This is a genomic window from Nodosilinea sp. E11 (assembly GCF_032813545.1).
Classification (GTDB): Bacteria; Cyanobacteriota; Cyanobacteriia; order Phormidesmidales; family Phormidesmidaceae; genus Nodosilinea.
The window spans coordinates 5,411,342-5,458,963 of record NZ_CP136520.1 but is presented as its reverse complement, the minus strand read 5'-3'; the positions used below and the strand labels follow the sequence as shown (position 1 = coordinate 5,458,963).

Here is a 47,622-nt window from a genome sequence, read left to right as displayed (position 1 = left end):
GATACGGCATCACTCCTATCATGATGAGCGACAAAATTCTTTAGGCCATCAATGACCAGAACCACGGCTGAGCCTAGCGATGTAATTGATCAAATGGTGGCGCTCCGGATTCAGTTAGCTCAACTCGAAACCCAAATTGAAGCTCTAAAACCAGCTTTCTTTGACGCCTGCGCGACTCAAGCAGCATCCCAACTCCAGCGCGAGTCAGCGGTCATCTTTCGTCGGCTCACGCCGGGCCAATGGAACTACCCGAGCGACATTACCGAACAGGAACAACGCTTGAAGCAGCTGAAGCAGCGGTTCCAACAAACCCACGAGCCAGTAGCTGGACGCGAAGTTAGCTGGTCAATTAAGTTGACACCTCAACCCTAGAGCGGGTACGTGGCAGTTCGCTAAAACCGCATCTGCGCGAACGGGAGTTGGCAATGAGCACACTGGCCGCTGACCCAATGGCTCGGCAGTGGAAACGCATGATGACAGCGGGGACATTGAGCTAATAGGGATGCCCTTCCAGGACGGCTGCGCCGCCGCTGATGGATTTCGCAATCGGGTTGGGCACTCAATTGCCAGGTGAGTCTGTGCCAGGGGGCTTCGGCGTAACAGTCAGGACACAACCGCGTGGGCCAATGCAATCGGGTGTCGGAGGGTGACCACATCCCATGGAGGCGGGCGATCGCAACACCGCTCATCTGGGAGAGCTGCTGAAGAGAACCGGGGGTCGGTCGCCGCTGGCGAGAGGGGCTTTCCCAATAGGAGACGACATAGGATCGCTGTCCCAGCATGGCCGATAACTGGGCACTACTGAGGCGATTGGCTCGACGAAATCGCCCCAAAAAGTGACCAAAGCTCTCGTCAGCATGAGGCTCGACCTGGAACAGCCAAGGGGTAACGGAGGCTGGTGCTGCTGCTGGTGCTGGTGAAGACGGGTCTCCGGCCATTACTTGATCGCCAGTGAACATTCTTTGACCACTTGTCGCAGTAAGGGCAACTCAATGCGTGGCTGACCGCGTTGCAAGGCCCGAATGGCGGCTTCACAGAGGATTTGATTCAGGACGCCAATATAGCCTCGGCTGGCCTGGAGCAGCAGGCTCTGGGCTTTCGGGTTGGCCAGGTTGGAGGGTTTGGGTAATTGCAGCACATGCTCTTCCCAGAGGGCGGTCATCTCCTGAAGTTCTTCACTGCTGAGTCGAGAAAAGCGATAGGCCGATAGAAATCGATAGAGGACTTGTTCATCACGTTGAATGACGGCGTTGAGCCGATCGGTGCCCACTAGCACGACGGCAATCTCTAAGAGGTCGGATATGTCTCTAATTTCAGACATCGCTTGAGCGGTTACCCGTTGGGCTTCGTCGAAGATGATCATCTCAACCTGGCAACTCCGGAGCACGTGGTAGACCCGCTCCCGGAGTTCAGGGATGCGCCCTCGCGTGGCTTGATACTGAAGGCTTTCTAGCAGGCCGACCAACAGGTTGCTCACGGAGAGGTTCTCACGACAGTGCCAGTACATCACTGGTATCAGGGGGGCTTCACCGGGTCGCTGGGTCACTTTGGATTTGAGGTGGTAGGTATCACAGCTCACGGTCTTGCCGGTACGCGATTCCCCGATGACTCGGCAGGATTGTCTGGCTAAGCGTTTACCGTCTAGCCAGGTATGAAATTCCAACATCTGGGGCAGTTCCAGGACGCGACGACGGCCCAGGTCTCGAATTCGCTCATTCACGTCGGCGATCGCAGGATTGGGGTCGGCAGCAGGGGAGGGAGACATGGGATAGGAGGCTCCGGAAGGGGGGGTTGATGTTGAGGGCGCTTAAAGGCCGTGCGATTGACGCAGTTGCTCGTAGTCGTAGACGCGTATGGCGGGTAGGGGCTTAGGGGCCGGGGACGATTCAGGCTCGCTTGCTTCGTCGGACGGTAGGTCTTCGTGGTTGGCGGGCAGCGGGGGCGCTGACAGCAGCTCGTCAATGAATTGCACGCGAGATTGAATCTCGCTGAGGATGGACTGATTGGTAATCTCGGTGCGAGCTTCGCGCAAACGACGACTGATGGCTTTGGCTTCGGCTAGCGAGAGGCGTTCTGTTTCGAGGTTTTGGGCGTGGGCACGGGCTAAAAAGACGTCGGTCGTACCCTGGGGTTGGTACACCAGGACGGTGGTGATGTCTCGGGGGTCATAGCGGAGGACGACGTCGGCTCCGGCATGGCCTGATAGGTATTCGCCGCGATAAATCAGGTTGGCAAAGCGCAGGTACCCGCCCTGGTAAATGCGGCGGCGCTGTTGGCGCATCAGCAGTAAGTCCAGTTCTCGTTCGTCTGGGGGTTTCCCTTGGGCCATCTGTCCGGCGCGCCACCGCTCTATCCGACTGTGTTGGCGATCGCGGGCGTCCGGTTGCTGGTTGTAGTTATCCACGATGTAGCGGATGAGCAGGCCCTCTAGTTGCTCTAGGCTCAGGCAGGCGTCTGCGTTGATCGACGCTAGATGGGGCTTGGCGTTGGCGGTGGTATAGCCCGGTAGGGTGGAGAAGAATTCACGGTTGAGGGTGCCGAAGGGCCGTTCGACGATGCCGCCTTCGGCGGGACGGCGACGCAGGCACAGCACGATGCCTAATCGGCTGGCGACTTGATCGATGTGGGCTGAGGTGAAGTCGGAACCGGCGTCGGTGTACAGGTACTTCGGGACGCCGTAGCTCTCCCACAGGGCTTCGGGTTCGTAGCCCCGTTGATACTGTTTCGGCAGGATCGCGTGGCGCAGGGCTAAGCCGGTGACGGCGGCACTGGGGGGTTCCAGGCCCAGGTGTATCCCCATGATGCATCGCGAGTAGGTGTCGATGACGGTGGTCAAGGTCGGTCGACCCAAAACGTCGCCTTGGCTATCGACGACCACAATATCGGCTGGTGTGTGGTCGCATTGCCATACCTGGTTGCTGTATTCAACGGCGATCTCAATCCCTGATTTTGCGGTCAGCGTCAGGGTATCTCCCTGCCAGCCGATGGAGCGTTGCTTCTGCTTTTGCTCGGCTTGCCTAATCTCACCCGACAGGATGCGGTATACCGTGCGACGGCTCGGATAATTGGGGCTACCGATGGCGGCGGCGTGGCTGGCGACTTGTTTGGCGATTTGGGCACGGCTCGTTTTACGGGTGCCTCGGTTCCCGTTGCGGTAGCGCTCAAGGATGAATTCCCGCCAGCTATCGTCCACTCTCACATTGCCTTCGTCGAAGCGTACTTGGCGCTTCAAGCCCTCAATGCCCCGTTCGCGATAGTGACGCACTAACCGCTTCAGATTGCGCACGCTCAAGCTCAGAGTGGCGGCTGCCGCAGCCTCCACCTCTCGGTACGTGGATTGACCGCGATAGCGTTCTAGGCCTTGAATGACCTCCAGGCGGCGGCGTTCGTCTAAGGACAGTGTCTCTAGGTGCGGCAATGTCACCGGTTCACTTTTTTCACCTTTCTCACGTGCCACGATATTTGTCATTCTCTGCACTTTTAATTCTGCTACTCTAAACCCTCTCAAAGCATTGCAGCACAACCGTTTTACCGTTCTTTACCAGCACCTTTTTTGTGCCACGATATTTGTCATCAAATTCGTGCCACAATATTTGTCATCAAATCCCCAAACCCTTATAGGACAAGCACTCCAGGCGCAATCGCAACCTCGAACAGCGGCCCCGATCACGGCGCTGAATCAGCCCCAAAATCGCTGGAAGCCCCAGCAGGCAACTGTTCTAGCCGCCATGACAATTATCGTGGCACAACGATGACAAATATCGTGGCACGCGACAAATTCCAAAAAACTCTAGACTGCACCCTCTATACCCCTATAAACCATTCTTATATCTTTATTTCTTATATTTCTGTACCTTTTGCCGTGATCCCCATTATGCGATCGCAACCCTCTTAAACCCCCAAAGTCCCTATGGATAAAGGCTTTTGGCCCTTTCAACCCCTGCGCCGATCCCCAGTGATCCCCGACTCCTATAAAATATTCCTATCCTTTATGCTATTTCTATACCTGTATTCAATATATAAAACCTCATATTCTATGGCGACATAAGGAATCTGTATCAATCAATTTCTACGAGATTCCAATGCTTTCAGCCCCTAAGACGTGCGATCGCACCCCTGCATCATCGCTTACAACTTCTAGACTGCAACGTAACTCGCTAAACTTTATCCTGACTACTATTCTGTATTTATTGCAGTCTTGTCGTCGTGTGTAGTCAGCCAAACAGGAGCAACACTCCATGACCATCGCCACCCCCAAACCCGAGATCAAACGGCACCTCGCCCTAGGGCTAGACCCCAGAGATGTGCAATACCTCAGCAGCCCCTCCAACCCCCTGCTGAAACCTTCCACGTGTATTCCCTGAACCGCCAGTCCCCAATGCAGAGAGGGCACCCACACACCATCCTTGAGCGCTGCGATCGCACGCCTCGACGCACCCTCTCCAGCGGCAGAACCCTACCTATGGCCCTGCACAGCGTTACGGGGGCCATTACTCAAGAGATTGGCGATCGCGCTGGCGTTGGTCTACTACACCGATGCTCTGGTTGTTCGTCGTCACAGTTGGCTGCCAGGTACGCTCAGTAGACCCTTTGGTAGCCAGTCTGGCATGAGGGATACGGCATCACTCCTATCATGATGAGCGACAAAATTCTTTAGGCCATCAATGACCAGAACCACGGCTGAGCCTAGCGATGTAATTGATCAAATGGTGGCGCTCCGGATTCAGTTAGCTCAACTCGAAACCCAAATTGAAGCTCTAATACCAAATCCGACTTGTATACCCCCGAAATAGTGTAGGGTTGAGGAATGCCTAGACCCCTCCATCTCGAACCTCATTTTTCAGCCGACGAGCTTAAAGCGCGTTATCGAGCTAGCGTTGACCCGGTCGAGTCTCGACGTTGGCATCTGCTGTGGCTGGTTCACACACAAACGACGCTGACTGATGCCGCTAAAGCTGTGGGCTTTCACTACGACTACGCCCGAGTTGTCGTGAAAGATTACAACCGTGATGGCGCTGATGGGCTGCGCAATCGCCGCAAAGACCAGCGACCGCAACAGTCACGGAGTCTGCTCAACCCCAAGCAGCTCGAAGCCTTGGAAGCTCGATTGCAATCGCCCCCGGACGATGACGGGGTCTGGAGTGGGCCCAAGGTGGCGCGCGTCATCGCTGAGGTCACTGGGGTAACGAAGGTCTGGCCCCAGCGAGGGTGGGACTATCTCAAGCGCTTGGAGCAATCGCTGCAAGTGCCTCGTCCTCGGCATCGCAAAGGTGATCCGGAAGCCCAAGAGGCGTTTAAAAAAACTCCCGGAGCGTAAGGCTGAACTAGAACAGCAATATCCTGACGCGCTGGTCGAAGCGTGGTCGTTTGATGAGCATCGCTTGGGATTGAAACCGATTATTCGCAAGGTGTGGGCCAAAGTCGGGCAATGACCGTTGGCCCTGGTTGACCCACGCTATGAGTGGACGTACCTCTACGGGTTTGTTCATCCCACGACCGGCGATACCGAGTGGCTGATTCTGCCTCGGGTGAATAGCGATTGGTTTAACCAAGCCCTAGCCACCTTTGCAGATCAAGTCGGGGCTGGCCCTCACAAGCGGATTTTGTTGGTCATCGATGGGGCCGGATGGCACACCTGCAAAGACCTGGTGATACCCGACGGCATCCATCTAGAGGTCTTGCCGCCTTACTCACCCGAGTTACAGCCGGCAGAACGGCTCTGGCGACTCGCCGATGAGCCCTTAGTCAATCGCTGCTTTGACGCCCTCAGTGATCTCGAAGATGTCCTTGAGGCCCGCTGCCGCACTCTGCTGTCGATGCAATCCGAGATTAAGGCCCTAACTAACTATCATTGGTGGCCCGCATGACAAGCCTAATCGTTTCGGGGGTATATGACTCGGATTTAGTATAAAACCGGCTTTCTTTGATGCCTGTGCGACTCAAGAGGCATCCCAATTCCAGCGGGAGTCAGCGGTCATCTTTCGTCGGCTCACTCCGGGCCAATGGAACTACCCGAGCGACATCACCGAACAGGAGCAACGCTTGAAGCAGCTGAAGCAGCAGTTCCAACAAACCCACGAACCGGTGGCTGGACGCGAAGTTAGCTGGTCAATTAAGTTGACACCTCAACCCTAGACCCGGTGAGTAGCCGCTCGCTAAAACCGCATCTGCGCGAACGGGAGTTGGCAATGAGCACACTGGCCACTCACCCAATGGCTCGGCAGTGGCAACGCATGATGACAGCGGGGGCATTGGGCTAATAGAGATGTCTCTCCAGGACGGCTGCGCCGCCGCTGATGGATTTCGCAATTGGGTTGGTCGTTTAGTTGCCAGGTCAGCCTGTGCCAAGGGGCTTCGGCGTAGCAGGCAGGACACAACCGTGTGGGCCAATGCAATCGGGTGTCGGAGGGTGACCACATCCCCTGGAGGCGGGCGATCGCAACACCACTCATCTGGGATAGCTGATGAAGAGAACCGGGGGTCGGTCGCCGCTGGCGAGATGGGCTTTCCCAATAGGAGACGACATAGGATCGCTGTCCCAGCATGGCCGATAACTGGAGTTTGGCGATTTGGGCACGGCTCGTTTTACGCATCCCTCGGTTCCCGTTGCGGTAGCTCTCAACGATAAGCTCACGCCAGGTGGCGTCCACTCGCAACGCGCCTTCGTCCCGGCGCGGTTGTCGTTTCAGCCCCTCGAGACCCTGCTCGCAATAATACTTTTGAAGTTGCAACACCTCAACCTGGCGTTCGCCATGATCCCCGACTCCTATAAAAGATTTCTATCTTTTTAACTGCTACTATATCTGTATTCCATATATACAATTTCGTATTCTGTGAGAATATAAGAAATCTTATCAATCACTTTTCAACACTTTCAGCCCGCAAGGAATGCGATCGCTCACCGTATTGCCTTTGCCTATATCGCTATGAATACATCTGCCTATGTCACTATCTCTTAACAGGGGACAACATAAAGTAGAACTTATAATCCGCCAAACCCTTACCCCACAGTCTTTGTAGACTCTAATGCAGCTTCCTAAACTTTATTCCCAATAGCTATTGCATTTTTATTGCAGCTTGACTGCTATATAGGAGTTAGGCCGCTGGTAGCCCCTACAAGCAATCGCTTTTGGAGAGGGCCTATCCCACTAGCAGTATCAATTCGGTCTATTTCCCTCGCTACACAAAAGCGATTAAATCCGCAATTCAGGCGGGGCGTGTTTTCCTCAATGGCAAAAACTCGTACTCTCGGTGGTGGACAAAGCGCGATCGCTATCCTCCTCCAAGTCGCGGGCGCACGGGCTTTCCTCGCCTGCCTCTATACCCTTCAAGCAGGCCAGGCCACTCGTCGCTACTACGAGGCCGAATGGGCTATTGAAACCAACACCCTAATCCAGCGCATCGACCACGCCTTAGCCACAGCCGATGGCCCCGAGGCCACCACTACCATTAAAACTACTTAACTTTATAGAAAGATGGCGACAACCTGTAGCAGGATATCAATTTATACATCGAAGTAACAGCCTCTATCCGTACTAAGGCTACGATTTTTGTAGTCTCTGATACGTTTGAGTGTAAACGTAGGCACTCTGTTATTTGGACTACGCTACAACGATGGTTGATCCATCAAGACGTTAAGGGGAAGAGAGGATGTCAAATATCGCGGGCGATTATGAAGCGGCTCGGTTAGCCGCGTTAGCTCGATATGATCTCTTGGATACGGCCCCAGAAGTTGCTTTTAATGATTTAGTTCAACTCGCCACCCAGATCAGCCAAACTCCAATCGCCCTGGTGAGCCTGATTGATGACCACCGCCAGTGGTTTAAGGCAAAAGTTGGACTAACCACAACAGAAACTCCCCGCGAGTGGGCCTTTTGCGCCCAGGCGATTTTACAGTTGCAGCCTCTCATCATCGAGAATGCTCTACTCGACGAGCGCTTCGCGCAGAATCCGCTAGTCATCGGGGAGCCCCACATTCGTTTCTATGCTGGCTTTCCTCTCATTACTGCCGATGGTTATCCGTTGGGGACGCTGTGCGTCATTGACCAGCAACCGCGCCAGCTGGACTCAGAGCAACTTGAAGCGTTGCGTATCCTGAGCCATCAGGTCGTGACACAACTGGAGCTAAGATACGGGCGCCGGGTGCTTAAGCAAACCCTAAAAGACCGCACAGATATTGAGTTTACGTTGGATCAGTCTTCCATTGTGGCGATCGCAGATGCCCAAGGGTTAATCACCTATGCCAATGATAAGTTCTGCGAAATCTCTCAATATTCAGCGGTAGAACTGATTGGCAACAAGCATCTTTTGCTGGAGGAAGACGAACATTCTCCGACCGATTTACAAACCATTTGGCAAACTCTTAATCGTGGGCAGGTATGGCGAGGAGAACTTCAAAAACGCGCTCGAGACGGTAGCTTGTATTGGGCTAATACTACTATCGTCCCCTTTCTTGGGGGGGATGACACGCCCTACCAGTACGTCGCCATTTGTCACGACATTACGGCTCAAAAGCAGTTGGAGACAAAACTGCGGCGACAATCCGCTCAGGAATGCCTGGTTCGGCAAATGGCTGAGCGCATTCATGTCCAAGGTTCGCTAGATCTGACCGCGATTTTGCAGACTACTGTCACTGAGGTGCGTCATCTATTAGACTCTGACCGAGTCCTGATATACCAACTGAACGCTGACCACAGCGGCTATGTTGTAGTGGAATCAGTCGATGCTCAGTGGCGCAAAATTACGGGCACCCGGATTTACGATGTCCATTTTGCCCGACAGTACTTACAGCTCTATGCCCAGGGGCGGGTGCAGGCAATCTCAGATATCGAGACAGCCGATTTGACCCCCTGCCATCGTGACTTGCTAGCCAGTTTTCAAGTGCGGGCCAATCTAGTCGTGCCCATTGTCGATGTAGTTAAGCTCTGGGGCTTGCTGGTGGTGCAACAATGTTCTGGCGCGCGGGTATGGCAAACCGATGAGATTGATGTGCTCAAGCAAATCACCACCCAAACGGCGATCGCGATTCATCAGTCAGAGTTGTATCAGCAGTCTCAAGCTGAACTGAAACAACGCCAACAGGCTGAGAATGTGTTGCGGCAGCAATTTGAGCGGGAGCGTTTAATTACAGCGGTAGCGCACCGCATTCGTGAGTCATTAGACCTCAATCAAATTTTGAGCACGACGGTGGCTGAGGTCAGGCAACTGTTGCAGGCTGATCGGGTACTGACCTATCGCGTCAATCCTGACGGTACCGGTTCAGTGACGAATGAAGCCGTTGCTCCGGGATGTTTTCCGTTAATGGATCAACCGTTACCAGAGGAGATTTTCCCGATTGACAGTCACCGCCTCTACCAACAGGGCCGGGTCCGCGCCATTGCTGATATTAGGCAAGACGATATCTCAGCCTGTTTGGCAGAAACCCTCCATCAACTTGGCGTCAAGTCCAAGCTAGTGGTCCCAATTCTCCACAATCAAGAGCTTTGGGGGCTGTTAATTGTTCACCAGTGCCATCGCTATCGTGAATGGCAAGCTTGGGAACTGGACTTTCTTAAAGAACTTTCGACCCATGCTGGCATTGCGATCGCTCAAGCAACCCTGTTAAAACAAGCGTCTCAGCAAGCCCAGGCGGAAGCCACCCTCAATCACCTCACCCGCATGTTGCATACTCCTGGAGATGCCATCCGAGTGATGCAGCAAGTCATTGATGCTACCGTTACTGCCTTCGATTGTATTGGTGGACAACTCTATATCTCCGCCGATACCGAAGAGCAGAGTGACCAGCTTTACCGTTCAGGCGTGCAACCAGCCTTAACCCTGGAGGGTGAAAGCTATCTTTGGCGTTGTTTGGCCCAGAGCGCGAATGGTGGAAAGCATCGGACAAAGCGTAGTGGAGAAGATCCAACTTACCATCTCTACACCCTGCAGGACTTCAAGCAAGATCCACACCTGCGGACGTTAGGAGCGGCTTTTGAAGCGGTCGCCATTTACTCTGTACTGATTGTGCCCCTGCAATATCAGCAACAAGCCATTGGGTGGTTCAGCCTGTTTCGTCGCGAATTGGGTGCGAGCCTGTTGGCGACCAATGGGTTTCCAAACCGCCAACAGACTACTGCTGATGCGCTGTTTGCCTCAGGTTGGAACGTAGAAGACATCAAACTGTCGCAAACCCTTGCCACCCATTTATACATCACCGTAATGCAACGGCGGATTGAGGCAACGATTCGCCATCAAGCTTGTCATGACCGGCTCACTGGATTACCTAACCGACTGCTGTTTGAAGAAAAACTGGTTAAGGCTTTAGAACAACTCAAACCCATCGATAACAGACTAGATAGTAGGATGCTAGCGGTCTGCTTTGTGGACCTCGACCATTTCAAGACAATTAACGACACGTTAGGCCATGCAGTTGGGGACCAGTTATTGCAGCAAGTGGCACAGCGAATTTCAGGCTGTTTAAAGAAGGGCGATATTGTGGCGCGTTGGGGTGGGGATGAATTTACCCTAATGCTTCAAAATATCCAGTCCACCAAAGATGTTACGAAAGTGGCTCAACGGGTTCTTCATAACCTGCGTGAGCCGTTTGTGTTCAACCACCAAGCTTTTAGGGTTACAACGAGCATTGGCATTGCTCTTGCCCCCAGCCATGGTCAAGATGCTGAGACCCTGCTGAAAAAAGCGGATGCAGCCATGTATGACGCCAAGCATCAGGGGCGCAATAACTACAAACTTCATTCCTCTGTCACGATAGGGAAGGCCCTGGACCAACTAATTTTGACCAATGATCTTCATAAGGCTGTGGAGCAAACTGAGTTTGTGCTGCACTATCAGCCCCAGTTGGACTTGCAAACAGGCCGGGTGATTGCGGCTGAAGCTTTAATTCGTTGGCAGCATCCTCACAAAGGGTTGCTGATGCCGGGAGAGTTTATACCAACAGCCGAAGTGACGGGGCAAATCAGCGCCATCGATGAGTGGGTAATTCGTACCGCCTGTGCTCAAATTCGCTCATGGCAAACCCTCGGCAACCCACTACTGCGTATTGCTGTTAATCTCTCTGCCCAAACGATTCAGCAAAAAAACTTGCCCAAAAAGATTGCTCAAATTTTGCTAGAACACCGGCTTGATCCCAGCCAGCTAGAGGTCGAAATTACCGAAAGAGTAGTGATGCAGGATATCCCTGCTGCGATCTCTACCTTGCAAGAACTAAAAGATATGGGGATCTACATCTCAATGGATGACTTCGGCACAGGGCACTCGTCCCTAGCTGCCTTAAAACAATTTCCGCTCCATTCCCTCAAAATTGCCCGCGAGTTTATTCAAGATCTGTGCTTTGAATCGAGGGAAATTGCTGTTGTGCAGGCGGTGATCGCTCTGGGCCACGGCCTAAACCTGGAAACGGTTGCTGAAGGGGTCGAAAAAGTAGAACAGTTGCAGATATTGCGAGCTCTAGACTGCAGTAGTGTTCAAGGTTACTTACTGAGTAAACCGCTGGCAGCTACGCAATTTCAGCAATTTATTCAGACTCACAATACCCAGAGGATTGGATACCGAAGCAGAAGCCTCCTTTGATGGGTTGGCTGAGCTAGCAGCCCAAATTTGTCAGACGCCAATTGCGCTAATCAGCTTGGTTGATTCAGATCGTCAGTGGTTTAAATCAAAGATTGGCTTGGACGTGTCAGAAACATCCCGTGATGTTAGATTTTGCACCTATGCTATTCTGCAACCTAATCTTTTTCTGGTTCCTGATGTTCGCCAAGACCAACGGTTTTCCAACAATCCCCTAGTTCTCTTTGCACCCCATATCGGCTTTTATGCCGGAGCGCCCTTGATAACTCCCACCGGCTGTGCGATCGGCACTTTATGCGTGATCGATAGGGAACCGCGAGACTTGAGCCAACAACAGCAGAATGCCTTAGAAACCCTGGCTCAGCAAGTTTTGGCCCAGCTAAAGCTGCGCCAAAATGTTACAGCGCTGCAGCAGGCCGTTTTAGAGCAACACCAAACCGCTACCAGGCTACTAAATATCAGCATAGCCTTAGAAAACGCTGTTGAAGGCATTTCTCAGCTTGATGCCCAAGGTCGCTACGTGATGGTCAACTCCGCCTATGCTGCAATGGTTGGTTATGAGCCCGCTGAGATGATTGGCGTGGATATAGGGGCTCCTGGCCATTGAGTTGCCAGAGGCTAAGGCCCAGCGCCGTTGCGGTTCACACGCAAACGACCCTGACCGATGCAGCTAAAGCCGTTGGGCTGAACTATGACTATGCCCGAGAGGTGGTGAAAGCGTACAACCGTGATGGCGCTGCTGGCCTGCGCAATCGACGCAAAGCCCAACGACCGCAACAGTCTCGTAGTCTGCTCAACTCTAAGTAGCTCGAAGACTTAGAGGCTCGATTACAATTCCCACCCGACGATGACGGGGGCTGGAGTGGGCCTAAGGTGGCTCAGGTGATCGCTGAAGTCACTGGGGTGGCGAAGGTCTGGCCCCAGCGGGGGTGGGACTATCTCAATCGCTTGGAGCAATCCCTGCAAGTGCCTCGTCCTCGGCATCGCAAAGGCGATCCGGAAGCCCAGGAGGCGTTTAAAAAAACTCCCGGAGCGTAAGGCTGAACTAGAACAGCAATATCCTGAGGCCCTGGTCGAAGCCTGGTCGTTTGATGAGCATCGCCTCGCTTAAAACCGATTATTCGCAAGGTGTGGGCCAAAGTCGGGCAGCGACCGTTGGCCCTGGTTGACCCACGCTATGAGTGGACGTACCTCTACGGGTTTGTTCATCCCACGACCGGCGATACCGAATGGCTGATTCTGCCTCGGGTGAATGGCGATTGGTTTAACCAAGCCCTAGCCACCTTTGCCGAGCAAGTTGGGGCTGGCCCGCATAAGCAGATTCTGCTGGTGATAGATGGGGCTGGATGGCACACCTGCAAAGACCTGGTGATACCCGACGGCATTCATCTAGAGGTATTGCCGCCTTATTCACCCGAGTTGCAGCCGGCAGAACGGCTTTGGCGACTCGCCGATGAACCCTTAGTCAACCGTTGCTTTGACGCCCTCCGTGATCTTGAAGTACTAAAACGACAGTCAGGGAAGTGCCCGGCCTGTGGTCTTTATTTCAGGGCAGAAGACCGGATGGAGGTAGACCATGTCCTACCCCCCGGGGCCACTATGCCGTTTGATCAGAGCTCGTCTCAGCTGCTGGAGCTTCAGCTTTCCTTTCATTTTTTGCAAAGTCATACCGCTACTCAAAAACGCCTATTTTTCTAGGGCGAAACTAGACCAAGCTGCATCGCCAGGATGACGGCCTGGGTGCGATCGCGCACCTCCAGCTTTTGCAAAATGGCGTGAACATGAACCCGCACCGTGCCGGGAGCGATGTAGAGGGTTTCGGCAATTTCCTGATTGCTCTGTCCGGCGGCCATCAGCGCTAGAATTTCTTGCTCGCGCTTGGTGAGGGTGGGCGAGGTCGTCAGAGCAGCGGCAGGGGGCAGTTCTAGTGGGGGGGCCTGGAATGCGGCCTGAATTGCCTGGGAGGCGATCGCATCCCACCAGGTAGCCCCTAGAGCGACTGAGCGAATCGCCAACACCAGCGCCTCGGCAGCAATACCCTTGACGCAATAGCCCTGGGCCTGGGCTTCGATCAGCCGGGCAATCAGGGCAGGCTGGTTGTGGGAGGTGAGGGCTAGCACCGGCAAGTCAGGGTGCTGCTGCTTGATCTGGCGGCAGGCTTCAATACCGCCAATCCCTGGCAAGCCAATATCCAGCAGCACTACGTCGAAGGGCTGCTGGTTAACCAGGGCGATCGCCATTTCGCCGTCCTCTGCTTCGGCGGCAATGTGCAGCGTCGGTTCCTGCTGCAACCGGGTAGTCAGGCCCAAACGAAACAGCTCATCGTCTTCGACCAGGAGGATTGCGATCGGCTGGTCGGTCATGGAAACTCAGCAACGTTTTAACGTTGGAACGTTGTGCAGGATAATATAGTCTTAGCCGGACTGGCTAAGACTATATTATCCTGCACCGGGGGCTGGGCGGGTAGCCGGAAGGCAAACAGTGCGCCCCTGGGCTGGCGCGACTCAGCCCAGATGGTGCCGCCATGGGCTTCCACAATCTGGCGGCTGAGGTAGAGGCCCAGCCCGGTGCCCTTAGCCTGGCGATCGCTGTGGCCCTGGTAAAACCGCTCAAACAGATAGGCCATTTCATTGGCGGCGATGCCCTGGCCCTGGTCGAGCACCTGCACCAGGCAATCATCGCCCTTGGGGCGAATCACCACTTCCACCAGGCTGCCCCGCAGGGAATGGTGAATGGCGTTGGCTATCAGGTTGCTCAGCACCCGCTGAAGCTGGAGTACATCGGCCCTGACCCAGCAGGGCTGGCGAAAGTCGGATTCTCCCTGGTGCAGGCGAATGCGCACCTGTCGAGAAGTGGCCAGGGCCGTGAGCTGCATGATCGTGTCCTCCGCCAGGGCGACCACATCGACCGCTGTGGGGTTGAGTCGCAGCCCCTCGCTGTCGTTGCGGTAGACATCCATCAGGGTTTCGACCAGTTGCAGAGTGGTCTGGTGGCTGCGGGTCATGATGGCGATCGCCCGGCGCTGAGCCGAGGTAACCGCCCCAAACTGCTCAGCCTCTAGGGCGTGAAGCGTCTCTAACGCTCCCAGCAGCGGTGTTTTGAGGTCGTGGGTCAGGGTTGAAACAAAGTCTTCCCGCATGCGGGCCAGCTGGGCCTGAGCCAAGATTTGAGCGTGCTGATGGGTAATGGCCTTTTCGTAGCGCTGAATGCGATCGCTCAGCCACCCCGTCACCGCCAGCGCCAGCACGGTGATCGCCCGGTTGGCAATGGTCACTGTAGTAATCGGCTCCAGTCCAGGGATCACCAGATTGAGCAGTGTGAGGGCAATGGCGATCGCCGTCACCCATCGCGTCGCCCCCCGCCCCAGACGTCCACTGGCCAGCAACACCGCCCCAATGTATAGATAGCCAAACACGTAGGGCGGCGGCGTGCTGTATTCCAACACAATCACCACAACAAAGAGGGCGGCAATCAGCCAGTGGGTTCGTTGCCAATTGGGTTTGAGGCGGCGCATGGAGAGGGAGGGGGAGGGGGCCGGAGCGTGCCAACGTTAGAACGTTCTTAACGTTGGCACGCTCTAATCTGGACAACTTGTCAATCTATTCTAGGCATTATTTTGGGGCGATTGGCAGTGTTTATATCAAATGATATAGGTGACTTATTGATTATCTAAACACTTGTATGTCTGTGGTTTAGATGGGTCAATATAATTTCGCTGTAAACAGCCTTCCATACCTTGTTTTTGTCAATTAAAGCATCAGAATAGAGGTGTTCTGTGTATTGTCTGGCTAGGGAGCAATTCCATGAAGGCGAAGATCTTAACCTGCACCATCTATTTTCACAGTGTCCATCTGGGTCAGCCCCTTGAGGCGGTTGAGATGCCCGAGGGCTGTCATTTTTTAGGGTTGGTGCGGGCAGAAAAATTAATTCATGCTCATGACAATCCAATTATTCAAGATGGGGATTCGCTAATTGCGATCGCCATGAATCCTTCTATCTCACCGGCCTTAGAAAATTTTCTGCAACTCAAGCAAAAGGTGGCTTAGAGTCGCTCGTTTTCTGATGCGCTATGTTTCTGTCCTCAATTTTTGAGTCAAATGGTCGCTCGATGACCGGCGGGCAATACATTCGCGCCGTGCTGATCAGCAACCTGATGATGATGGTGCTGGTCTACGCCACCTTTATGCTCCAGGGGGTGCTGCCTCTGAACCCCACTGGGCTCCCTGCCCCAAGCTGGGATCTAGGTCTGCACACCGCCATTTCCTTTACCACCAACACCAACCAGCAGCACTATTCTGGCGAAACCACCTACAGCTATTTCAGCCAGGTGGGGGCGCTGGGGTTTTTGATGTTTACCTCGGCAGCGACGGGCATTGCGGTGGCGATCGCTTTTATTCGCGGGCTGACGGGGCGACCCCTGGGAAATTTCTACACCGATTTGATTGTGTCGATCACCCACATTTTGCTGCCAATTTCAATTGTGGGGGCGATCGCCCTGCTGATTGCCGGAGTGCCTGAGACCTTCGCCGCCCCCGCCCAGGCCACCACCCTAGAGGGAGCCACCCAGTTCATCGCCCGTGGCCCCGTGGCCCACTTTGAAATCATTAAAGAGCTAGGTGAAAACGGCGGCGGCTTCTTTGGCATCAACTCGGCCCACCCCTTTGAGAACCCCAACAACTTCACCAACCTGCTCGAAACCGTAATCATGCTGGTGATTCCCGCCGGGCTGATTCTTACCTACGGCCATATGGCTGGCAACCCCAAACAGGGCTGGCTGATCTTCGGGATTGACGAACTGGCCCATACCAATGTCCCCGGCTCTCTACAAGAAAAGCGCTACCAAGATGTGGAGGTAATTTTAGAGGCGGGGATTGATGTGTATTCCACCATTAATATTCAGCACCTGGAGAGTCTGAATGATCTGGTGCACAAAATTGCTGGGGTGGTGGTGCGCGAACAGGTGCCCGACCGCCTGCTTGACGAAGCCGATGAGGTGGTAGTGATCGACGTTACCCCTGAAACTTTGCAAGAGCGATTGCAGGAGGGCAAAATCTATGCCCCAGCTAAAATCGATCAGGCGCTGCAACATTTCTTTCAGAGACGCAATCTGGTGGCGCTGCGAGAACTGGCCCTGCGCGAAGTGGCCGACAACTTTGCCAACCGCAACATGTCATTAGCCTTCCAGCCCTGGTACCCGACACCTCAACCGGGTAAAGTCTTCCCCAGATATCGCCCTACTTGGCAAAGCTAAACCGGGCGTTGACCTTCTCACCGTTGATATCGGTCTGAATCACCGTTCTATATTCCCCGCTGCCTGGCTGGGTAAAAACGCAAAGAAATGCTCGCCCGCCGCATCGTACTCCATTGGCAGCGCCTGCTGGGTGCCGTCGGGGAGCTGCACCTGGGCCACCACCGTGGCATCGGCTACTGCCTCGTGGGTGTCGCCGGTTTGCAAATACAGGTCGAGGTGAATGCCATCGGCTTCGGGGACGGGCACCAGTTCCAGGTGGTAGGCTCCGGTTTCGACCACTTGGCCGCCTTTGGTCGCGGCGCTGTGGTCATCGGTGTTTTCAGCAGCAACGGTTTCAGGGGCGGCAGGGCTTACAGTTTCAGGGGCGACATCGGGGGCCGTGGTGGTTTCAGCCCCTCCGCAGGCCGCCAGGGTCAGGGTACTGGTCAGAAGTAGGGCAGGAATGAATTGGTTACGCATGGGTTGAATCTCCAAAAGGGGTGGATGGGTGAATGGGGTGGATGGGGTGGAGCGATCTTAGAGGGGGCTAACGGGTTGGTTTTGGGGGATGGGGGTTATCTCTGCATCGGGTTGGATCGGGCTATGGACTGCGATCGCCCCCAGGTAGCGACCAAACTGGGCATAGAGGGCCGGCAGCACCAGCAGCGTCAGCGCGGTGGAGGTAAACAGGCCCCCCAACACCACCACCGCCAGGGGCTGCAAGATCTCGCGACCGGGGCCGCTACTGATCACCAGGGGCAGCATCCCCAGGGCCGAGGTAAAGGCGGTCATCAGAATGGCATTGAGCCGTTCCATCGACCCGGCGTAGAGCACCTGGGGCAGGGGCATGCCGGTGGCGAGCTTTTGGTTGTAGTTATCGACCAGCAGCAGGCCGTTGCGCACCGCCACCCCAAACAGGGTGATGAAGCCGACCAGAGACGCTACCGAGAGCACGCCGCCGCTCAGGGCCACGGAGAACACACCCCCCACGATCGCCAGCGGCAGATTCAGCATAATCATCACCGTAGCCGGGAATGACTTGACGGTGAAATACATCAGCACCGAAATCACCACCAGGGCCAAGGCTCCAAACACCAGCAGGTTTTGGGTGGCCCGCTGCTCTGACTCAAACTGGCCGCCGTACTGAATGAAGTAGCCGGGTGGGAGGGTGATTTGCTGACGCACCTGGGACTGAATGTCGGCGATCACCGAGCCCAGATCGCGATCGGCTACGTTCGACGACACCACGATCAACCGCGATACATTCTCGCGGCTGATAGAGTTTGGCCCGGTGCCGTAGTCGACCTGGGCCAGCTGGGTCAGGGGAATGCGCTGGCCGTCGGGGGTGTCGATCAGCAGGTTGCGCAGGGTGTCGAGGTTTTGGCGGGCGCTGGGGGTAAACCACACCACCAGGTCAAACAACTGCTGATTTTCGAGCACCTGGGAGACGACTCGCCCATTTAGCGCAGTTTCGATGGTGTTGGCCAGCGCACCCATGGTCAGGCCATAGCGGGCGGCGGCCTCGCGATCAAAGCGCACCTGCACCTGGCGTACGGGCAACTGGGGCGCAAGTTGCAGATCGACCACGCCTTCGACATTGGCCATGACCTCGGTGACGGCGGTGCCCAGGCGGCGCAGCTCGGCCAGGTCAGGGCCAAAGATCTTGACGGCGATCGCACTGCGTACCCCCGACAGCACCTCATCCATGCGGTGGGAGACAAAGCCCCCCACGCTGGCGGGGGCACCGGGGATTTTCTCGAATTCTGTCCGCAGTGCCTCCAGGGTGGCTTCGCGGTCTTGCATCCCGGCGTCACTCAGCTCAATATCCAGCTCGGCAAAGTTAGAACCCACGACGTGGGGGTCGCCCGGCGATCGCCCCGATCGCATTTGAATAGTCTCAAAGCGGGGGTCATCCCTGAGCGCATTCTGCACCGCCAGCCCAGCCCGGTTAGTCGCCGCCAGGGAACTGCCGGGGAACAGGTTCATCGAAGCCACCAGCGATCGCTCCTGAAACTCGGGCAAAAATACGCGCCCCAAGGCGGGCAACATGGCCAGCGATGCCACCAGTGCCCCCAGAGCAATCAGCAAAATCAGCCGAGAATTCCCCAACGCCAGCCGTAGTGCCGGATGGTAGAGCCGCTGGCTGTGGCGCGACACCCAGGTGTCTTCCTCTGGCAGGGGGGCGCTGGCCAGCAGAAAGGCGCAGAGGGCGGGGGAGAGGGTGAGCGCCACCAAGGTGGAGGCAAAAATCGCCACCAGGTAAGCAATACCCATGGGCGCAAAAATGCGCCCCTCCACCCCGCTCAAGCTAAAAATCGGCGCAAAGATTACCGCGATAATCACCGTGGAAAACAGCACGCTGGTGCGCACCTCCACCGAGGTGTCGTAGACCACCTGAAAGGGGTGCTTGGGATTGCCCAGCTCCCGGTTGCGCCGCAGCCCCCGGTAGCAGTTCTCCATATCCACAATCGAGTCATCGACCACCGATCCGATCGCCACCGCCAGGCCACCCAGGGTCATGGTGTTGACGCTAAGGCCCAGCCAGTGCAGCAAAATCAGACAGATCAGCAGCGACATGGGAATGGCGCTGAGGGTGATCGCCGCCGTGCGCCAGTTCATTAAAAACAGCAGCAAAATCACCGACACAATAATGATGCCGTCGCGCAGCGAGTCTCGCACATTGCGCACCGAGGCTTCGATAAAGTCGGCCTGGCGAAAGGTACGGGTGATCGCGACATCCCCCGGTAGGCTGGGGCCGACTTCCTCCAGGGCTGCTTCAATTTGTTTCGTCACCGTCAGCGTGTCGGCCAGGGGCTGCTTGTTGATTAGCATCACCAGGGCGGGTTGGCCATTGAGGCTGCCGTCGCCGCGCTTGAGGGCGGGGCCAAGGGTGACGGTGGCCACGTCTTGCAGCAGCACCGGTGTTCCCTGTCGCGCTGCCACCACCGATCGCTGCAAGTCTTCAATCGCTTCAACGCGACCAATACCGCGAATCAGCAGTTCCTGGTCGGCATCGATCAGGTAGCCCCCAGCCCCATTCTGGTTGGCGGCGGCAGCGGCTTCGCTGACCTGGGCCAGGGTGACGCCAAAGGCGCTGAGCTTGGCCGGGTCTACCAAGACCTGGTACTGGCGCTCTTCGCCGCCAAAGACCGTAATTTGGGTAACGCCGGGTACTGCCAGCAGGCGGTTGGTGACTTGGCGATCGACCTGTTGCCGCAGATCCATCAGGGAGGTAGTGTCGGCGGTGAAGGCGTATTCCAGCACGATGCCCAGGGGCGAGTTGAGGGGAGCCAGCTGGGGCGATTCTACCCCTTCGGGCAGGCGGGTCTGGGCCTGTTGCAGCCGCTCGGTGATTAGCTGGCGGGCCTGGTAGACATCGGTGTCCCAGCTAAACACGACCCGCACCGCTGATGCCCCCGCGACGGAGGTCGATCGCACGGCAGTCACGCCAGGGGTACCGTTGACGGCACTCTCAATCGGCAGCGTCACTAGGGACTCCACTTCCTCAGGAGCCAACCCCGGTGCCTCCGCCTGAATTTCCACCTGGGGCGGGGCAAAGCTGGGAAACACATCCAGCGACATGTCGCCCAGGGTGCGCAGACCGTAGAGGGTGACGAGGACGGTGGCAATGACCACAATCCAGCGCTGGGCGATCGACCATTTGAGAATTGCGTTAAGCATGGAGGGGGAAGAGGAGTGAAGGGGTGGAGGGGTGAAGGGGTGGAGGGGTGAAGGGGTGGAGGAGTGAAGGGGTGGAGGGGTGGAGGTAGGGTGCATTCGCGTAGCAATGCACCAATAGGAAAGTCAGCAATTGGCTTATTTTCTTACCCGTCCCTTAGGACTGGCGATGGTCGGCTTCTGTGGCGATCGCATCGGGGCGGCTGGCGGTGAGCACCAGATCGGTGGGTGGGCTAGGGATATGGCCATTCAGCGCGGCTACTGGGGTCGGGCGAGAGCGGCGACCGAGGTAGAAAGCAGTGGCTGCGATCGCAACTCCGCCCAATCCCCAGCCCCAACTCGGCACCGCAACCCTAGAGGGCTCAACGGTTGGATCTTCGGTCGCCGCCGCCGCGCCGCCGCCGCGCAGCGACTGGGCGTAGAGCTGCAAGGCCCCCTGCACGACTACCTGATCGCCCTCAAACAGGCCGCTCTGAATTTCCACCTGGTCACCAGCGCGACGGCCCACGGTGACCTCGACCGGCTCAAACGCCTCGCCATTCTGCACAAACACCAGGGTGCGGCCTTCAGCATCCACCAGGGCGCGAGTGGGAATCGCCAGCACTGCCTCGGGGGTGCGATCGCTCAAAATTTCCAGCTCAGCAAACATGCCTGGCTTTAAAGTCCCCGCATTGTCTAACTCCGCCGTTACGGGTACCACGCGGGTGGTGCCATCGACGACCGCCCCCACCGTCACCACGCGCCCGGTAAAGATTTGGTCGGGCAGGCTGGCCACTTTAGCCCGCACAGCTTGCCCCTCCGCCACTTGGCCCAGGTCTTTTTCGTAGACGCTGGCCGTGACTCGCAGGCGATCGCCGTTCACGATGCTCAAGATCGGCGTTACTGCTTCTTCCACCGCTTCGCCCAGGGAAACGGGGCGCTCGGCCACCTGGCCTGCGATCGGGGCCACCACGGTGACCACCCCCTGCTCGGTGGCGGGGCTGTTGAGCTGTTGCAGGCGAGTTTGGTAGGTGGCGGTGCTGAGCTGAAGGTGAGATTGAGCCGCGTCTAGGGCCGCCTGCGATCGCTCCAGTTCGGCCTGGGCCTCTAGCACCGGCTGACGGCTCTCGGCGCGGGTGAGCTGGCTGCGGGCCGCCGCCAGGTTCGACTCAGACTCTAAAAGCTGCTGCCGGGCGATCGCCCCCGCCCCAACCAACCGCTGATCTTGATCAAAGCGCTCCTGGGCCAGGGATAGTTGCTGCTGGGCAGCAGTGATTTCGGTGGCGGCGATCGCCCCCTGCCGCTCATAGTTGCGCCGCGCCAGGGTGAGGTTGGCCTGGGCCGATCGCAGCCCCGCCTCGGCCCCCACCCGGTCTTCCTGGGATGACACCCGCAGGGCAATCAAGTCTGGGGCAATCACCCTGGCCAGGGCCTGGCCTTGGTTCACCCGATCGCCCGGCTGCACCAGCAGCTCCACCACCGTGCCGTTGATGGGCGCATTCACCATCACGGTTTGGTCGGGCTGGGTGACCACCTCCCCCGTGGTGGTAATGCCGATGCTGAGCGATCGCCGCTGCACCGGCTCTACCGCAAGGCCCAGCCGCTCCGCCGTTGCGCCCTCAACCCGAATGCCGCTGGCGGGCTGGCTCGTACCCGGCTGAAAATCGGCCCCGTGGTCGTGGCCGACATGGGCGATCGCCGCGATGGGCAGTGCCACCACCATCAGCCCCAGCAGAGAACTTGCCCAAGCGGTGGAGATATAAGGCCGAAAACGCATAGGAGTGATGGCCAAGGGGAGATTACACAGTCGTTCAGGACAATACCAACCAATTATCAAATCAGGATGAAATTTGCCTGGGTCGATGGGTTAGGTCTGCGATCGCGCCCATTTAGGGGATATTCAGGGAAAAATTTGCCCGTGCTGAGGGGTCAGGTATCGAGGCTGGTGGGCCAACGCGCTAACTATCACATCCCAGACCACCGCACTCTGGGTGAAGATTTTCTGAAGCGATCGGCATAACTCGCCCCAGGAGGTCTACCATGCGGAGCAAGTTCTAGATAACACCTTGTAGCGGATAGTTATCAAGACTTCAATCGGCATAACATCCCGTTTGGGGAAGATAGGCTGATAAATGTCCGTATAAAATCCCAATTTTGGGAGTTATGCCGATATATTCGGTATAACTACCCCTAGAGGAGGTGATATGCAGCTTTGATTCTGGCTAACTAACCTGCTGCGGGGTGTTAGACGGAATTGTGGCAGAGGAGTCAGCATAAGCAGTAGTTATGCAGCTAGGCTATGGGTCGGACAGTACCTCGAGATTATCGGTTAGTCGGTAAAGACAAGCTAACTAAAGTCTGATGGTTGGAGTATCTTAGGTAAAAGTTTAGTTTGAGTGAAGAGAATGGAACCAACTCGGTGGATGGATAAGATTCCTGTTGAACTGCCTGATGGGACAGCTATTCAGGTAGAAGTTACTCAAACAGGACGTGAAGATGTAGCATTCGGGATCTATCCTTTCCAAGCAATAGCGCAACCTATTAAATCAATAGTAGAAGCTGTAGCAACTTCATTGCGGACGGTAAGTTCAACGTCCGTACCTGATAAAGCAACAGTTAAATTTGGCTTGGATTTAGCAATTGAATCAGGACAATTAACGGCAGTGATTGTGAAGGGGTCTGAAAAATCAAATCTTGAGATTACTTTAGAGTGGAATGTGAAGTAGTGATTAAAGTTTAAGTTACTTGATTTTCAAAATGATTGCTGAGAAAAGATCCCAAAATTAAAACCTCGGATTCAGTCGTGAATAAATTAAATTTTCAACTGAAAATTATTTCTCAATTGATAACAAGGTGGTTTGTAGTTTTTTTCATGCTGGCTTTGATAGTGGCAGCAATTGATTTATTGCAAAACACGAAAGGAGAAAGATGGGTTTTAGAGCGTTTGGATTCTATCTTATTAGATAAAATAGAGTCTCTTAGCATCTTGGCGGGTTTAATAGTCTTCTTACTGGAAATTCCTGAGCAGAGAAAGCGTTCTCAATATGAGGCGTGGCAAGTAATAAACTCAGCTCATGACCAAGGTGGTAGTGGAGGAAGAATTCAAGCTTTACAGGACTTAAATCAGGACAAAGTTAGTCTAACTGGACTAACAATTAGACGAGCATATCTCAACGGTATAGAATTAGAAGAAGCCGATTTACGTGGCTCTGATTTGACGGAGACGAGACTTGATGAAGCCAATCTTAGAAAAGCTTGTTTCATTAAATCAAAACTAGATAAGGCTAGCTTTTATTCAGCAAGTCTAATAGAAACTAAGTTTAATGACTCTTCCTTAATAGAGGCGGATTTTAGGGAAGCAAAACTAAATCAAGCTGAAATGTGTGCCTGCAACTTATATAAGGCTAAGTTTAGTAGAGCAAACTTGAGTGGAGCGAATCTTAGATCATCTACACTTGTATCTGCAAATCTTCCAGGAACGAATTTGACTGATGTGCAGTTAACCAGTGCTGACATGAGAGGAGCTAATTTAAGCGGGGCTATTTTGAAAAACACAAATTTCACTGGGGCAAACCTCAGCAGTGCTCAGCTAAGTGGTGCTGATCTTGAAGGCTCTAATCTTACTTCAGCAGATATATCTGATACAGATTTAAGAGGAGTTCAAGGACTATATCCAGAACAAGTTAAAAGTGCAAAAAACTGGGAAAAAGCAAAATATGATGACTCATTACAAAACGGACTTGGATTGGTTCCCTGATTATTGGTTATCCTTACTTTCTTCGTTAGATAGTAAAGAGGTAAGCGTACATTGCACTGCATAACAACCCCAATGCACACCGACCGCCGAAAGGTTATCTGTGAGTGTTTGAGGTTATCTGCGGCGGGTGATTGGGAACGTTAGCCTGTTGTTAAACATATCTGCCTTGCCCGATCGCTCACCCAGGCATTTGAATCACCTGCTCAAACTGTCGTTGCTTTGCCCTGGGGTCAATCCCCAGCAGCCGCACATAGTTGCCGGGGTGTGCGGCTAAAAACTGCTCGATCTGAGCCAAAACCTCAGCTTCCTGGGTCGCTGCCAGGGTGGGGGCGCTCTGCCAAGACCCCGCTTTAAACCGGCGCGGGTCAGCATATTCCAAGCTCACCCGATGCCCAAGTCGGAGCTGCTGCCGCACCTGGGCCACAGCTTCTGCACTCAACCGGCCAGCCGTAGGTCTATGACCATTGCTAGAGCCACCGTTTCCCTCGGGGTGCCCATGGGCCGAGGTTTGCCACCGGGTTAGACAGGCGACATCGTTCGCACAGCGATAACCCGCCAGCAGCGCCTGGTTAACGGCAACCACATGGTGAGAGAAAGCTTTGTCGCTAGCCTTCGCCTCCGGCAACCGATCCGCCGCCTGCTGGGTGGTAATCACCGCCCCCGATGGCACATAGCGACCCGCCGGAATCTCCACATCCTGAATCAGCACATGCTTCATCACAATGAAGCCGTGGCCCACCCTGGCATTAAACACCGTAGAGCGAAAGCCAATAAAGCAGTCGTTACCCACATAGGCAGGCCCGTGGATCAGCGCCAGGTGAGTAATGCAGGTGTTGTTGCCAACCCGTACCGAGTAGGGCTGACCATCGTCACCGCTGACTCGACCCTGCTCTAGCCCGTGGATCACCACGCTGTCTTGAATGTTGGTGTTAGCGCCAATATAAAACGGCGACCCTTCATCGGCGCGAATAGAGCTACCAGGGGCAATCAGCACGTTTGGCCCCAGGCGCACATCGCCAATCAGCGTCGCCTCGGGGTGAATGTAGTATGAGGCGGTGCATCGCTATGCAGATGCACCCTACGATTTTTATCCTTCGGGGTGTCACCTTAGCAGCACAGACGATAGCACCCGACACCCGACACCCGACACCCTCACCCCACCACCGCCACCGTTGCCAGCCCCAGACCAATGCCGATTGTGGCCAAAGCGCTAACGACCGACAGCCGCTGCATCACTCCAGCGCCAATCGGGGCTGTTTCGAGCCACTGTCGCCCGTAGACGGCAGCCAGCCCCAGGGCAGTGAGCACCGAGGCCAGACCCAGGCTAAAGCCACCGATCAGCGCCAACCCATAGGTAATTTGGTGGAGCGCGATCGCACTCAGCAGCAGCACCAGGGCCGACGGACAGGGCACCAACCCACCCGAAATGCCGATCGCTAAAACCGATGGCCATTGCCCCCTCGGTTGGTCATGGTGATGATCGTGATGGTGATGATCGTGATGGTTGTGGGCGTGATGATGATCATGCTCGTGAGGGCTTTCCTTCAAGCGCATCGCCAGCAACCGCAGCCCCACCAGACAAATGGCCAACCCGCTGACTGCCCCCAGCACCGGATACACCCGGTCGAGATCTATATAGTGGGAGGCCAGCAGGGTAGCGATCCCTAAAACAAACACCGCCAAAGTGTGGGTCACCGTGGTGGTTATCCCCAGCCACAGGGCTGCCTTTGGGGTGCCGCGACTGCCCACCAGATACGCCCCCACCAGGGTCTTGCCATGGCCCGGAGACAGGGCATGAACGGCACCAAAGCCAAAGGCGATCGCCAGTCCTGCTGCGATCGCACCGGGGGTAATTGGCCCACTGAGCAGCGCCGTCAACTGGCTAGCCGCCTCAATATGCGCCAAAAGGGGATGCACCAGAAGGGGGTGGATCAAAATGGGCAGTAGAGTCATGATGCCGTCCTCCAAACTGGGAAGTTGTCAAACCTAAGCTCAGAATAAGATAGAATGATAATCATTATCACTCTTTTATCGAGTTCCACGCCGTCCGATTAGGGGTGCCCATGCAAACTCTGCTGACCACGCTGATCAGAGGTTATCGAGCGTTTTTGTCGCCGCTGCTGCCGTCGGTCTGTCGGTTTACCCCCACCTGCTCCCAGTATGCTCTCGATGCTATCAATTGCCACGGGGCCTGGCAGGGGAGTTGGCTAGCCCTCCGCCGAATTTTGCGGTGCCACCCCTTTCATCCAGGGGGCTATGACCCTGTGCCCGACGTGTTTTGGACGGTCGACACCATGCCCCTCAGTCGCGCCATCAAGCAATCTGCCCAGGCTAAAAGTAGAAGGCAGAGGGCAGCACCGAAACCCTAAACTCAATCTCCCTGCCCTTACTCTTGCAGAATGACACAGTTCTTTTTAGAGTAGCTAATCTCTCCGTTCCGCTCTAGCTCTTGCATCAGGCGGGTGACGGTGACGCGGGTGGTGCCAATGGCGTCGGCCATATCTTGATGGGTCAGCCGCAGCTGAATTAAGCGCCCCTGCTCAACCGGACGACCAAATTTGAGGGCCAGCCAGCCCAATAGCTTCTGCAATCGTTGGGGAACCTGGCCCTGGCGGAAGCGAATCAGCTCTTGCATCTGGTGCAGGTGCGATCGCATCACCTGCTGAAAGTTCCAGCATTGATCTGGGCTGAGCAGTACCGCCTGCACCTTAGTCAAGCACTCAATTTCACTCGGCTGAATGCAGATCAACGGCTGGCCGGTCAAATCGCCACTGTTCCAAAAACCCAGCGTAATGGGGGTGCCGTCCTCTGAGAGGGTAAGCAGTCGCACCGCCCCAAATCGAATCTGCCAGAGCAGGTCGGCCTTCAGGGGAAGCGTCTCTCGTCGCTTGAAGGTATGCACGATCGGGCGGGCTAAGGAATTGGCCGGAGCGGTCAGGGTCAACATACAATCACCGAGATAGCGAGCAGCAAAGGGCTAACTGGGAATCAAACTCCTGCTTTTCAGAAGAAATGGCCAGTCTTGCCGTCATAGTGTTAATGATAATGATAATGATTCTTAACTAGGTTAGCCATGCAAACCTCTACCTTTGCTCGAAATAGATGGTCTCCCCCTCGGTGGCCCAGATGGTCTCGCTGGATCGAAAAGGTGCAAGGTGTCGGGGGTCAGGTGTCGGCATCCCCTCCTGGGAGGGGCAGGGGTGGGTTGTTCAGGTGTCGGGTGTAGGGGGACAAGGTCGCAAACCGTGAACCTTATACCCTCCCTCGATCGGCGATCGCCTGCGTCATCAACCCCTGCAATTCCGTCAGGTTGAGTGCTCCTCTGTCGCCATCTTGGCGGGTGCGTACACTGAGGGTCTGCTGTTCTACCTCGCGCTTACCCACCACCGCCACCACCGGAATTTTCTCCAGTTCGGCGGTGCGAATTTGCTTGCCAAGGCGATCGCCGCTGGCATCGACCTCTACCCGATAGCCCTGCTGCTTCAGGGTTTGGGCCACAGTATTGGCATAGTTGCGCTGGCCATCGCTCACGGGCAGCAGCCGCAGCTGCACCGGGGCCAGCCACAGGGGAAAATCTCCAGCGTAGTTCTCGACCAAAATGCCAAAGAACCGTTCTAAAGAGCCAAAAATCGCCCGGTGAATCATAATCGGGCGCTGCCGCGAGCCGTCGGCGGCTACATAGTGCAGATCAAATCGCTCGGGCAGGTTGAAGTCGACCTGAATGGTGGAGCACTGCCACAGGCGACCAATGGCATCGCGAATTTTGATGTCAATTTTGGGGCCATAGAAAGCGCCGCCGCCCTCGTCGGTGACGTAGTCCCAACCCTTGCTATCCAGCGCTTGAATCAGGGCATCGGTGGCTAAGTCCCACACGGCATCGGCCCCCACCGACTTAGCCGGGCGGGTGGAGAGGTTGACCTCGTACTCAGTAAAGCCAAAGTCTGACAAAATCTGCTCCGTCAGGTTCAGCACCGCCAAAACTTCGTCAGTGACCTGCTCGGGCAGGCAAAACACATGGGCGTCATCTTGGGTAAAGCCCCGCACCCGCATCAGCCCGTGCAGCACCCCAGAGCGCTCGTAGCGGTAGACGGTGCCCAACTCGGCCCAGCGCAGAGGCAGCTCTCGGTAGGAATGCAGCTTATTCTGGTAGGTCAACACGTGGAAGGGGCAGTTCATCGGCCTGAGCTGGTACTGCTGTGCTTCAATCGTCATCGAGTCAAACATGTTGTCTCGATAGAAATCAAAGTGGCCCGAGGTCTTCCACAGGTCGAGGTTGGCAATGTGGGGCGTGTAGAGCAGGTCATAGCCCCCGCTCAGATGGGCACTGCGCCAGTAGTCTTCGATCAGCAACCGCATCCGCGCCCCCTTGGGATGCCAAAACACCAGCCCGCCCCCGGCTTCCTCCTGAATGCTGAAGAGATCGAGTTCTTGCCCCAGTTTGCGATGGTCGCGGCGTTTGGCTTCTTCTTTTTGGGCCAGGTAAGCCTGCAATTGCTCTGGGGTTTCCCAGGCGGTGCCGTAGATGCGCTGGAGCTGGGGTTGGGTCTCATCGCCGCGCCAGTAGGCTCCGGCCACGCTTTCTAGGGCAAAGGCTTCGGGGTGAATTTCGCCGGTGGTGTTCAGGTGGGGGCCAGCGCACAGATCCCACCAGTAGGCAGCAGGGGTAGGGTCTTCAGGGACAGGGAAATTAAAGAGTGAGGGTGGTTCAGCGCCTTGGGGTAAGGCCGGGTCGGGGCAACCAATGTAGTAGCGGGTAACGGGCTCGCCCAGGGGAATGCCATCGAGAATTTCGAGCTTGTAAGGCTCGTGGAGCTGGGCAATCTCGGCCCGCAGCTCGTCGCGATCCACGGTTTCGCGGACTATCGGCAGGTTGGCGCAGATGATCTGCCGCATGTCTGCTTCGATGCGGGTGAGGTCGTCGGGGGTAAAGGCGATCGCGCGGTCAAAGTCGTAATAAAAACCGGTCTCTGTAGATGGGCCGATGGTCACCCGCGTTTCGGGGAACAGCCGCTGCACGGCCATAGCCAGCACATGGGCACAGGTGTGGCGCAGCCGCTGCAACCGCTGGGGGTCGCCAGGAGCACTGCGATCGCTAGGGAGAGGACGGCTGATCTGACTGACCATGGGCAACGTTCAGAATGATAATCATTCTCAATCTAGCACAAACAGAGGTAGGCCTTTTCTTGCCGGTGAACCCTCGACGCAGCCTACGACAAAATTTCAGGCATGCTAGTCACCATGATTCATAACTCCCATCAATGGACAACCCCCAAACCCTAATCCACCCTCCCACTCTCCCACCCACCCACTCCCCCCGGGAGCCCCAGACGGAGTTTTTTGGCTGCTTAACGGAGTTTCTGTAGAGGGCTATACCCGGTTGATAGGATGATGGCAGATAGGACGTTACTCAGTGCCATGGTTGCCTCACCGCAGTATCTCACCGCCGAAGATTACCTTCAGCTCGAAGCTGAAAGCCCCGTCAAGCATGAGTATTTCGATGGTGAAGTCTATGGGATGGCGGGAGCCAGTGATGGGCATGTCACCATTGCAGGCAACCTGTTTGCTCTGCTTCGCAGCCATGTGCGCGGTACGGGTTGCCGGGTCTACATTTCAGATATGAAGGCGCGGATTGAGGCGCGTAATCGCTTTTTCTACCCCGATGTGATGGTGACCTGTGACCCGCGCGATCAGGAGACTGAGACTTACAAGCGCTTTCCTAAGCTGGTGGTGGAGGTACTGTCGGAGTCTACGGAAGCGTTTGACCGGGGCGACAAGTTTGCCGACTATCAAACGCTGGAGAGCCTGGAAGAGTACGTGTTGATCAACACGCGGCACCAGCGGGTGGAGTGCTTTCGCCGCAATCAGGCGGGGCTGTGGGTGTTGCAGTATTACAAGCCCGAAACAGCCACGTTCTGTCTGGAGAGCATTGGCTTTAGCGGTGCGATCGCAGCCCTGTACGAAGATGTGACGCTGGAGCAATCTGAGAAAACCCCTGAGCCCTGATAGGCCTTTTTGCGATCGCACCCTCGACAGCCAGTAGGCTATCGGGGGTACGGTTTGGGTTGCGCTTCGCGAAGCGTTCGGAAACCGACTCAGAACGAGTATCTGCTACTAAAGACAACGCCGTTTCCGCCTGCGCCGCCATCGGCACTAACGCTAGCCAGCCAGCCAACCCCACCAACCGCTGCAATCGAACGCCCATCACACCACCTACCAAACCGTTGAGAACAATGCCCTAACCGCCCATGGCCTTAAGTCAATCAAGAATGCTTCTCAACAAGATACAGGGCAGTGAGAGCCGCTAAAGCGAGAAATGATCCCTAGGCGGAGTTTTTGCGATCGCACCCCGGAGTTTTTACGCCCTTCTCTCCCGCGCATACACCCCCGGATTTACCCCATACTTGCGGCGAAAGGCGGCGGCGAAGTGGCCCCGACTGGCAAAGCCTACGGCCTCGGCAGCGGCGGTGACGCTGAGATCGCCGGATTCGAGTAGCTGGCGCGATCGCTCCATGCGGTGCTCATGCAGGTAGCCAAACACCGTGGTGCCAAACACCTGGCGAAAGCCCACTTTGAGCTTATGGTCGTTGATGCCGACAGCGCGGGCTAACTCTATCAGCGACGGGGGCTGGGTGATCTGGCGGCGCAACAGCTTGCTGGCGTAGTGGATGCGCTCGACATCGTCGGACAGAGAAATGGTCATAGCAGTGAGTCGAAAGTAAAAAAATAGGGCTGTCCAACGATTGCGATGCAATCCTATTGGGCAGCCCTGGGCAACCACCATCTAAGGATTTAGATGTCGGAGAGGATGCAATTATCTTACAAGCAATTGGCAATGGTTCTCAATAAAATCTGAAGCTGGATCAGCTTAAGGAACGTCTCGGTGGGAAATATGGCTCAGTTGATGGCGCTAGATGCTTCTGCAACCGAGGAGAAACACTCGCTCTGCCCAAGGCTACTGCTTTGGGCAGATCCCTGGGTTCTTCGAGAACCCAAGGATCTACATTTGGCGCTAACTTAGCTGTCGGTAGCGCAGCAGGTAGCTAAACACCTCCCCCTGCTCTGGGGTGATCAAAATCCCCGACTCGGGGATAGTAAACAGGCGGCTCCACTCCAGGCGCTCGGCGTAGTTCAGCAGGTGCAGATGGTTGATCGCCCCCTGTACCCCGTCGGGCGAGCCAATCACCAGATGGCGCAACCGCTCCCGCCCCGGATGGGGGCTAGGGGTAGCCAGACGCAGGGGCTTCAGATCCCCGAGTTCTTGAAGAACTCGGGGATCTTGACGGGTAAAACACAACATAATCGGGTTCCTTTCCGATGAGACGACGGGGAAGAAACCCAAAAACTTGGCCGCCCCAGACATGTGCAGTTCAGGGCGGCCAGGTAAAATCTACCTTAGCCTCCGAGACAGCTCGCTCTGTCGACGGGGTTAGCCGCTGGTTGGAGGGCCTAATCTCCTTCCAGTGGCGTTTGACCAAATTTTTGGGACGTTCAGACTGCACACACACAGTCTTAGCTCAGTAATTTAGTCCAATGGCGCACCGGACGCAAGTAAGAATTGTTACCGTTGGCAAAAACCCTGAGTTGAGAAACCGGGTATCTCTGCCGGGTTGTCTTTGCCCCCTGCCAACTCGTGCTGGTTAAGTTTGTCCGCCCAAGGCACCTACCCTGAGCAAGCGCGAAAATCGAATCGTCAGCACGCCCACGACCAGTAACCCGTTGCCCACCACCTGCAACACAAACTGCGAGAAAAACCGCGACAGGGCATCGACATCGCCATCGACTCGCTCCACCAGTTCGCCGGGGGTGTGGGCTTTGTGAAAGGCCAGGTCTAGACCCAGGGCGTGGCGGGCCAGGTCAAGGCGCAGGGTGTTGGTCGCGCGCCAGGCAATGGTTTCGCTGACGTAGGTGGTGGCGATCGCCAGCCCCTGCTGCAGGTGCAAGGTGCAAGGTTTAAGGCAAACCTCAAACCTTAAACCTTGCACCCTTCCCCTCACTCGGCAAGGCTATCGGGCGATCGCTAGGCCGTCGGCCCTGGGGTCAGAGGCGGCGATCAACACGCCCTGGTGGCGCAAAATCAGCTGGCCTTTGCCAAACTGACGCCCCTCTAGACCAATCTGCACGCTGTGGCCGCGATCGCTCAACTCCAGCCCCAGGGCCTGGGGCACAGACCGCTCTAGGGCCACGTTTTGGCCCGTCAAAAACTGCCAGCGGGGGGCATCTAGGGCTGCCTGAGGGTTCATGCCGTAGTCGGCGAGATTCACCACCAGTTGAAGATGACCTTGGGGTTGCATGTGACCGCCGATCAGCCCCATCGGCCCTAGGGGCTCGTCGCCGCGAGACAAAAAGGCCGGAATAATCGTGTGAAACGGTCGTTTACCGGGGCCGACCTGGTTGGGATGCCCCGGTTGCAGACTAAAGCCTCGGCCTCGATTTTGGAGGGCGATGCCCGTACCCGGCACCAGCACACCGCTGCCAAATCCCTCATAGTTTGATTGAATAAATGACACCATCAGGTCCGAATCAGCGGCAGCCAGGTACACCGTGCCGCCTTGGGTGAGCCCGGTTTGGGCTAGGTGGGCGCGATCGCCAATCAGCTGCCGCCGCTGGGCAGCGTAGGCTTTATCTAATAGCTGCGTCTGGGTGACGGTCATCCAGGCGGGGTCTGCCACATGGGCCTGCACATCGGCAAAAGCCAGCTTCATCGCCTCAATTTGCCGGTGGTAGCTCTCCACCGAATCGCGGGGATGGCGGGCCAAATCAAAGCCTTCGAGGATATTTAACCCCATCAAGGCGGCGACCCCCTGCCCGCTGGGGGGTATTTCCCAGACTGTTAGATCTCGATAGGTGGTGTGGATGGGGGGCACCCACTCGGCCCGGTGGGTCGATAGGTCGGCCTGGGTGAGCCAGCCGCCGGTCTCGGCGGCAAAGGCGGCCATGCGTTCGGCCAAAGCCCCGGTGTAAAAACTTTCGCCTCCCGTGGCCGCGATCTCCCGCAGGGTGGCCCCATGGGCCGGGCTGGCCCAGATTTCTCCCGCCCGAGGCGCTCTGCCCCCTTTAAAGAAGACCTGCTGCAACGGCGCAAAGACAGGGTCTGTTTGGGCCAAAAACAGCGGCTTGGCGCTCTGCCAGGCCCGAGCGGTTTCGGGGGCGACCGGAAACCCGGCTTCGGCGTAGTGAATGGCCGGGCCAAACAGCTGCTCAAAGGGGAGCTGGCCCCAGCGATCCCAGAGCGATCGCCAGGTAGAAACGGCCCCAGGCGTGGTCACCGGTAGCCAGCCGAGCTGGGGCATCTGCCCGAGGGCCATCACTTCGTCTAGGGGCAGGGTTTGAGGACTCTTGCCCGATCCGTTTAAACCATGCAGTTGACCATCCCACACCAGGGCGAAGGCATCAGAGCCAATGCCATTGGAGGTGGGTTCGAGCACCGTCAGGGCGATCGCCATGGCCAGAGCCGCATCCACCGCATTGCCCCCGGCAAAAAACATCTCCATCCCCGCTTGGGCAGCTAGGGGTTGGCTGGTGGCGGTGGCCTGCCTGCACCCCATCACCACCCGCCGGGTTGACCCATAGGGGTATTGGCCTAAGTTCTCACTCCAACTACCCATGGGCGCTAGATCCATACTCTAAAAACTGCCGCCCACAGCTCTTGCAGAGATAATTTTGTCGGCCTGCCCGCCGTCCGTTGCGGCTAATTTCAAAAGCACCGCAGCGGGGACATTTAATTCTGTGGTCAAAGGAGGCCTGAGCCACCCGTTCCACCTGTTGAAACACCTCAACAATTCTGGTTTGGCTAGCCCTTAAGTGGTTGACCATGTGCTGTTCTGCCGCTGCCGCATCTCGCCGGGCGATCGCCTCATAGATCTGGCGATGCTCAATGTCGATATCGAGCAGCTGGTCTAATCCTTTTAAGGTTTGAACGCGAATTAGGGTAATTTTTTGAGAAATTTGGTCGAGTAGCGAAACCACCCACGCATTGCCTGAACTTTTGGCAATTAGCTGATGAAATTCGCAGCTCAATTCGAGTAAACGAATGCTGTCTACGGTGGGTTTACCGTGGCTCGGCTGCTTGCTTTCAGCCGCTGCTTCAGCCGCCGCTTCAGCTAAGACCAGGTTTTGCTCAATGCGCTGGAGGTGGTGAGACGTTGCATGCTCACAGGCATCTAAAACCGCCAGCCGCTCTAGGGCAATGCGGCAGTCGTAGAGCTTAATGGCGTCTGTCAAAGAAAGTTTGACAATATACAAGCCCCCGTCCGAATCCATTTGAATCAGACTTTCCTGCTGCAAACGACGAATCGCCTCTCGTACCGGGGTCCGACTGACTTCCAGTTGGTCAGCCAGCTGGGTTTCAATCAGTCGCTCATCGGCAGCGATGTCGCCTGACAAAATGGCAGAACGGAGGGCCAAGTAAGTTTGCTCATAGAGTGAACCACTGCGGCTAGGCGCTTTTTGAGACAGAATCAAAGGATATTCTCCTTAGCAAGCTGAACAGCTTTAGCCCCTGACAGGAGCCAACGGGTGCAGGTATGCGGTACCCAAAACAACTAGATGTAGCTAAGGATACAGTTGCCATCATTAATGATGTATACATTATACGCAGATTTTTCATACTAGGCGATAAACCAGCGCAGACGGCCCATAACATTTTGGCCGTTCAGGGTTTTGCTTCTATCTAAAAAATACAACCTATACCTTGGTGACCTATGGGCCAACACATTCGACTGGGTATGCTGACTCCCTCTTCCAACACAGTTTTAGAGCCCGTCACCCAGGCTATGCTGGTTGATTTGCCCGAGGTTTCGGCTCACTTTAGCCGGTTTCGAGTGACAGAAATTTCTCTGGCTTTGCCAGCCTTAAATCAGTTTGAAAACTCAGCTCTATTGGATGCTGCTCAACTGCTCGCTGATGCCAATGTCAACGTCATAGCCTGGAATGGCACCTCTGCCGGGTGGCTTGGGCTAGATCAAGATCGGGAGCTTTGCCGCCAAATTACAGCAGCGACAGGTATTCCCGCCACGACGTCGGTGCTGGCGCTGCAAGAGATATTTTTGGCGCAGAACATCACTCAATTTGGCTTGGTGACACCCTACACCGACGATGTTCAAGCCAAAATTATTACCAATTTTGCTCAGCAGGGTTTTTTATGCATTGCAGAGCAGCATTTAAACCTAAAAGTCAACTTTTCCTTTGCAGAGGTGGATGCCGAAAAAATTTCGGCCATGGTCTACCAGGTAGCCCAGGTTCAGCCCCAGGCAATCACCACATTTTGCACTAACCTCTGCGCCGCCCCCCTAGTGGCAGAACTCGAAAAAGACATTGGCATACCGATTTTTGATACGGTGAGCGTTGCCGTCTGGAAATCGCTGCGTCTGGCCGGGGTAGACACCCGCTTGGTGAAAGGCTGGGGCAGCCTGTTTGCCGATCTGTCCTGATGGCAATACACAGGCTCTCGGCCATCGAGTTGGCCCAGGCCATTCGCACCCAGCGCCTCAGTTCTCTAGAGGCGGTCGAGGCCTGTCTTGAGCAAATTGCCCGGCTAGACCCGCAGCTGAAGGCCTTTATTACCCTGGCCCCTCAGGCCAGAGCGGCGGCCCGGTCGGCTGACCAGGCGGTGCAAAGGGACCAGCCCTTGGGCTGTCTGCACGGGGTGCCCATTGCCATTAAAGACCTCACCGCCACCGCTGGGTTGCGTACCACCTACGGGTCGCTGCTCTACCGCGATCACGTTCCAGCGCAAGATGATCTCTGTGTGGCTCGGCTGCGGGCGGCAGGGGCAATTATTCTGGGCAAAACCAGCACTCCCGAGTTTGGCATGGGTACCGGCACCCACAACCTCATTTTGGGCACCACGCTAAACCCCCACGATTTGACCAAAACCTGTGGCGACTCTAGCGGTGGGGCGGCGGTGGCGGTGGCTAGCGGCATGGCCTACCTGGCCCAGGGTACCGATATGGGGGGCTCGGTGCGCACCCCGGCCAGCTTTTGCGGCCTGGTTGGTCTGCGACCCTCTCTGGGGCGCATTCCCCGCTGGCCCAAACCGCTCCCCTGGGAATCGCTGGTCACCGACGGGGTGATGGCCCGCACGGTCGAGGATGCAGCTCTGATGCTAGCGGCCATGGCTGGGGTCGATTACCGCGACCCCATGGCGATCGCCACCCCAACCTGGCCCCTACCGACCTTCTCCCTCGATGGCGGAGCGCAAACTCGCCTGGGCTACAGCTTAGATTTAGGCGTTACGCCGATCGAGACCGAAGTCGCCGAGGTGTTTGAGCAGGCGATCGCTGCGATCGCCCGGGTTTGCCCCCACAGTCGCCCCGCTGCGATCGACTGTAGTGGGGCGAAATTTGCCTTTGAAACCCTGCGCGGGGCGATTGTCTTGCACAATTACCAGGATCTTCTGCAAAACCACGGCGATCAGCTGACCGAAACCGTGCGCTGGGAAATTGAGCAGGGGCGGGGTGTAACGGCAGCCGACTATTTAACGGCGGAGGCCCAGCGGGGCCAAATCTTACACAATTTCTTGGCGTTTTTTGAGCAGCACGATTTTTTATTGACCCCCAGCGCCAGTGTTTTACCCTTTCCCATCACCCAGTCGGCGGTGCTCAAGATCAACGACACCGCCCTGGGCAACATTGTCGATTACCTCGCCATTACCTACACGCTGTCGCTGACTGGGTTGCCGGTGGTGTCAATGCCCTGCGGCTGGACGCGATCTGGGCTACCCGTCGGCATTCAAATTGTTGGCCCACCTCAAGCCGAAACCCAACTGCTCCAATTTGCGTTTTTCTTGCAAGAACGGTTGGGCTTTCGCCATCGCTGGCCTGCCCTGAGCCAGTGATCTGTCATTCCCTGACGTGATGGTGGGCAATGCCCACCCTACGGTTTGCTACTGACGTGATGGTGGGCATTGCCCTACGGTTTGTCGTAATGAGGAGGTGCTGGAAAGCTGGGCTGACTAGGCCTGGCGCAGTCGAGCCGAAAAAACTAGCAACCCGCCCCCTAACACCACCACTAGGATCCCGCTTAGCCCCAGGGCCGTTTGCACCCCCACCAGCTCGGCCAACGCCCCCAAAATCATATGCCCGAGCCAACCAAACCCTGTGGCAAACAGCCAGCCCCCGATCACACGGCCCTTCATGTCGCTGGGCACGTGGTGCTGCAAGGTAATCCATTGCAGAGCATCAAACAGCGAGGCCATGGCGCCCACCCCAAGAATCAAAAGCCCTGAGAGCGAAAACCAAGGAGATAGGGAAAAAGCCATCAGGAACAGCCCATAGGTACTGGTGACGAGCAGCAGCGCGATCCCCTTGCGGCGAATATTTCCCCAGCACGACAGGGTAATCGAGCCGATCAAAGACCCCATCCCGGCCCCAAAGCTCAGGGTGCCTAGCCCCGTAGCCCCCACCTTCAGCACATCGCGGGCGATGGAGGGCAGCAGCGATTGGTAGGAGTAGGCCAAGATTTCCAATAAAATCGTCAAAATTAGCAGAATTCGGACCGTGGGCAAGCGACCCATGGCAATCAGCCCCTCTCGGGCAGTGCTAAACACGGCGCGCCAGGGCAGCGCGATCGCCACGGTTTGGGGCTGAATATCTCTTAAGGCAACGCTACCGAGGCCCAGGGCTGTGGCGGCGACTAAAAAGGCTCCCTGGGCTCCCACCCGCTCTAGCAACACACCACTGACGATCGCTCCCACCAAACTAATGGCCCGCGTGCCGACAGAGTACAGGGCAATACTGTTGGCCGCTAGCTCTGGCGGTACGCTGTCGGTAATGAGAGCCTGGGTGGTGGGCACTTCAAAGGTAAAGCCAATGCCCAGCAGAAAGACTAAGCCCAGCACTAAGCCAACGGGCGATCGCCCGATCATCAGCGATAGCGCCAGAGTGGCCAAGATTAGGCCCTTGCTGCCCAGGGTAATTTTGAGCAGTCGCGATCGCTTAAAGCTGTCGGCAGCTGCGCCCCCCAATGGCCCAAACACCAAATTGGGCAAATTGCGCAGGGCAAACGATAAGGCCGTTAGCAGCACCGAGTTGGTCTGCTCTAAAATCAACCAGCCTACGCTGAGGCGTTCTATAGAGTTGGCCAACCCGGCTAAAACTGCTGTACTCCAAACACCACGAAATTCTGGATATTGAAACGCCCTGGTTCCCTGAAGCTGATTCAGCTTTAGCCATAGTTTTCTAAAAGCATTGCCCCGAGAGACATCACCGTCATTCTTTGGGTTAGAACGATCAGAACAATTATTGGGCACAATCTTAGATTTTAGAATAAAGCTACAGTCGGCGTAAGCCTAAGACTAGAATGACGACAAGAAAACCCCCAGACTTAACATCAAGGCAGCCATCAACCTGAGGCCCGTAATTGGAGAACGGGGCAGGCCAAACCAGCCAAATCCATCTAGAAACAAGCCCGTAAACACCTTGGCCGTAAAGACGGTACTGACCATGGCCTGCACTCCAATGATGGGAATCAAGAAGACAGAGCCTGCGATCGAGACAACATTCAAAATTCCCGGAATAAAATAAATCGGACGCCATGACTTCAGTGATAGATTTTGACCCGACGGCGTCAGCACAATAGAAAATATGGGCAATAGCAATACTCCAGGCCCTAAGAAAAACAAAGTTGCCGTGAAGACACCAGCCGCTTTTCCCAATGCTGCATTGAGGGAATTTGCCGCACTGAGTAGGCCACCCACCATCAAGACTGCCAAGATGGCGTATAGGTTACCCGGTTTTCTAAGGGCCTTTTCAGGCACGCTAGGGGCGTGGCCCGATGCCCCCGAGCTGCCACTGGGCTGACGCGATAAACTGAGTAGGGTTACGCCAACTAACAAGACCCCCACGGCGGCTATGCGGGCAGGCGTCATTGCAATCACCCTTAAGCCTGCAAAGCCCACATGATCTAACCAAAGACTAATTAACATCTGACCACTAAACAAACAAGCGGTGGTCAAGGTCGTACCCACGATCGCGGTGGCGCGAATAATGATGATGATAAAAACACTGTTAATTAGGCCTGGAGTCAACAGATAAGGCCGATGCGTAAAGATGCTAGCCAAATCAGCTAGGCCTAACTGATCTTCCAACCCGTAGACTAATAGGGCTGAGAAGGCTGTACCTAAACTGAGAAATAGAAAAGTCGCCTTCAGCAACCCAATTTCGCGCCCAATCAAGCCATTGATAGCGGCAGAAAAACTACTCCCCGTCCCCAATAGAGCCGCCAAGCCAAATAGTACGAATGAAGTCATGGCTTACCTGGCTATAAAACCTTACGAGTCTAGAAAACACCATTAATATAAGCCTTTTCTGGCTTGGCGATGGGTTTAATCGTGTGAGGGCGAACCACTAAAGACTCACGCTGTTTAACCATCTCTGGAGCTAACAGGCCGGTAACCATGAGCCATGTTCCCGGCATCAGTTTTTCTGTATCCTCCGAAAAAACAGGGATCCCTAAGGGTACTGTGTCATCTAAACAACAGCGAATCACCGGTCTGACTAAATTAAACAGGTGGGGCTCCGTCCCGTGGTCGCGATCGACATAGCCAATCACCTGCACCGGTTCACCGGCAAAAACAGACACCGCATCTTTGGTAGAGAGAATCAGCCTGCGCCACTGCAAAACATTGCGCTTGAGCGGGTCAGCTTCCTGGCCCGCAGGTTCGGCATAGCGCCAGAAATCGGCCTCTTCAGTCCTATCGGCTTCAGGCGTTCTGTTAGTGCCCTTTACTAAACTGGCTAAATCTTGCCAAAGACTGATTGTTTTGAGCATTGCCGGTCTAAAAGGATGGTTGAAAAGTTTTCTTCCTAGTGGCAAAAGTGGGCATCAGCAGGTGACTCAAGCTAACGCAAATCACGTTGCAAATGCCCTCCAATGATTAACCAAAACCCACCGTATTACTTAATGCTGGTATCGAACATCTCTACGAGCTCCTGCTGTTCGAAGGCCTTGGTCACTTCGGAGCGCAAATGGTCGATGAATAGCGATCGATGATGCTCAAAACTAGCACTGGCTACATCTCGGGGGCGCGACATATCAATCTCAACGGTGTCTAGTATGCGGCCAGGGCGAGAGGTTAGAATAACCACCCGATCGGCTAAGAAAATAGCCTCGTCAATATGGTGGGTGACAAATACAACGGTTTTGCCAGAGCCTTTCCAGATATCCAGCAAAAATTCTTGCATCTTAAATCGCGTTTGCACATCTAGCGCTGCAAACGGTTCATCCATCAGCAAGATATCAGTGCCGAGGCAAAGGGCTCTGGCAATGCTGGCCCGCTGCTGCATACCCCCAGAGAGCTGGTGCGGATATTTGCGAGCAAAGCCCTGGAGCCCCACCTGGCTCAAAAATTCTTGGGCTCTTTGATAGCGCTCTCGCCGACCCATGCCCTTGAGGGTCAAACCAAAGGCAACGTTGTCAATTAATGATTGCCAGGGCAGCAGGGATGGCTGCTGAAAAATTAGCGAGCGATCGGGGTTAGGGCCAGTGACGGTTTGGCCGTTGTGCAAAACCAGGCCCGAGGTAGGCGTATCGAGGCCAGCCATCATGTTGAGCAGCGTACTTTTACCGCAGCCACTCGGCCCAATGATGACCAAAAACTCTCCGGGCCGCACGGTAAGACTGACTCGGTCGAGGGTTAAAACCTCTTCTGGGGTATCGATGCCCCAGATTTTGCTGACATCTCTAACTAAAATTTCGCCCACAGGGATACCCTCTTATTGCAACACGTTTTAAGTCTGGATAGAGATTAGATTTTGGTGGCGGCCTTCCACCAGAGCACCCGGTTTTGCACCTGGGCAAAGCACACATCAATGGTGTAGCCCACCAAACCAATCAGGGTCATACCTAAAAACATCAGTCTGACGTTAAACATTTGTCGAGCTACCATGACCATAGCCCCGAGCCCGGTGTTAACGCCCACCATTTCTGCGGCCAGTACCGAGGCCCAGGCTGCAAAAAAGTTGATCCTCAAGACCACAAACAAGCTGGGAATAATCGCTGGCACAACAATATAGCGCATAATCTGCCACCGGCTGGCTCCTAAAACCAGGCCGGTATTGATATACAGTTGATCGACATTTTTGATGCAATCGACCGTAGCTAAGGTGAGCGAGAAGAAGATACCAATAAATACGATGAAAATAGCTGGGGCATCCCCTACTCCAAACAACAGAATGGCCAAAGGAATCCAGGCTGTAGCGGAAATCGGTGCTAGAAGCGTGAATGTAGGCAGCGTCAGTTTGCCGAATAGCCTGAAGTAGGAAGCGAATAAGCCACAGGAGAACGCCGCGATAAAACCAAAGAAGATGCCGGCAAAAACCCGTTTAAGGGTTGCACTAATTGCCGTGAGCGCCACAAAGTTGCCACCAACACGGGTAGCGCCCAACTGGCGATCAAAAAACTGTTCTTGATTGGCAACTTCACCCAAAAACTGATGGGGTGGCGGCAAAATAGCGGTGTCAATCAAGCCAAAAAAGGCTAAAGACTCCCAGATCAGTACAAAGGTGGTTAACGAAGCAACCAGCCAACCAATTTTCTCGCCATAGTGCTTTAGCGTCTTCACCCTTGTATTTTTTCGTCGCCGTTTGGCTTGGGCACGCAAGTCGGGTTGGTCGATCGCAGCTAGAGAAATCTGTGTTTTCATGGTTCTATATCTAAAGTGAGGAGACAATTAGGGCGCTTTACAAACACCATCTGTTCTTAAAGCACCCCACACCATAGGAGCAGAGACCTAGGTAGACAGCGACTTCACCTTGACTCGTTCCCAAAGCTCTGGGTTTTCATTGATCACATCATCTAGCAATGAAAAGTTGACAAAATCATCGTCGGGCGCTTTGGAAATATAGTTGAGCGCCAGCATACTGTCTGAGCGCTCAAACATGAAGTCGCGCTTGTCACGAATATCGACACCGGGGGGTTGAGCCTGGGCGGCTGCCAGCAGGTTGTCCATTTCGGTTTTGTAGTACTTGCCGATGGTGACTTCTGCGGCTTTTGAGAAGTTGTTTTCAATTTGGTATTGAGCCTCAAAAAACGTTTTAATCACGTTTTTAACGATTTCGGGCTCTCGCTCAATGAAATCTTTTCTGGCGGCAAGCACACAGTCGGGATAAGCCTGACCGTAGAGATCGATGCCATCGCCTAAGCGGTTGCCATTGATCTGGTTGAGAACAGAGGTTGAATAGGGTTCGATTAGCGTGCAGGCGGCAATATCGCCATTGATCATGGCAGCGGTTGTTTCAAAGGAGTCACCAAAATAGACCACTTCAACATCGTTGTAGGTGAGATTGTTGGCCTTGAGATAGTCAAAGGCCATGATCTCTAAGGTATCGGCTTGGGCTGTACCCAGCTTTTTGCCCTTTAAATCGGCGATGGTCTTTACCTCTGGGCTAGCCACTAGCATCAGACCTTCTACCCCGCTACCGGCGACCACCTGAAAACTGGGGGAATTGGTATAGGCTGCTAAAGCGTTGGTGTAGGGGGTGACGGCCATTTCTACCTGACCAGCCGCTAGCTGAACCGCTGAATCACCCGCACCAATGGTCATCGATAGACGGCCCTTGACGTCTCGTTCTTTAAAGAGATCGGTTTCGATGGAATAGAACAGGGGCATGTTGCAAAGGCCTAGTCCATGGGTAAATTTGACCTCTCTAATGCCTGTGGATTGGCTGGCTTGTTGGCTGGGGCGACCGCAGGCGGCGATCGCAGCTGATACCCCAAACAGCGTAGCCTGTTGCAAAACCCGGCGGCGGCTGGTGCGTCCAGCAAACAGGTTATCTAAGTTAAGTCCACCGTTAAACATGGCTCTCTCCAGTTTTGTACAATTGCTCAGAAACTCTTGAAACCTGAAACTGATTGCTGCTGTTGGCCTTCTGGCAGCACTGCCGAATCAACCCAGTCAGGCATTTTTTGTGACTCTAATGGTGGGCATTTTGGCAGTAGAACGGATTGCACCCCGAGTGATTTAGCCAGCCATCATAAAAGCCCTTAACGTAGGGAAAGACCTCCTTAGACAGTTCTCGTCGCCGTTCTTCTTCTGACGTGAGGGGAACATTGAGGGACTCGGCTAGCTCGGCCAAAATAGCCTCTTTGTCAATCCGGGTAAACTTGCCCTTTGACAGCACAACTTCGCCATTGACCATCACCATATCGACCCCAGACATACGGCTGCGGTGGATCACAGCATCTAAAACCGGAACATCTTGATCGAGGTAGGGGTAGGCAATATGGTGCCAATTCATCATGACTAAATCTGCTGCCTTACCGACCTCTAAGGTGCCAACAGATTCAGCAAAACCGGTGGTTTCTGCACCGTGCTCGGTGGCCATTTGAAACACCTGGGGCGAGGTCGGCACTAGCTCATCCATACCGGGTACGCGGTGGAGTTTTAGCACCAGGCGCATTTCCTGAAGCATATCGCGATCGTCGTTGATACCGGCTTCGTCGAGGCCAATACCCACCTTGACGCCGTGTTTGGCAAAGTGATTTAGGGGGGCAATGCCGCTCTGCAATCGCAGGTTAGAGCTGGCATTGTGGCAAATCATGGTGCCGGTTTCTTTGACCAGTTCAATGTCTTCTTCGGACAGCCAAACGCCGTGGCCGAGGGTTAAATGGGGGCCTAAAAAGCCCAGGTCGTAGAGGTGACGTACGGCTGATTTGCCGGAGCGGCGGTGAGCATATTCTTTTTGGTAGGCCGTTTCTAGCAGGTGCATGTGCATGCCCACGCCAAACTTTTCAGAATAGTCCTTTTGCACCATCAGGGCTTCATCGGAGCACCAGTGCAGGTTGGCGGGGGCCATTTGAATGCGTACTCTGCCGTCAGCGCCTTTGTTCCACTGCTGCCAAAGGTGGTCAAAAAAATCCATATAGTCTTGGACGGGTACCGCTTGGTCTTTGAGGTAAGCACCAATTTCGGGGGCGATGCTGGGCGGCAATTTTTCGACAAAGGCCTCATCGGCTTCGTAGACCAGTCGATTTTGGTCGCGCACCGCAAAGCAGTAGGAGACCCGCATACCAATGTCTTCGTAGGCTTTAAGAATTTTTTCGGTGATCGCTGGCCAACTAGAGGCGGGTCCCTTTCGCCAGCCGTGAATATGCTGAACGGTTGTGATCCCTGACTCCAGCATTTCAAAGGCGGAGTATAGGGTATCGAGGTAGGGATCAACCGTGCGGGCCGCCATGCGACTGGCAAACCAAAGCTCAAGGGGATGGTCGGGGGAACCAAGCTGAAAGGGGGTTAGCCCAACGTGGTGATGGCTATTGACAAATCCGGGCATCACTACGTCTTGGGAAGAGCCTAAAAGCTCATCAGCTTCGTACTTAGCTGAAATTTCTTCGTAGGTGCCAATGGCAACGATCTGGCCATCTTGCTGGAAAATTGCCCCGTCACAAATGACTTCGGCCTCTGTTCGGCTCAGCACCTTACAGATGATGTATTTGCCTCGAATAATGGACGATACCACGGGAATCACCTCAAACAAATAAGCAGCTGGAGTGGCCTACTTCATGAAATGTGTATACAAAATTCATGAAGTAGGCCCTAAGAATTTCTCGGGATGCGTTCGCTCAATGGAACTACTGAGCAGCGCATCTTCAAGACGTCGGACCAATACCTTGCCCAAGAAAGGGGCGATCGCATCTAGGGCTTCAAAAAACGGTTGACTGGTGATAAATTAAAACCCATGCATCTTGTATACATCCATCATCTTGAGGGGAATGTATAGGCTTATACGATTAGTGAAATATTTCCAGCTTCCCTGTGGAGGAGGGTTTTTAAGCAGAGTGCCTTAGAGGAGTAAAGTACACCATAAAGCTCCCCGTTGTCTCTTAATGGGATGTTCCCAATACCTGAGATCTAGCCCCTAAAGCTGTCTCTAAAGCTGCCCTATTTTGCCGTCTAGGACTAAAGCTAGGCCAGGACATATCTGCCTAAATTGAGACTTGCTATAAGCAAAATTCATGGATTGATTAAAAAAAGGTATCCCAAAATTAGTTGACTCATCGACCTACATGGGTGCATCCCACGTTTGTAAATGTCATTCTAAACAGAGTCGGTTTGCGTACAATACAGCGCTACCGTTTGTAGGGTCCTGTCACTGACCTGAAAGTAGTTTTTAGCCCTATGACTATCTATCATCTGACTGCGACTGAAGCGATCGCTCACTTGTCGGCATCCAAAGTTTCATCGCTGGAGCTGGCACAAGCCTGTCTAGAGCGCGTCAATCAACGAGAAAGGGTGGTTGAAGCCTGGCAGTATTTGAATGCCAACCAGGTGATCGATCAGGCGATCGCCTGCGATCGCACCTCAGACGCAGCGAAACCCCTAGGCGCTCTCCACGGCATTCCGGTGGCAGTCAAAGACATCTGCGCCACGGCAGATATGCCCACCGGTTGGGGCACCCCTATCCATGCGGGCCAGCAGCTAAATTACGATGCGGCGGTGGTAGAGCGCTTGCGGGCCGCCGGGGCGATCATCATGGGCAAAACGGTGTCTACCGAGTACGCCCTGGCCAGAGCTGGCAAAACCAAGAATCCTCACAACCCGAACCACAGCCCTGGCGGTAGCTCTAGCGGCTCGGCGGCAGCGGTGGCCGATCGCATGGTGCCGGTCGCCATTGGCACCCAAACTGGGGGGTCGGTGCTGCGCCCGGCGGCCTACTGCGGGGTGCTGGGGTTTAAGCCCAGCTTTGGCACCATCTCTCGGTTTGGGGTGATGCCCGTCTGTCGCGATCTCGACCATGTGGGGGTGTTTGCCCGCAGCCTGGCCGATATTGCCCTGCTCTGCTCGGTGCTGATGGGTACCGATGGCCGCGACCCCGATTGTTTGGGGCCAGATTGTTTAGGGGCGGGGATGCCCAACGAGCCGCTTCAGCTGGGACGATCGCCTCGGCTCGGGTTTGTGCGCACCTCCGCTTGGCATGAGGTGGAAGCCGAGGCCCAAGCCGCCCTAGTCGATAGCCTGGAGAAACTGGCCCAGGCCGGAGCAACCGTAGCCGAAGTCTCGATGCCCTCCACCTGGGAGGACTATCTAGCCACCATCGATGTGCTGATGGCCTGTGGCGCGGCGGTCAACCATGGCCCAGACTACGATCGCCACGGTGAGGCCCTATCTCCCCAACTGCGGCAGGTGATTGAGCGGGGTCGCACCTACGGCAGCTTGGCCTACGGGGCAGCGCGGCAAGCCGTGGTTGACTACAGCGCTGCTTTAGCGCCCATCTGGGCGGAGTTTGATGCCCTGGTCACCCCGGTCACCACCGGGCCAGCCCCGGAAGGCTTGCAGAATACCGGCTCCTTTAAGTTTTGCGGCCCCTGGACCCTGTTGGGTGTCCCGGCGCTGAGTGTGCCGGTCGGGAGGGCTAAGCATAATCTGCCCCTGGCGATGCAGCTGGTGGGGGCGCGGGGTGCCGACTGGCACCTCTTGGCCGTAGCCGATTGGGTGATGGCCCAACTGGGCGATGCCTGCCAGGTAGAGCCACCGGTTTAGCAGGGTTGGTATAGCCCTCGGCGGCTGGTGGTGTAGCCGCAGGCCACCAAAGATTCGGCTAGTTTGGTGGCGCAGGCAACGCCATCGAGCACGGGCACCCCCAAGTCGGCGGCGAGCTGGGTCGAGAGCCCGGTGACTGGGCCACCGCCCAAAATCAGCACATCGGCGTTGTCTTGGTCTAGGGCCTGCTGGCAGGCGGCTCGGCAGGCGGCGATCGCCTGGTTAGGATCGGCCAAAACGGCCCCATAGCTGATGTCGGCAATGCGAACGGAGGCCAGCCGGGTGTGCAGCCCGTAGCTGCGGGCCAGGTCGGTAATCGTCATGGCGTTGTGCGCGCCGAAGGTGACAATGCTGTAGTAGCCCCCCAGCAGGTGGGCACTCAACATCGCCGCCTCAGCGATGCCAACCACGGGGATGGCCAGCTCGTGACGGGCCGCCTTCAGCCCCGGATCGCCAAAGCAGCCGATGATGGCGGCGTCATGACCGGAAGCATGGGCTTTGAGGGTCGCAACGGTCTGAACGGCGGCTTCGGCAAATTCAAAATGGGAGCGAATCACGGCATGGCCTGGGGCAGTAAGGCCGGTAATGGTGGTGTCGGGGGCGGCGACGGTGCGGGCGATCGCCACCATGCGATCGCTCACCGTCTGGGTAGAGTTGCTGTTGACCAACAGTAGTTTCATTGCGGCTCTAAGAGAGTTGAGAACAGGGGCAATCAAGGGCGGGATCTGAGCAGACAGCGCCGCCAAACTTCGTAACTAGCTATACAGCTTCTATCATTATTTCTGTATACAGTCTGTGGATAAATTTAGCCTAACGAACTCCGAAAGGCTCTAGTCATAAAAATTAGAGCAGACTTGACCCAGTATGAAATCGGAGTATGGCCCAGCTCACCCTGAGGGTATCTTGACATGACAACTCTGGATCTGGTGATTCGCG

41 protein-coding genes and 4 pseudogenes (1 of these 45 running past the window's edge) are annotated in these 47,622 nt (G+C 55.4%); 20 read left to right on the top strand and 25 right to left on the bottom strand.

The window, feature by feature from the left end; genetic code table 11:
* Positions 1–51: 51 nt before the first annotated feature.
* Entirely contained in the window at positions 52–372 is a 321-nt protein-coding gene (locus tag RRF56_RS26240) for a hypothetical protein (RefSeq protein WP_317033366.1), read from the top strand.
* Between the two features lie 20 nt (positions 373–392).
* On the opposite strand, the gene RRF56_RS26235 is transcribed toward RRF56_RS26240, so the two are convergent.
* Genes RRF56_RS26235 through RRF56_RS26225 form a run of 3 tightly spaced genes read right to left on the bottom strand, consistent with a single transcriptional unit; the run spans position 393 to position 3,424 of the window.
* The gene (locus tag RRF56_RS26235) at positions 393–938 is read right to left on the bottom strand and encodes a TniQ family protein (protein WP_317033367.1); all 546 of its coding nucleotides are present in this window, start codon (positions 936–938) and stop codon (positions 393–395) included.
* Positions 938–1,765, bottom strand: coding sequence for a TniB family NTP-binding protein (locus RRF56_RS26230; RefSeq protein ID WP_317033368.1), 828 nt, complete (start codon positions 1,763–1,765; stop codon positions 938–940). The genes RRF56_RS26235 and RRF56_RS26230 overlap by 1 nt, the downstream gene beginning before the upstream one ends.
* A 42-nt stretch (positions 1,766–1,807) precedes the next feature.
* Positions 1,808–3,424: a Mu transposase C-terminal domain-containing protein gene (locus RRF56_RS26225; protein WP_317033369.1), complete on the bottom strand. Its 1,617-nt coding sequence runs from the start codon at positions 3,422–3,424 to the stop codon at positions 1,808–1,810.
* A gap of 954 nt (positions 3,425–4,378) precedes the next feature.
* Between RRF56_RS26225 and RRF56_RS26220 the strand changes: the two genes are divergently transcribed.
* The 9 genes and pseudogenes from RRF56_RS26220 to RRF56_RS26185 all read left to right on the top strand — a co-directional run.
* Positions 4,379–4,585, top strand: a complete 207-nt coding sequence (locus RRF56_RS26220) for a hypothetical protein (protein ID WP_317036099.1) — start codon at positions 4,379–4,381, stop codon at positions 4,583–4,585.
* A gap of 222 nt (positions 4,586–4,807) precedes the next feature.
* On the top strand, positions 4,808–5,317 hold the full coding sequence (locus RRF56_RS26215) for a winged helix-turn-helix domain-containing protein (protein ID WP_317033461.1): 510 nt from the start codon (positions 4,808–4,810) through the stop codon (positions 5,315–5,317).
* 118 nt (positions 5,318–5,435) lie between these two features.
* Positions 5,436–5,867 (top strand): IS630 family transposase, encoded by a 432-nt coding sequence (locus RRF56_RS26210; RefSeq protein WP_317036098.1) that lies wholly within the window; start codon positions 5,436–5,438, stop codon positions 5,865–5,867.
* Between the two features lie 1,362 nt (positions 5,868–7,229).
* Entirely contained in the window at positions 7,230–7,463 is a 234-nt protein-coding gene (locus tag RRF56_RS26205) for a hypothetical protein (protein ID WP_317036097.1), read from the top strand.
* A 187-nt stretch (positions 7,464–7,650) separates the two neighbouring features.
* Positions 7,651–11,568, top strand: coding sequence for an EAL domain-containing protein (locus RRF56_RS26200; RefSeq protein ID WP_317036096.1), 3,918 nt, complete (start codon positions 7,651–7,653; stop codon positions 11,566–11,568).
* The gene (locus RRF56_RS26195) at positions 11,540–12,172 is read left to right on the top strand and encodes a GAF domain-containing protein (protein WP_317036095.1); all 633 of its coding nucleotides are present in this window, start codon (positions 11,540–11,542) and stop codon (positions 12,170–12,172) included. The genes RRF56_RS26200 and RRF56_RS26195 overlap by 29 nt, the downstream gene beginning before the upstream one ends.
* Positions 12,169–12,372, top strand: a complete 204-nt coding sequence (locus RRF56_RS26490; protein WP_410510522.1) for a helix-turn-helix domain-containing protein — start codon at positions 12,169–12,171, stop codon at positions 12,370–12,372. The genes RRF56_RS26195 and RRF56_RS26490 overlap by 4 nt, the downstream gene beginning before the upstream one ends.
* Positions 12,373–12,423: 51 nt before the next feature.
* Positions 12,424–12,603: pseudogene (locus RRF56_RS26190) on the top strand (helix-turn-helix domain-containing protein); the annotation flags it as partial.
* Positions 12,604–12,678: 75 nt separating this feature from the next.
* Positions 12,679–13,263: pseudogene (locus RRF56_RS26185) on the top strand (IS630 family transposase); the annotation flags it as partial.
* Here the strand turns inward: RRF56_RS26185 and RRF56_RS26180 are convergent.
* Entirely contained in the window at positions 13,260–13,928 is a 669-nt protein-coding gene (locus RRF56_RS26180; protein ID WP_317036094.1) for a response regulator transcription factor, read from the bottom strand. The pseudogene RRF56_RS26185 and the gene RRF56_RS26180 overlap by 4 nt on opposite strands.
* 17 nt (positions 13,929–13,945) lie before the next feature.
* Entirely contained in the window at positions 13,946–15,079 is a 1,134-nt protein-coding gene (locus RRF56_RS26175; RefSeq protein ID WP_317036093.1) for a HAMP domain-containing sensor histidine kinase, read from the bottom strand.
* A 289-nt stretch (positions 15,080–15,368) separates the two neighbouring features.
* Here RRF56_RS26175 and RRF56_RS26170 point away from each other — a divergent pair, with 289 nt between their 5' ends.
* Together RRF56_RS26170 and RRF56_RS26165 are read left to right on the top strand one after the other, a co-directional pair.
* Positions 15,369–15,611, top strand: a complete 243-nt coding sequence (locus RRF56_RS26170) for a hypothetical protein (RefSeq protein WP_317036092.1) — start codon at positions 15,369–15,371, stop codon at positions 15,609–15,611.
* A gap of 23 nt (positions 15,612–15,634) precedes the next feature.
* Complete coding sequence (locus tag RRF56_RS26165) at positions 15,635–16,816, top strand: potassium-transporting ATPase subunit KdpA (RefSeq protein ID WP_317036091.1); 1,182 nt, start codon at positions 15,635–15,637, stop codon at positions 16,814–16,816.
* A gap of 39 nt (positions 16,817–16,855) precedes the next feature.
* On the opposite strand, the gene RRF56_RS26160 is transcribed toward RRF56_RS26165, so the two are convergent.
* The 3 genes from RRF56_RS26160 to RRF56_RS26150 form a co-directional block, all read right to left on the bottom strand.
* Positions 16,856–17,275, bottom strand: coding sequence for a hypothetical protein (locus RRF56_RS26160; protein ID WP_317036090.1), 420 nt, complete (start codon positions 17,273–17,275; stop codon positions 16,856–16,858).
* A gap of 57 nt (positions 17,276–17,332) precedes the next feature.
* Positions 17,333–20,476 carry an efflux RND transporter permease subunit gene (locus RRF56_RS26155; RefSeq protein WP_317036089.1) on the bottom strand — a complete coding sequence of 1,048 codons (3,144 nt, stop codon included), beginning with the start codon at positions 20,474–20,476 and terminating at the stop codon, positions 17,333–17,335.
* A gap of 154 nt (positions 20,477–20,630) precedes the next feature.
* Positions 20,631–22,229, bottom strand: coding sequence for an efflux RND transporter periplasmic adaptor subunit (locus tag RRF56_RS26150; protein WP_317036088.1), 1,599 nt, complete (start codon positions 22,227–22,229; stop codon positions 20,631–20,633).
* 628 nt (positions 22,230–22,857) lie between these two features.
* Between RRF56_RS26150 and RRF56_RS26145 the strand changes: the two genes are divergently transcribed.
* Together RRF56_RS26145 and RRF56_RS26140 are read left to right on the top strand one after the other, a co-directional pair.
* The gene (locus RRF56_RS26145) at positions 22,858–23,178 is read left to right on the top strand and encodes a CU044_2847 family protein (RefSeq protein WP_317036087.1); all 321 of its coding nucleotides are present in this window, start codon (positions 22,858–22,860) and stop codon (positions 23,176–23,178) included.
* Positions 23,179–23,255: 77 nt separating this feature from the next.
* Positions 23,256–24,209: a pentapeptide repeat-containing protein gene (locus RRF56_RS26140; protein WP_317036086.1), complete on the top strand. Its 954-nt coding sequence runs from the start codon at positions 23,256–23,258 to the stop codon at positions 24,207–24,209.
* A 178-nt stretch (positions 24,210–24,387) separates the two neighbouring features.
* Here the strand turns inward: RRF56_RS26140 and RRF56_RS26135 are convergent, their stop codons facing one another.
* Positions 24,388–25,203, bottom strand: a complete 816-nt coding sequence (locus RRF56_RS26135) for a ribulose bisphosphate carboxylase small subunit (protein WP_317036085.1) — start codon at positions 25,201–25,203, stop codon at positions 24,388–24,390.
* A 158-nt stretch (positions 25,204–25,361) separates the two neighbouring features.
* Positions 25,362–26,162, bottom strand: coding sequence for a nickel/cobalt transporter (locus RRF56_RS26130; RefSeq protein WP_317036084.1), 801 nt, complete (start codon positions 26,160–26,162; stop codon positions 25,362–25,364).
* A 110-nt stretch (positions 26,163–26,272) separates the two neighbouring features.
* Here RRF56_RS26130 and yidD point away from each other — a divergent pair, with 110 nt between their 5' ends.
* Positions 26,273–26,578 carry a membrane protein insertion efficiency factor YidD gene (yidD, locus tag RRF56_RS26125; protein ID WP_317036083.1) on the top strand — a complete coding sequence of 102 codons (306 nt, stop codon included), beginning with the start codon at positions 26,273–26,275 and terminating at the stop codon, positions 26,576–26,578.
* Between the two features lie 17 nt (positions 26,579–26,595).
* On the opposite strand, the gene RRF56_RS26120 is transcribed toward yidD, so the two are convergent.
* Complete coding sequence (locus RRF56_RS26120) at positions 26,596–27,156, bottom strand: Crp/Fnr family transcriptional regulator (RefSeq protein WP_317036082.1); 561 nt, start codon at positions 27,154–27,156, stop codon at positions 26,596–26,598.
* Positions 27,157–27,461: 305 nt separating this feature from the next.
* Positions 27,462–29,333, bottom strand: coding sequence for a threonine--tRNA ligase (gene thrS, locus RRF56_RS26115; protein WP_317036081.1), 1,872 nt, complete (start codon positions 29,331–29,333; stop codon positions 27,462–27,464).
* A gap of 291 nt (positions 29,334–29,624) precedes the next feature.
* Here thrS and RRF56_RS26110 point away from each other — a divergent pair, with 291 nt between their 5' ends.
* The gene (locus RRF56_RS26110; RefSeq protein ID WP_317036080.1) at positions 29,625–30,212 is read left to right on the top strand and encodes a Uma2 family endonuclease; all 588 of its coding nucleotides are present in this window, start codon (positions 29,625–29,627) and stop codon (positions 30,210–30,212) included.
* 352 nt (positions 30,213–30,564) lie between these two features.
* On the opposite strand, the pseudogene RRF56_RS26105 reads toward RRF56_RS26110, so the two are convergent.
* The 5 genes and pseudogenes from RRF56_RS26105 to RRF56_RS26080 all read right to left on the bottom strand — a co-directional run.
* Positions 30,565–30,891: pseudogene (locus tag RRF56_RS26105) on the bottom strand (helix-turn-helix transcriptional regulator); the annotation flags it as partial.
* Positions 30,892–31,218: 327 nt separating this feature from the next.
* The gene (locus tag RRF56_RS26100; protein ID WP_317036078.1) at positions 31,219–31,506 is read right to left on the bottom strand and encodes a hypothetical protein; all 288 of its coding nucleotides are present in this window, start codon (positions 31,504–31,506) and stop codon (positions 31,219–31,221) included.
* Positions 31,507–31,894: 388 nt separating this feature from the next.
* Positions 31,895–32,143, bottom strand: a pseudogene (locus tag RRF56_RS26095) (ABC transporter transmembrane domain-containing protein); the annotation flags it as partial.
* Positions 32,144–32,212: 69 nt separating this feature from the next.
* Complete coding sequence (locus RRF56_RS26090; protein ID WP_317036076.1) at positions 32,213–33,814, bottom strand: gamma-glutamyltransferase family protein; 1,602 nt, start codon at positions 33,812–33,814, stop codon at positions 32,213–32,215.
* Complete coding sequence (locus RRF56_RS26080) at positions 33,807–34,670, bottom strand: FCD domain-containing protein (RefSeq protein ID WP_410510521.1); 864 nt, start codon at positions 34,668–34,670, stop codon at positions 33,807–33,809. The genes RRF56_RS26090 and RRF56_RS26080 overlap by 8 nt, the downstream gene beginning before the upstream one ends.
* 239 nt (positions 34,671–34,909) lie before the next feature.
* Here RRF56_RS26080 and RRF56_RS26075 point away from each other — a divergent pair, with 239 nt between their 5' ends.
* Both RRF56_RS26075 and RRF56_RS26070 read left to right on the top strand, forming a co-directional pair.
* Entirely contained in the window at positions 34,910–35,638 is a 729-nt protein-coding gene (locus RRF56_RS26075) for an aspartate/glutamate racemase family protein (RefSeq protein ID WP_317036075.1), read from the top strand.
* Positions 35,638–37,044: an amidase gene (locus tag RRF56_RS26070; protein WP_317036074.1), complete on the top strand. Its 1,407-nt coding sequence runs from the start codon at positions 35,638–35,640 to the stop codon at positions 37,042–37,044. Before RRF56_RS26075 ends, RRF56_RS26070 begins: the two co-directional genes overlap by 1 nt.
* Positions 37,045–37,161: 117 nt before the next feature.
* Here RRF56_RS26070 and RRF56_RS26065 read toward each other — a convergent pair whose 3' ends face one another.
* The 7 genes from RRF56_RS26065 to RRF56_RS26035 all read right to left on the bottom strand — a co-directional run bounded on the left by RRF56_RS26065 (position 37,162) and on the right by RRF56_RS26035 (position 44,665).
* Positions 37,162–38,457, bottom strand: a complete 1,296-nt coding sequence (locus RRF56_RS26065; protein ID WP_317036073.1) for an MFS transporter — start codon at positions 38,455–38,457, stop codon at positions 37,162–37,164.
* Between the two features lie 45 nt (positions 38,458–38,502).
* Positions 38,503–39,456 (bottom strand): DMT family transporter, encoded by a 954-nt coding sequence (locus tag RRF56_RS26060; RefSeq protein WP_317036072.1) that lies wholly within the window; start codon positions 39,454–39,456, stop codon positions 38,503–38,505.
* A gap of 29 nt (positions 39,457–39,485) precedes the next feature.
* A complete protein-coding gene (locus RRF56_RS26055; RefSeq protein WP_317036071.1) occupies positions 39,486–39,977 on the bottom strand; it encodes a hypothetical protein in 492 nt (163 codons plus the stop codon).
* Between the two features lie 125 nt (positions 39,978–40,102).
* Complete coding sequence (locus tag RRF56_RS26050) at positions 40,103–40,909, bottom strand: ABC transporter ATP-binding protein (protein WP_317036070.1); 807 nt, start codon at positions 40,907–40,909, stop codon at positions 40,103–40,105.
* A 44-nt stretch (positions 40,910–40,953) separates the two neighbouring features.
* A complete protein-coding gene (locus RRF56_RS26045; protein ID WP_317036069.1) occupies positions 40,954–41,850 on the bottom strand; it encodes an ABC transporter permease in 897 nt (298 codons plus the stop codon).
* 87 nt (positions 41,851–41,937) lie between these two features.
* A complete protein-coding gene (locus RRF56_RS26040; protein WP_317036068.1) occupies positions 41,938–43,005 on the bottom strand; it encodes an ABC transporter substrate-binding protein in 1,068 nt (355 codons plus the stop codon).
* A 115-nt stretch (positions 43,006–43,120) separates the two neighbouring features.
* A complete protein-coding gene (locus RRF56_RS26035) occupies positions 43,121–44,665 on the bottom strand; it encodes an amidohydrolase family protein (protein WP_317036067.1) in 1,545 nt (514 codons plus the stop codon).
* A 659-nt stretch (positions 44,666–45,324) separates the two neighbouring features.
* On the opposite strand from RRF56_RS26035, the gene RRF56_RS26030 reads away from it, so the two are divergent.
* Positions 45,325–46,686, top strand: coding sequence for an amidase (locus RRF56_RS26030; RefSeq protein ID WP_317036066.1), 1,362 nt, complete (start codon positions 45,325–45,327; stop codon positions 46,684–46,686).
* Here the strand turns inward: RRF56_RS26030 and RRF56_RS26025 are convergent.
* Positions 46,683–47,366, bottom strand: coding sequence for an aspartate/glutamate racemase family protein (locus RRF56_RS26025; protein ID WP_317036065.1), 684 nt, complete (start codon positions 47,364–47,366; stop codon positions 46,683–46,685). The two genes, RRF56_RS26030 and RRF56_RS26025, sit on opposite strands and share 4 nt — an antisense overlap.
* A 228-nt stretch (positions 47,367–47,594) precedes the next feature.
* Between RRF56_RS26025 and hydA the strand changes: the two genes are divergently transcribed.
* Positions 47,595–47,622 carry the start of a dihydropyrimidinase gene (gene hydA / locus RRF56_RS26020; RefSeq protein ID WP_317036064.1) on the top strand. The gene runs 1,406 nt beyond the window's last position, so only the first 28 of its 1,434 coding nucleotides appear in the window; it begins with the start codon at positions 47,595–47,597; its stop codon lies beyond the right edge, outside the window.

Excerpts from the sequence above, each read along its gene's own strand:
- RRF56_RS26240 (WP_317033366.1), top strand. The coding sequence starts at position 52 with ATGACCAGAACCACGGCTGAGCCTAGCGATGTAATTGATCAAATGGTG.
- RRF56_RS26235 (WP_317033367.1), bottom strand. The coding sequence starts at position 938 with ATGGCCGGAGACCCGTCTTCACCAGCACCAGCAGCAGCACCAGCCTCC.
- RRF56_RS26230 (WP_317033368.1), bottom strand. The coding sequence starts at position 1,765 with ATGTCTCCCTCCCCTGCTGCCGACCCCAATCCTGCGATCGCCGACGTG.
- RRF56_RS26220 (WP_317036099.1), top strand. The coding sequence starts at position 4,379 with ATGCAGAGAGGGCACCCACACACCATCCTTGAGCGCTGCGATCGCACG.
- RRF56_RS26215 (WP_317033461.1), top strand. The coding sequence starts at position 4,808 with ATGCCTAGACCCCTCCATCTCGAACCTCATTTTTCAGCCGACGAGCTT.
- RRF56_RS26205 (WP_317036097.1), top strand. The coding sequence starts at position 7,230 with ATGGCAAAAACTCGTACTCTCGGTGGTGGACAAAGCGCGATCGCTATC.
- RRF56_RS26200 (WP_317036096.1), top strand. The coding sequence starts at position 7,651 with ATGTCAAATATCGCGGGCGATTATGAAGCGGCTCGGTTAGCCGCGTTA.
- RRF56_RS26180 (WP_317036094.1), bottom strand. The coding sequence starts at position 13,928 with ATGACCGACCAGCCGATCGCAATCCTCCTGGTCGAAGACGATGAGCTG.
- RRF56_RS26175 (WP_317036093.1), bottom strand. The coding sequence starts at position 15,079 with ATGCGCCGCCTCAAACCCAATTGGCAACGAACCCACTGGCTGATTGCC.
- RRF56_RS26170 (WP_317036092.1), top strand. The coding sequence starts at position 15,369 with ATGAAGGCGAAGATCTTAACCTGCACCATCTATTTTCACAGTGTCCAT.
- RRF56_RS26165 (WP_317036091.1), top strand. The coding sequence starts at position 15,635 with ATGTTTCTGTCCTCAATTTTTGAGTCAAATGGTCGCTCGATGACCGGC.
- RRF56_RS26160 (WP_317036090.1), bottom strand. The coding sequence starts at position 17,275 with ATGCGTAACCAATTCATTCCTGCCCTACTTCTGACCAGTACCCTGACC.
- RRF56_RS26155 (WP_317036089.1), bottom strand. The coding sequence starts at position 20,476 with ATGCTTAACGCAATTCTCAAATGGTCGATCGCCCAGCGCTGGATTGTG.
- RRF56_RS26150 (WP_317036088.1), bottom strand. The coding sequence starts at position 22,229 with ATGCGTTTTCGGCCTTATATCTCCACCGCTTGGGCAAGTTCTCTGCTG.
- RRF56_RS26145 (WP_317036087.1), top strand. The coding sequence starts at position 22,858 with ATGGAACCAACTCGGTGGATGGATAAGATTCCTGTTGAACTGCCTGAT.
- RRF56_RS26130 (WP_317036084.1), bottom strand. The coding sequence starts at position 26,162 with ATGACTCTACTGCCCATTTTGATCCACCCCCTTCTGGTGCATCCCCTT.
- yidD (WP_317036083.1), top strand. The coding sequence starts at position 26,273 with ATGCAAACTCTGCTGACCACGCTGATCAGAGGTTATCGAGCGTTTTTG.
- RRF56_RS26120 (WP_317036082.1), bottom strand. The coding sequence starts at position 27,156 with ATGTTGACCCTGACCGCTCCGGCCAATTCCTTAGCCCGCCCGATCGTG.
- thrS (WP_317036081.1), bottom strand. The coding sequence starts at position 29,333 with ATGGTCAGTCAGATCAGCCGTCCTCTCCCTAGCGATCGCAGTGCTCCT.
- RRF56_RS26110 (WP_317036080.1), top strand. The coding sequence starts at position 29,625 with ATGGTTGCCTCACCGCAGTATCTCACCGCCGAAGATTACCTTCAGCTC.
- RRF56_RS26100 (WP_317036078.1), bottom strand. The coding sequence starts at position 31,506 with ATGTTGTGTTTTACCCGTCAAGATCCCCGAGTTCTTCAAGAACTCGGG.
- RRF56_RS26090 (WP_317036076.1), bottom strand. The coding sequence starts at position 33,814 with ATGGGTAGTTGGAGTGAGAACTTAGGCCAATACCCCTATGGGTCAACC.
- RRF56_RS26075 (WP_317036075.1), top strand. The coding sequence starts at position 34,910 with ATGGGCCAACACATTCGACTGGGTATGCTGACTCCCTCTTCCAACACA.
- RRF56_RS26070 (WP_317036074.1), top strand. The coding sequence starts at position 35,638 with ATGGCAATACACAGGCTCTCGGCCATCGAGTTGGCCCAGGCCATTCGC.
- RRF56_RS26060 (WP_317036072.1), bottom strand. The coding sequence starts at position 39,456 with ATGACTTCATTCGTACTATTTGGCTTGGCGGCTCTATTGGGGACGGGG.
- RRF56_RS26055 (WP_317036071.1), bottom strand. The coding sequence starts at position 39,977 with ATGCTCAAAACAATCAGTCTTTGGCAAGATTTAGCCAGTTTAGTAAAG.
- RRF56_RS26045 (WP_317036069.1), bottom strand. The coding sequence starts at position 41,850 with ATGAAAACACAGATTTCTCTAGCTGCGATCGACCAACCCGACTTGCGT.
- RRF56_RS26040 (WP_317036068.1), bottom strand. The coding sequence starts at position 43,005 with ATGTTTAACGGTGGACTTAACTTAGATAACCTGTTTGCTGGACGCACC.
- RRF56_RS26030 (WP_317036066.1), top strand. The coding sequence starts at position 45,325 with ATGACTATCTATCATCTGACTGCGACTGAAGCGATCGCTCACTTGTCG.
- RRF56_RS26025 (WP_317036065.1), bottom strand. The coding sequence starts at position 47,366 with ATGAAACTACTGTTGGTCAACAGCAACTCTACCCAGACGGTGAGCGAT.